General features: G+C 71.2%; 51 protein-coding genes and 1 tRNA gene (1 of these 52 running past the window's edge). 28 read left to right on the forward strand and 24 right to left on the reverse strand.

From position 1 onward, the window contains the following. Positions 1 to 50 precede the first annotated feature (50 nt). On the reverse strand, positions 51 to 509 hold the full coding sequence (locus ACFXMF_RS09510; protein ID WP_360314466.1) for a MaoC family dehydratase: 459 nt from the start codon (positions 507 to 509) through the stop codon (positions 51 to 53). 75 nt (positions 510 to 584) lie between these two features. After that, positions 585 to 2,798 (reverse strand): beta-propeller domain-containing protein, encoded by a 2,214-nt coding sequence (locus ACFXMF_RS09515; protein WP_379991413.1) that lies wholly within the window; start codon positions 2,796 to 2,798, stop codon positions 585 to 587. An 88-nt stretch (positions 2,799 to 2,886) separates the two neighbouring features. Here ACFXMF_RS09515 and glgX point away from each other — a divergent pair, with 88 nt between their 5' ends. After that, positions 2,887 to 4,995, forward strand: coding sequence for a glycogen debranching protein GlgX (glgX, locus tag ACFXMF_RS09520; RefSeq protein ID WP_360314470.1), 2,109 nt, complete (start codon positions 2,887 to 2,889; stop codon positions 4,993 to 4,995). 229 nt (positions 4,996 to 5,224) lie between these two features. Continuing rightward, positions 5,225 to 5,815 carry a DUF1707 and DUF4870 domain-containing protein gene (locus ACFXMF_RS09525; protein WP_379991414.1) on the forward strand — a complete coding sequence of 197 codons (591 nt, stop codon included), beginning with the start codon at positions 5,225 to 5,227 and terminating at the stop codon, positions 5,813 to 5,815. Between the two features lie 33 nt (positions 5,816 to 5,848). Here the strand turns inward: ACFXMF_RS09525 and ACFXMF_RS09530 are convergent, their stop codons facing one another. Next, complete coding sequence (locus tag ACFXMF_RS09530; RefSeq protein WP_360314473.1) at positions 5,849 to 6,424, reverse strand: hypothetical protein; 576 nt, start codon at positions 6,422 to 6,424, stop codon at positions 5,849 to 5,851. A 140-nt stretch (positions 6,425 to 6,564) separates the two neighbouring features. Continuing rightward, entirely contained in the window at positions 6,565 to 8,349 is a 1,785-nt protein-coding gene (locus ACFXMF_RS09535; RefSeq protein WP_379991415.1) for a glycoside hydrolase family 3 protein, read from the reverse strand. Positions 8,350 to 8,634: 285 nt separating this feature from the next. Here ACFXMF_RS09535 and ACFXMF_RS09540 point away from each other — a divergent pair, with 285 nt between their 5' ends. Both ACFXMF_RS09540 and ACFXMF_RS09545 read left to right on the forward strand, forming a co-directional pair. Beyond that, complete coding sequence (locus ACFXMF_RS09540; RefSeq protein ID WP_380020594.1) at positions 8,635 to 9,420, forward strand: TVP38/TMEM64 family protein; 786 nt, start codon at positions 8,635 to 8,637, stop codon at positions 9,418 to 9,420. Between the two features lie 80 nt (positions 9,421 to 9,500). Then, positions 9,501 to 10,769 carry a DUF418 domain-containing protein gene (locus tag ACFXMF_RS09545; RefSeq protein WP_379991417.1) on the forward strand — a complete coding sequence of 423 codons (1,269 nt, stop codon included), beginning with the start codon at positions 9,501 to 9,503 and terminating at the stop codon, positions 10,767 to 10,769. Between the two features lie 48 nt (positions 10,770 to 10,817). Here the strand turns inward: ACFXMF_RS09545 and ACFXMF_RS09550 are convergent, their stop codons facing one another. Together ACFXMF_RS09550 and ACFXMF_RS09555 are read right to left on the reverse strand one after the other, a co-directional pair. Next, the gene (locus ACFXMF_RS09550; RefSeq protein ID WP_360314481.1) at positions 10,818 to 12,179 is read right to left on the reverse strand and encodes a VWA domain-containing protein; all 1,362 of its coding nucleotides are present in this window, start codon (positions 12,177 to 12,179) and stop codon (positions 10,818 to 10,820) included. 205 nt (positions 12,180 to 12,384) lie between these two features. Continuing rightward, positions 12,385 to 13,698: an MFS transporter gene (locus ACFXMF_RS09555; RefSeq protein WP_379991418.1), complete on the reverse strand. Its 1,314-nt coding sequence runs from the start codon at positions 13,696 to 13,698 to the stop codon at positions 12,385 to 12,387. 770 nt (positions 13,699 to 14,468) lie between these two features. Here ACFXMF_RS09555 and ACFXMF_RS09560 point away from each other — a divergent pair. Beyond that, positions 14,469 to 14,672 (forward strand): cold-shock protein, encoded by a 204-nt coding sequence (locus tag ACFXMF_RS09560; RefSeq protein WP_020555278.1) that lies wholly within the window; start codon positions 14,469 to 14,471, stop codon positions 14,670 to 14,672. A 105-nt stretch (positions 14,673 to 14,777) separates the two neighbouring features. Here ACFXMF_RS09560 and ACFXMF_RS09565 read toward each other — a convergent pair whose 3' ends face one another. Then, on the reverse strand, positions 14,778 to 16,526 hold the full coding sequence (locus tag ACFXMF_RS09565) for an MFS transporter (RefSeq protein ID WP_379992686.1): 1,749 nt from the start codon (positions 16,524 to 16,526) through the stop codon (positions 14,778 to 14,780). A gap of 462 nt (positions 16,527 to 16,988) precedes the next feature. Between ACFXMF_RS09565 and ACFXMF_RS09570 the strand changes: the two genes are divergently transcribed. Next, a complete protein-coding gene (locus tag ACFXMF_RS09570) occupies positions 16,989 to 17,648 on the forward strand; it encodes a hypothetical protein (protein WP_379992687.1) in 660 nt (219 codons plus the stop codon). 36 nt (positions 17,649 to 17,684) lie between these two features. Here ACFXMF_RS09570 and ACFXMF_RS09575 read toward each other — a convergent pair whose 3' ends face one another. Together ACFXMF_RS09575 and ACFXMF_RS09580 are read right to left on the reverse strand one after the other, a co-directional pair. Then, the gene (locus ACFXMF_RS09575; RefSeq protein WP_380018101.1) at positions 17,685 to 19,880 is read right to left on the reverse strand and encodes a hypothetical protein; all 2,196 of its coding nucleotides are present in this window, start codon (positions 19,878 to 19,880) and stop codon (positions 17,685 to 17,687) included. A 222-nt stretch (positions 19,881 to 20,102) separates the two neighbouring features. Next, entirely contained in the window at positions 20,103 to 20,465 is a 363-nt protein-coding gene (locus tag ACFXMF_RS09580; RefSeq protein ID WP_360314491.1) for a YbjQ family protein, read from the reverse strand. 385 nt (positions 20,466 to 20,850) lie between these two features. On the opposite strand from ACFXMF_RS09580, the gene ACFXMF_RS09585 reads away from it, so the two are divergent. After that, on the forward strand, positions 20,851 to 21,597 hold the full coding sequence (locus ACFXMF_RS09585) for a hypothetical protein (protein ID WP_379992576.1): 747 nt from the start codon (positions 20,851 to 20,853) through the stop codon (positions 21,595 to 21,597). Between the two features lie 412 nt (positions 21,598 to 22,009). Here ACFXMF_RS09585 and ACFXMF_RS09590 read toward each other — a convergent pair whose 3' ends face one another. Continuing rightward, positions 22,010 to 22,753 (reverse strand): maleylpyruvate isomerase family mycothiol-dependent enzyme, encoded by a 744-nt coding sequence (locus ACFXMF_RS09590; RefSeq protein ID WP_379992577.1) that lies wholly within the window; start codon positions 22,751 to 22,753, stop codon positions 22,010 to 22,012. A 100-nt stretch (positions 22,754 to 22,853) separates the two neighbouring features. Here ACFXMF_RS09590 and ACFXMF_RS09595 point away from each other — a divergent pair, with 100 nt between their 5' ends. Both ACFXMF_RS09595 and ACFXMF_RS09600 read left to right on the forward strand, forming a co-directional pair. Continuing rightward, on the forward strand, positions 22,854 to 23,345 hold the full coding sequence (locus ACFXMF_RS09595; RefSeq protein ID WP_360314497.1) for a hypothetical protein: 492 nt from the start codon (positions 22,854 to 22,856) through the stop codon (positions 23,343 to 23,345). Between the two features lie 73 nt (positions 23,346 to 23,418). Further along, on the forward strand, positions 23,419 to 24,177 hold the full coding sequence (locus ACFXMF_RS09600; protein ID WP_380020596.1) for a pentapeptide repeat-containing protein: 759 nt from the start codon (positions 23,419 to 23,421) through the stop codon (positions 24,175 to 24,177). On the opposite strand, the gene ACFXMF_RS09605 is transcribed toward ACFXMF_RS09600, so the two are convergent. Beyond that, a complete protein-coding gene (locus ACFXMF_RS09605; protein WP_380018081.1) occupies positions 24,137 to 25,180 on the reverse strand; it encodes an aldo/keto reductase in 1,044 nt (347 codons plus the stop codon). The two genes, ACFXMF_RS09600 and ACFXMF_RS09605, sit on opposite strands and share 41 nt — an antisense overlap. Before the next feature lie 179 nt (positions 25,181 to 25,359). Between ACFXMF_RS09605 and ACFXMF_RS09610 the strand changes: the two genes are divergently transcribed. Continuing rightward, complete coding sequence (locus ACFXMF_RS09610; protein ID WP_379987918.1) at positions 25,360 to 26,232, forward strand: helix-turn-helix domain-containing protein; 873 nt, start codon at positions 25,360 to 25,362, stop codon at positions 26,230 to 26,232. A gap of 3 nt (positions 26,233 to 26,235) precedes the next feature. Here ACFXMF_RS09610 and ACFXMF_RS09615 read toward each other — a convergent pair whose 3' ends face one another. From ACFXMF_RS09615 to ACFXMF_RS09645, 7 genes are all read right to left on the reverse strand, one after another. Beyond that, on the reverse strand, positions 26,236 to 27,018 hold the full coding sequence (locus ACFXMF_RS09615; protein ID WP_379987917.1) for a hypothetical protein: 783 nt from the start codon (positions 27,016 to 27,018) through the stop codon (positions 26,236 to 26,238). A gap of 55 nt (positions 27,019 to 27,073) precedes the next feature. Continuing rightward, positions 27,074 to 28,168 (reverse strand): hypothetical protein, encoded by a 1,095-nt coding sequence (locus ACFXMF_RS09620; protein WP_379987916.1) that lies wholly within the window; start codon positions 28,166 to 28,168, stop codon positions 27,074 to 27,076. Positions 28,169 to 28,358: 190 nt separating this feature from the next. Beyond that, positions 28,359 to 28,919: a restriction endonuclease gene (locus ACFXMF_RS09625; RefSeq protein WP_360312492.1), complete on the reverse strand. Its 561-nt coding sequence runs from the start codon at positions 28,917 to 28,919 to the stop codon at positions 28,359 to 28,361. 612 nt (positions 28,920 to 29,531) lie between these two features. Next, on the reverse strand, positions 29,532 to 29,777 hold the full coding sequence (locus tag ACFXMF_RS09630) for a hypothetical protein (RefSeq protein WP_078974732.1): 246 nt from the start codon (positions 29,775 to 29,777) through the stop codon (positions 29,532 to 29,534). Continuing rightward, positions 29,774 to 30,064, reverse strand: coding sequence for a hypothetical protein (locus ACFXMF_RS09635; RefSeq protein ID WP_360312494.1), 291 nt, complete (start codon positions 30,062 to 30,064; stop codon positions 29,774 to 29,776). The genes ACFXMF_RS09630 and ACFXMF_RS09635 overlap by 4 nt, the downstream gene beginning before the upstream one ends. A gap of 114 nt (positions 30,065 to 30,178) precedes the next feature. After that, positions 30,179 to 30,649 carry a hypothetical protein gene (locus tag ACFXMF_RS09640; RefSeq protein ID WP_360312496.1) on the reverse strand — a complete coding sequence of 157 codons (471 nt, stop codon included), beginning with the start codon at positions 30,647 to 30,649 and terminating at the stop codon, positions 30,179 to 30,181. 8 nt (positions 30,650 to 30,657) lie between these two features. After that, the gene (locus ACFXMF_RS09645; RefSeq protein ID WP_360312498.1) at positions 30,658 to 31,167 is read right to left on the reverse strand and encodes a SigE family RNA polymerase sigma factor; all 510 of its coding nucleotides are present in this window, start codon (positions 31,165 to 31,167) and stop codon (positions 30,658 to 30,660) included. Positions 31,168 to 31,482: 315 nt separating this feature from the next. Between ACFXMF_RS09645 and ACFXMF_RS09650 the strand changes: the two genes are divergently transcribed. The 12 genes from ACFXMF_RS09650 (at position 31,483) to ACFXMF_RS09705 (ending at position 45,551) form a co-directional block, all read left to right on the forward strand. Beyond that, entirely contained in the window at positions 31,483 to 31,851 is a 369-nt protein-coding gene (locus ACFXMF_RS09650; protein ID WP_360312500.1) for a hypothetical protein, read from the forward strand. 123 nt (positions 31,852 to 31,974) lie between these two features. Continuing rightward, on the forward strand, positions 31,975 to 33,264 hold the full coding sequence (locus ACFXMF_RS09655) for a cytochrome P450 (RefSeq protein WP_379987915.1): 1,290 nt from the start codon (positions 31,975 to 31,977) through the stop codon (positions 33,262 to 33,264). Between the two features lie 553 nt (positions 33,265 to 33,817). Further along, a complete protein-coding gene (locus ACFXMF_RS09660; RefSeq protein ID WP_360312504.1) occupies positions 33,818 to 34,522 on the forward strand; it encodes an SAF domain-containing protein in 705 nt (234 codons plus the stop codon). Further along, positions 34,519 to 35,478, forward strand: a complete 960-nt coding sequence (locus ACFXMF_RS09665; protein ID WP_360312506.1) for a hypothetical protein — start codon at positions 34,519 to 34,521, stop codon at positions 35,476 to 35,478. Before ACFXMF_RS09660 ends, ACFXMF_RS09665 begins: the two co-directional genes overlap by 4 nt. Next, positions 35,468 to 37,333: an ATPase, T2SS/T4P/T4SS family gene (locus tag ACFXMF_RS09670; RefSeq protein WP_360312508.1), complete on the forward strand. Its 1,866-nt coding sequence runs from the start codon at positions 35,468 to 35,470 to the stop codon at positions 37,331 to 37,333. The genes ACFXMF_RS09665 and ACFXMF_RS09670 overlap by 11 nt, the downstream gene beginning before the upstream one ends. Positions 37,334 to 37,338: 5 nt before the next feature. Beyond that, positions 37,339 to 38,310: a type II secretion system F family protein gene (locus ACFXMF_RS09675; protein ID WP_360312510.1), complete on the forward strand. Its 972-nt coding sequence runs from the start codon at positions 37,339 to 37,341 to the stop codon at positions 38,308 to 38,310. Next, a complete protein-coding gene (locus tag ACFXMF_RS09680; protein WP_360312512.1) occupies positions 38,307 to 39,182 on the forward strand; it encodes a hypothetical protein in 876 nt (291 codons plus the stop codon). Before ACFXMF_RS09675 ends, ACFXMF_RS09680 begins: the two co-directional genes overlap by 4 nt. A gap of 44 nt (positions 39,183 to 39,226) precedes the next feature. Next, on the forward strand, positions 39,227 to 39,523 hold the full coding sequence (locus ACFXMF_RS09685; RefSeq protein ID WP_360312514.1) for a hypothetical protein: 297 nt from the start codon (positions 39,227 to 39,229) through the stop codon (positions 39,521 to 39,523). A 40-nt stretch (positions 39,524 to 39,563) separates the two neighbouring features. Next, complete coding sequence (locus ACFXMF_RS09690) at positions 39,564 to 39,998, forward strand: TadE family protein (protein WP_360312728.1); 435 nt, start codon at positions 39,564 to 39,566, stop codon at positions 39,996 to 39,998. 17 nt (positions 39,999 to 40,015) lie between these two features. Continuing rightward, positions 40,016 to 40,450 (forward strand): TadE/TadG family type IV pilus assembly protein, encoded by a 435-nt coding sequence (locus ACFXMF_RS09695; RefSeq protein ID WP_360312516.1) that lies wholly within the window; start codon positions 40,016 to 40,018, stop codon positions 40,448 to 40,450. A gap of 20 nt (positions 40,451 to 40,470) precedes the next feature. Further along, positions 40,471 to 40,923: a pilus assembly protein TadG-related protein gene (locus ACFXMF_RS09700; protein ID WP_360312730.1), complete on the forward strand. Its 453-nt coding sequence runs from the start codon at positions 40,471 to 40,473 to the stop codon at positions 40,921 to 40,923. A gap of 110 nt (positions 40,924 to 41,033) precedes the next feature. Further along, positions 41,034 to 45,551, forward strand: a complete 4,518-nt coding sequence (locus ACFXMF_RS09705) for a LysM peptidoglycan-binding domain-containing protein (protein WP_379987913.1) — start codon at positions 41,034 to 41,036, stop codon at positions 45,549 to 45,551. Between the two features lie 80 nt (positions 45,552 to 45,631). Here ACFXMF_RS09705 and ACFXMF_RS09710 read toward each other — a convergent pair whose 3' ends face one another. Beyond that, on the reverse strand, positions 45,632 to 46,198 hold the full coding sequence (locus ACFXMF_RS09710; RefSeq protein WP_379987912.1) for a prepilin peptidase: 567 nt from the start codon (positions 46,196 to 46,198) through the stop codon (positions 45,632 to 45,634). A 139-nt stretch (positions 46,199 to 46,337) separates the two neighbouring features. Between ACFXMF_RS09710 and ACFXMF_RS09715 the strand changes: the two genes are divergently transcribed. The 5 genes from ACFXMF_RS09715 to ACFXMF_RS09735 are packed head-to-tail and all read left to right on the forward strand — an operon-like array spanning position 46,338 to position 53,386. Further along, the gene (locus ACFXMF_RS09715; RefSeq protein WP_379987911.1) at positions 46,338 to 47,282 is read left to right on the forward strand and encodes an AAA family ATPase; all 945 of its coding nucleotides are present in this window, start codon (positions 46,338 to 46,340) and stop codon (positions 47,280 to 47,282) included. Then, a complete protein-coding gene (locus ACFXMF_RS09720; protein WP_379987910.1) occupies positions 47,279 to 48,298 on the forward strand; it encodes a hypothetical protein in 1,020 nt (339 codons plus the stop codon). The genes ACFXMF_RS09715 and ACFXMF_RS09720 overlap by 4 nt, the downstream gene beginning before the upstream one ends. After that, a complete protein-coding gene (locus ACFXMF_RS09725; RefSeq protein WP_379987909.1) occupies positions 48,295 to 51,144 on the forward strand; it encodes a hypothetical protein in 2,850 nt (949 codons plus the stop codon). The genes ACFXMF_RS09720 and ACFXMF_RS09725 overlap by 4 nt, the downstream gene beginning before the upstream one ends. Next, a complete protein-coding gene (locus ACFXMF_RS09730) occupies positions 51,141 to 52,484 on the forward strand; it encodes a toll/interleukin-1 receptor domain-containing protein (protein ID WP_379987908.1) in 1,344 nt (447 codons plus the stop codon). The genes ACFXMF_RS09725 and ACFXMF_RS09730 overlap by 4 nt, the downstream gene beginning before the upstream one ends. Then, positions 52,481 to 53,386 (forward strand): DUF4231 domain-containing protein, encoded by a 906-nt coding sequence (locus ACFXMF_RS09735; protein ID WP_360312530.1) that lies wholly within the window; start codon positions 52,481 to 52,483, stop codon positions 53,384 to 53,386. Before ACFXMF_RS09730 ends, ACFXMF_RS09735 begins: the two co-directional genes overlap by 4 nt. Positions 53,387 to 53,484: 98 nt before the next feature. On the opposite strand, the gene ACFXMF_RS09740 is transcribed toward ACFXMF_RS09735, so the two are convergent. From ACFXMF_RS09740 to ACFXMF_RS09760, 5 genes are all read right to left on the reverse strand, one after another. Beyond that, complete coding sequence (locus ACFXMF_RS09740) at positions 53,485 to 54,543, reverse strand: terpene cyclase (protein WP_360312532.1); 1,059 nt, start codon at positions 54,541 to 54,543, stop codon at positions 53,485 to 53,487. A 384-nt stretch (positions 54,544 to 54,927) separates the two neighbouring features. Beyond that, the gene (locus ACFXMF_RS09745) at positions 54,928 to 56,052 is read right to left on the reverse strand and encodes an FAD-dependent oxidoreductase (RefSeq protein ID WP_379987921.1); all 1,125 of its coding nucleotides are present in this window, start codon (positions 56,050 to 56,052) and stop codon (positions 54,928 to 54,930) included. 119 nt (positions 56,053 to 56,171) lie between these two features. Continuing rightward, entirely contained in the window at positions 56,172 to 56,525 is a 354-nt protein-coding gene (locus ACFXMF_RS09750) for a hypothetical protein (protein ID WP_360312534.1), read from the reverse strand. A gap of 71 nt (positions 56,526 to 56,596) precedes the next feature. After that, positions 56,597 to 57,253: a hypothetical protein gene (locus ACFXMF_RS09755; RefSeq protein ID WP_360312536.1), complete on the reverse strand. Its 657-nt coding sequence runs from the start codon at positions 57,251 to 57,253 to the stop codon at positions 56,597 to 56,599. After that, complete coding sequence (locus tag ACFXMF_RS09760; protein WP_360312538.1) at positions 57,250 to 57,423, reverse strand: hypothetical protein; 174 nt, start codon at positions 57,421 to 57,423, stop codon at positions 57,250 to 57,252. Before ACFXMF_RS09760 ends, ACFXMF_RS09755 begins: the two co-directional genes overlap by 4 nt. Positions 57,424 to 57,613: 190 nt before the next feature. On the opposite strand from ACFXMF_RS09760, the gene ACFXMF_RS09765 reads away from it, so the two are divergent. After that, positions 57,614 to 57,671: transfer RNA gene (locus ACFXMF_RS09765), tRNA-Leu, on the forward strand (it continues 29 nt past the right edge of the window).

Below are 57,671 nucleotides of genomic sequence, written 5' to 3' on the forward strand. Positions count from 1 at the left end.
GAGTACGGCCCGCCCGGCGTCGTGGGCGGTGGACGGCCGGTCGTCCGCGCTCAGACCAGGTAGCGGCTGATCGCGTCGATCACACAGGCCGGCTTGGCCGAGTCGGCGATCTCGACGGTGATCCGGGTGGTCACCTGGATGCCGCCGGCGATGTCGGCGACCGCCACGATCTCCGCGCCGCCGCGCACCCGGGAGCCGACCGGGACCGGCGCCGGGAAGCGCACCTTGTCCACGCCGTAGTTCACCCCCATCGAGATGTTGCGCACCTCGACGATCTGCGGCAGGAACAGGTTGGACAGCGCCATGGTCAGGTAACCGTGGGCGATCGGCGCGCCGAACGGGCCCTCCTTCGCCTTCTCCACGTCCACGTGGATCCACTGGTGGTCGCCGGTCGCGTCGGCGAACAGGTTGATCCGCTCCTGGGTGATCTCCAGCCACTCGCTGTGGCCGAGGTGCTTGCCCACCGAGTCCTTGATCTGCTGGAGGTCGGTGAAGACGGTGGCCGCCATGTGCGCTCCCGATCGTTTCTGATGGTCTGTCAGATCAGCTCTCCCGGGTATACCAGACCGGCCCGCCCGAGACGATCAGGCGGTCGGGATCCAGGCCACCTGACGCACGTCGGCGAGCCGGTCCACCGAGATGCCCGCCGCCGAGACGGTCCACAGGTCGGTCCCGATCACCAGCGAGCGCTGGATGTTCGCGCCCGGGTGGGTGACCCGACCCACCTCGACGATCGAAGAGCCCCGGATCCGCAACACCAGTGCGTACGCGCCGGCGCTCGGGTACTTCTCACCCGGGGCGATCTGCGGCTGCGCCGCGCGGTAGGAGTCGTTCACCGGCACCACCACGGTGCCGTCCTTGGCCCAGTACAGGAACGCGTGCGCGTTCTGCTCGGCCTGCGAGTTCGCGCCCGGCAGCGCGTACTGCGCGATCCGGGTCGGATCGGCCAGGGTGCTCACGTCGAACAACGACACCTGGGTGCCCAGACGCCGGCCGCCGTCGGTGGCGTCCTGGCCGACGCCGATCAGCCGGCCGTCGGCGATCGGGTGCAGGTAGGCCGAGTAGCCGTTGATCTTGAGCTCGCCGACCGTCCTGGGGTTGCGCGGGTCGCCCAGGTCGAGCGTGTACAGCGGGTCGGTCTGCCGGAAGGTCACCACGTAGGCGAGCGGGCCGACGAAGCGCACGGCCATGATGCGTTCGGTCCGGCCCAGGCCGCCCACCCGGCCGATCGGGGTCAGCCGGTCGCCGCTGCGGGCCAGCACGGTGACCACCGACTCGGTGCCGGTGCGCGGTGCGATCGGCGGCGACACGTCCCGCGGCGGGCCGGGGGTGGCCTCGGTGGGATCGCTCGGGGCGATCGCGCCGCGCGGCGCGGTGTCCGGGACGGCCTGTCCCGACGCGGCGCTGCCCGGGGCGCTGCCGCGGGTCGTCTCGTTGCGGGGGAGGCCGCCGGGCACGGTCCCGGGAATCGTCGGGTCGCCGGGCTGGAGCGTGGTGGCCACGCGCAGGTTGCCCGCGTGCTCGGACATCGCGTACTCGTTGACCATCGCCCCCGAGACCGCGCCGGTGCCGACCAGCTTCGGCGTGCCCTTGCCGGAGATGTCGAGCTGGTTGATCGTGGTCGTCGTGTTCGGTGGTCCGCCGCCGATCACCTTCGCGTCCTTGGACACGGTGCGCCGCATGACGGTGGTCGCCAGGTAGAGGTTGGACTCCGAGGCGTACACGTTGTCCACGTCGGCGGCGACCGTCACCGGATCGCCCTTGTCCAGGTCGCGGCTCAGGTCGAAGGACAACACGCTCAGCGTCGCGGCGCCGGTGTGCCCGGGTTCGCCGGGCTTGGCCTGCGGCCGGCTGACCCGGTCGCAGCCGACCAGATTGCCGGAATCGGTCCGGCCGTTCGCGGCCAGGGTGAACTGCGGCAGCCAGTCCGCGGCGGTCGAGCGCTGGACCAGGTCCTTGGCCTTGCCCGGTGACGTGGCCGAGGACAGGGACAGGCGAGGCCGCGAGCGCACCACGATCCGCGCGGTACTGCCGATCTGCCGCCCGTCCGTGTAGCTGCCGTCCACCGACAGGTCGCCGATCACCCGGGGCGCGGCGGTCAGATCCACCAGCACGAAGCGGGCCCGGCTGTCCGGGAGCAGACGTGAGGAACCGCCCGGATCGACCGGGATCGGCGCCATCTTGCCCGAACCCCCCTTGCTCTTGGGCAGGTTCGAGGAGCCGCCCAGGATCAGCAGGGCCCGATCGCCGAACAGCAGCAGATCGCTCGCCCGCGCGCCCGGCACCTCCAGCGTGCCGGAGACCCGGTGGGTCGCGGCGTCCACCACGCTCAGCCGGCCGTCGGCCACGGTCAGCACCCGACGCCCGTCGGTCTTGACCAGGTCGGGCTCGTCGACGCCCCGCTCCTGGGTGTTGGTGGTCGAGTGCTCCGGCGCGGTGGGCGCCGCCTTGTCCTCGGCCAGCCCCGGAGGGGCCGCCGCCCTGGGCGCGGCGGCCGGTGCCTCGCCGGCGTCCGCCATCGCCCCGGGCGGAATCCCGTCGGACTTCGTGGTGTCGGGGGACTTCCGGTCGGCCAGGGTGCGCAGCGCCGCCGCCCGGAAGTCGTCGACCAGTGCGCCGCACGAGTCGAACGCGGTGAGCCGCATCGTCTCGTCGGACGCGGCGGCCGTGCGGACCGGATCCGGCTTCGAGTCGCCGCCGGAGGAGGTGCAACCGCTGACGACGAGTCCCGCCGTCAGCACGAATATCGGCAGGGCCGCGGCCCCGCGCGTGGAACGGTCGTGGATTCGCATGGCCATCCGACGCAGCACACTCCGGCACGGTTCCCGGACCCGGAACGGGGCAGGTTTGCCCTCGGCCGATCGCGGTCGTGAAGGGGGAACCTCGATGAAACCGTGGCCCGGACACCCGTTTCCGCTGGGTGCCTCCTACGACGGAACGGGCGTCAACTTCGCCCTGTACAGCGACGTCGCCGACGCCGTCGACCTGTGCCTGATCGACGACGACCGCGCCGAGGAACGGGTGCCGCTACGCGAGGTGGACGGCGGCATCTGGCACGGCTACCTGCCCGGACTGCAACCCGGGCGGCGCTACGGCTACCGCGTGCACGGCCCGTGGGACCCCGGCCGGGGCCTGCGCTGCAATGCGAACAAGCTGCTCCTGGACCCGTACGGCAAAGCCTTCGACGGCGATATCCGCTGGGGCCAACCGGTGTTCGGGTACACCTTCGGCGACCCGGAGCGGATGGACGAGAGCGACTCGGCGCCGCACACCACGACTTCGGTGGTGGTCAACCCGTACTTCGACTGGGGCGACGACCACCGGCCCGGGCACGAGTACCACGACACGGTGATCTACGAGGCGCACGTGCGCGGGTCGACGATGCGCCATCCGGACATCCCGGCGGAGATCCGCGGCACCTACGCGGGCCTGGCCCACCCGGCGATGATCGATCACTTCCGCTCGCTGGGGGTCACCGCGGTCGAGCTGATGCCGGTGCACCAGTTCGTCGACGACGGCCACCTGGTCGCCCGGGGGTTGGCCAACCACTGGGGCTACAACACGATCGGCTTCTTCGCGCCGCACGCCGCCTACTCCTCGACCGGCTCGCTGGGGCAGCAGGTGCAGGAGTTCCGCTACCTGGTGAAGTGCCTGCACCAGGCCGGTATCGAGGTGATCCTGGACGTGGTCTACAACCACACCGCGGAGGGCAACCACCTGGGTCCGACGCTTTCCCTGCGCGGAATCGACAACGGCGCCTACTACCGGCTCTCCGAACAGGATCCGCGCCACTACTGGGACACCACCGGCACCGGCAACTCGCTGCGCATGTCGCACCCGCACGTGCTCCAGATGATCATGGACTCGCTGCGCTACTGGGTCACCGAGATGCACGTCGACGGCTTCCGCTTCGACCTCGCGGCGGCGCTGGCCCGGCAGTTCTACGAGGTGGACAAGCTCTCCGCGTTCTTCGACCTGGTCCAGCAGGACCCGGTGGTCAGCCGGGTCAAGCTGATCGCCGAGCCGTGGGACGTCGGCGACCAGGGCTACCAGGTGGGCAACTTCCCGCCGCTGTGGACGGAGTGGAACGGCCGGTACCGGGACACCGTGCGCGACCTGTGGCGCGGTGTGCCGGGCGTGCTTCCGGACTTCGCCGCCCGGCTCACCGGATCCGGCGACATGTATCGCCACGACGGCCGGCGGCCGACCGCGTCGGTCAACTTCGTCACCGCGCACGACGGCTTCACGCTGCACGACCTGGTCTCCTACGAGCACAAGCACAACGAGGCCAACGGTGAGGACGGCCGGGACGGGGAGGAGCACAACCGGTCCTGGAACTGCGGCGTGGAGGGCGAGAGCACCGACATCGAGATCCTCGCGCTGCGCGAGAAGACCAAGCGCAATCTGGTCGCGACGCTGCTGTTGTCCCAGGGGGTGCCGATGTTGCTGTACGGGGACGAGATCGCCCGCACCCAGCGCGGCAACAACAACGCGTACTGCCAGGACAACGAGGTCTCCTGGGTCGACTGGGAACGCGGCCGGGAGCACTGGGTGTTCCTGGAATGGGTGCAACTGTTGATCCGGCTGCGCCGCGAGCATCCGGTGTTTCGCCGCCGGCGCTTCCCGCGCGGGGCGTCGGTGGACGAGGTCAGGCCGGCCGACATCGTGTGGTTCGGGCCCGGCGGGCGGCCGATGACCGAGGCGGACTGGCAGGCCGGATTCAACAAGGCGATCTCGGTCTTCTTCGACGGCGACGCGATCGGCGAACCCGGCCCGCGCGGCGAACCGATCCGGGACGATTCGTTCTTCCTGCTGATCAACGCGCACGAGGGGGACCTGGACTTCACCCTGCCGCCCGCCGAGTACGGCGCGGCGTGGGCAACGGTGCTGGACAGCGCGATGGTGCTGCTCGATCGGGACCGACCCGCGGCCAAGGCGGGCACTTCCGTACTCCTGGAGGCGCACTCGTTGCGGCTGCTGCGCCGGCTGTTCTGAGGCTCCGCCCGGTGTCGGAGCGGCCGTCGACCACGAGTGCCGTTGTTCCGGGGCGGGGCACACTCATCCCTGCGGCGGTTGTCTAGGGGTTGGGCCAAGGGTTATCCCTGATGGACCACGGTGCCTCGACGGCGCATGCTGTACGAAGCCGTGTGCACAGCGAGAGGAGCCGCGCATGCACCCGAACTCCGGTCCTCATCCACCCCATTGGTACGGTATGCCCGCGCATATGCGGGTCGGCGACGCGGATCGCGAACGTACGATCGAACACTTGAAGTTTGCCTACGGCGAAGGCAGGTTGAACGCCGACGAGTTCGAGGAGCGGGTGGCCGCGGCGCTGGCCGGGCGCACCCGGGCGGACCTGGAGGCGCTGCTCGACGATCTGCTGATGCCGATGACGGGGCCGCCGCCGATGCCGATGCACCGCGTGATGCCCGGACCGCCGATGCCGCCGCCGTGGTGGTTGGATCGGCCCGTCGCGAAGTACGAGCGGCTGCGTCCGGGGCGGGAGCGGGGCTGGGGCGCGGCGGCGCACTGGAGCGGTTTCTGTGCGCCCGTGATCGGTCCGTACGTGATCCGCAAGACGGCGGGCGCCGACTCGGAGTTCGTCCGGGACAACGCCAAGGCGGCGCTGAACTTCCAGCTCACCTGCCTGCTCTCGTTCGTGCTGGCGCCGATCCTGGGCCTGCTCGGCGACTTCGGCGGCCTGCTGATCGGCCTGATGTTCTCGTCGATCGCGGTCTGCGCCATCCTCGGCGGGGCCCGGGCGGCCGGCGGCGACGTGATGCGCTACCCGATCAGCCTGCGTCCGATCAAATGAGTCGGTCCCCGGCGGGGGGCTCGGCGAAGGCTCTTACGCCCCGGCCGGGTTGGCGCGACGGGTGGGGCGACTGCTGCGGCTGAGTCGGCTCGGGCGGGTCCAGAGCAGGAGTTCGCCGCCGGGCGGGGAGACCACTCCGCCGTGCGCCGGGTCACCCGCGAACCAGACGTCGCCGCCGTCGCACTTGTGCAGGTGCCACCAGCGGTGCGACATGGACACCACGGTCAGTGCGTACTGCGTGCCGTCGCCCGCGCGGTGGCCGATCACCAGCGGCGGTCCCCACGCCCCGTCGCCGTCGGCCGGATCGCGGAAGCGGCACGAGCAGGTCACCCACGGATGGCGGGCCAGCGTGCGGCGCATCCGGCGGCCCAGGACCAGCGCGCCGATCCCGATCACCAGGGCCACCAGGCCGACCACGAGCGGGACCGTGCCCCAGCCGCCCCAGGCGGCGTCGCCGCCGTCCTCGGCCGTGGACAAAATCGCGAACCAGGTCCCCGTGCAGGCCAGACCGATCACCGTGGTCACGGCGGCGCGCAGCCGATACACCCGCAATGCCCGAGCCGTCGCGTGCAAGGAGAGAGCCACGTCCTCCCGCTGCTCGCTACCCATGGCAGCACCCTAAGCAGGCGCGGGCGGCAATGGTGAACCGGTGCGTGTCGGGCGTGCCCACCATGGGTGCGCACCGCGCCGCCGGCGCACCGGGGCCGATACCCGTTGGGGGTAATGGCCGCGGTGCGCGCGACGAGTGCTCAGTAGGTCAGGCCGTGCCCGAACCCGAACACCGGGTCGGTGCCGTCCTGCGGCACGTCCGAGCGCTGGGCGCGCACGTCGGCCATCGAGCGCGGCAGCTCGAACGGCAACCTGCCCTCGGGCCGCACCCGACCGAACAGCGCGTCCAGCAACGGCGCGTCGGCGCAGCCGTAGTTCGCCACGAGCGCGGCCGACCCGGCGGCGATCTCCGGGATCACCGCCGGGCGTTCCAGGTAGATGTCCACCACGGTGGGCACCGTCGCGCACAGGTCCAGGATCGGGGTCAGCTCGGCCTCGGGGAACTCCAGCGAACCCGCGTGGAAGAACTGCTCGAAGGCGCCCTCACGAGGCTCGAACGGGGTCTTGATCCGCACGATCGCGACGTCCGCCTCCTCGGGAGTGGCCACCACCGTGCCGTATCGGGCGGCCACCTCGGGGTCGATGCCCCGGACGTGGACGCGCGTGCCCTCGCCCAGCGGCAGCACCGACTCGTTCTTGAGCACCGTGACCGACCTGCTCTGCGCGCGCAGCCCGGCTGCGATGCCGGCGTCCGTGCCGACCAGCTCGACGGCGGCGGCCGGGTCCACGAACGGGTGGTCGAACAGACCCAGGACGAACTTCTCCCGGAGCAGACGCCGGACCGACAGGTCCAACCGCTCCTCGGTGAGCCGACCCGCCCGCACCAGCGCGACGACCTGCTCGGGGATGTGCTCGCCGCCGAACTGGTCGCAGCCCGCCTCGATCACCCGCGACACCCGATCCGGCACGGACAGGTCCTCGACCCCCCAGGCCCGCGCGGGCATGGGCCGGCCCATGATGTTCGCGTCGGAGATCAGGCCCCAGTCGGTGCACACGATGCCGTCGAAGCCCAACCGTTCGCGCAACAGGCCGGTGATGACGCCCTTGTTGAAGCCGAACGCGACGGCCTCGTGCTCGGTGTCGATCGGCATGCCGTAGTAGGGCATCATCTGCGAGGTCCCGGCCGCGAGCGCCTTCTTGAACGGCTCCAGGTGGTAGTCGAAGTTGTCGCCGGGATAGACCTGCTCGCGTCCGTACGCGAAGTGCGGGTCCTCGCCGTCGAGCTGCGGGCCGCCACCGGGGAAGTGCTTGGTCATGCAGGCCACCGACTCGGTGTTCAGCGTCTCGCCCTGCGCGCCGCGGATGTAGGCGGCCACCAGCTTGCCGGTCAGCTCGGCGTCCTCGCCGAAGGTGCCGCTGATCCGCGACCAGCGCGGTTCGGTGGCGAGGTCGATCTGCGGGTGCAGCGCGAGCCGGATGCCGACCGCGAGGTATTCACGGCGCATCAGGTCGGCGAACTCGCGGACCGACTCCTCGTCGCCGATCGCGGCCAGGCCGAGCGTCTCGGGATATTGCGAGAAGCCCTCGGCGTACGCGGCGGTGCCGGGGTTGTCGGTGAAGTGGTGCCGGGGGTCGGTGGAGAGCGTGATCGGGATGCCCAGCCGGGTCTCCAGCGCCAGCTCCTGGATCCGGTTGTGCCACTGCGCGATGTGCTCGGGCCGACCGCCGCCGACCAGGTTGAAGTGGTTCATCCCCTTCTCGGCGATCATCTCCCGCACGGTGAAGTCGAACGGCAACAAATCCTTGTCGTCCGGCAGCGTGCCCTCGGGGCCCATGACCGCGATGGTCTGGAACATCAGACCGGCCTTCTCCTCGACCGTCATCCGGCCGAGCAGGTCCGCGACCCGTTCCTCGATCGACAACGATGCGTCCTCGTAGGGGCAGGTCGCGGCGCGGAACCGGCTGCGCGCGGTGATCTCGGTCATGGATCCTCCGTAAAAACCTAGTGGTCAGTAGGTTTTCTAACACGAGGCGACCCTTCGGCGCCGGCGCGATCGGCGTGCGACTTCGAAGTCGTTTGTTCACCTCGTGGTCGTTCCGCCGCCGGCCGGCCCGCACGGGGGAGCGCGAACGCTCCGTACAATGGGCCGAATGCGCGCCGGGGGCACGGCGTGGTCGCGGGCGTGTCGCCGTGACGGCGTGGCCGACGATGCGAAGCGGATCACCCACCTATGGGGTCCGGCCCATCGGCGCATCGGGCGCATACACACATGGGTACGAGGGGCGGACGCAGGTTGGACACCGTGCGGGGCTTGCTCGACTCGCTGCGGGATTTCCTCGACCACGGCGCGTGGACGCACTGGCCGCTCCCGGTCTCGGTGGCGATCTTCACCGTGGTCTGCGCGCTGAGCGTGGCCGCGCTCGTCCCCAAGTCGTTGTTCGCGCCGATCGCGGGTGCACTGTTCGGCGCGATCGGCGGCACGGTGGTGACCCTGGTCGGAGCCACCCTGGGCGCGCTGATCAGCCTCTACCTGGGCCGCCGGCTGGGCCGGGAGCGGATCGGCGGCTGGCTGCACAAGCGTGAGGCGCTGGCCGTGCTCGATCGCCGACTCTCCCGAGACGGCCTGGTGCCGATCACGATCCTGCGGATGATCCCGGTGATCCCCTCCTCGGTGGTCAGCTACGGCGCGGCGGCGACCAGGATCCGCACCGGCCACTTCCTGCTCGGCACCGCGCTGGGCATGTTGCCGATGACGATGGTCCAGTGCGCGGCGGGAGCCTCGGTACGCAGCGGCCTGTCCACGCCGGTCGTGGTCAGCGTGTTCGTCGGCTGCGTCGCGCTCGCACTGGGCATGGTCGCGGTGCGCCGGCGCGGCGAGCCGGCGGATTCGGCGCCGGGCGAGTCGGCGGCGCCGGTGCCCGCACAGGGGTCGGAGACGCCCCGGCCGTCGGTCGCGCCACAGGCCGCGCCCGCCCCGAAGTCGTCCGCCGCACCGCGCTCGCCCGTCGCCCTGCAGGTGTCGGACGCCCCGCGGGCCCGGGACACGGGCGAATAGACCACCGGCCGCCCGCAGGTCAAGGCCGCCGGCACCCGGCGGGTCCGACGGGAGTTCGAGGACCCGCCTAATCTGGACGCATGCGGGCCGAAGTGGGGGAGCACGGGGAGCCGGTGGAGCAGCCGGCAAGCACGCGGGCACGGATCGTCGGCGTGGACGTCGCCCGCGCCCTCGCCATCCTGGGCATGTTCGCCTCACACGTCGGCCCCGACCCCTACGACGGCGGCGTGGACACCCTGGTTCAGGGCGTCTCCGGCCGTGCCTCCGCGCTGTTCGCGTTCCTGGCCGGCGTCTCGCTGGTGCTGATGTCCGGCCGGGCACCGCTGCGTGGTCGCAGTCGGCGCACCTCGGCCGTCGTGGTCCGGGTGCTGATCAGGGCCGTGTTGTTGATCCCGCTCGGCATGTGGCTGGCCGATCTGGACACCGGCGTGCTGGTCATCCTCGCCTTCTACGGCCTCTACTTCCTGCTCGCCTGGCCCGCGCTGTGGCTGGACACCCGCGCGCTGGTGCTGCTCGCGGCGGGCTGGGCCCTGCTCGGGCCGATCGCCTCGTACCTGCTGCGCAGGAGCGGCGGCACCGGCGACGTTCGCTACGCGGCACCCGGCTTCGACGACTGGCAGGGCCCGGGTCACCTGTTCGAGACGCTGTTCCTGACCGGCAGCTACCCGGCGATCACCTGGCTGCCGTTCGTCTTCGCCGGGATGGCGGTCGGCCGGCTGCGACTTGCCGACCTGCGGGTCCAGCGCGCGTTCGTCGGGATCGGTACCGGGCTGGCCGTGCTCGGGTACGGCGGGTCCTGGCTCGTGGTCGAGGTGTTCACCGGCGACCGACTCGCCCGCGACGCGGAGCCGTCCGGCGTGTTCGACCTGATCCACAGCCGGGTCGGCTCGGTCCCGGTGTCCGATCCCGCGTGGTTGACCGTCGCCGAGGGCCACACCGGCACGCCGTTCGAGATCGTCGGCGCGATCGGCGTGGCCCTGGCCCTGCTCGGCCTGACCCTGCTGGCCTGCCGCGCCTGGATCGGCCGGATCGTGCTCGACCCGCTGATCTGCGTCGGGGCGATGGCGCTCACCGTGTACACCGCCCACCTGATCGTGATCGAGCGCTGGTTCCCGCTCGACGCCGCGCAGAGCTGGAAGCGGCTGCTCGGCTTCGCCGTCACCGCGCTGCTGTTGTGCTGGATCTGGCGGCACGTGTTGCGCAAGGGCCCGATGGAGGCGGCCCTGCACGTGCTCTCCGCGTTCCCCGCCCGCTGGGTGCGCGGGTCGACCCGGCCGGCCGAGTCGACCCGGCCGCAGGGGGGTGGGCCGACCTCGGCGGGCTCGATGGTGCACGAGTCGGATCGGTAGTACCCGGCTCGGATCGGCGATGCCCGGGGTATCGGGCCGCGGCCCCGGTCAGCCCAGCAACCCCTGGGCCCTCGCGCGGGCGAGCCAGCCGGGGTACTCGTTCGTCATCATCTCGTAGAGCTGTCCGTCCGGGACGTTCGCCGGATCCTGCACCGAGAAGAAGTCGGCGTTGTCGAGGTAACGGCCGGTCAGGTCGTCCAACTCCTCCAGGAACGAGAAGCCGCCCGGCCGGCCGAGCCCCATGAACTGCCAGAAGATCGGCTCGAAGCTGGAGTAGGTCATCTGCTCGCGCGTCGCATCGCGGGAGGTGGTCTGGCCGTCGGTGATGAACATGACGTAGACGGGCAGGTCGTTGGCGAGCGGCTGGTGCCGCGGCCCGCTGCCGCCGAAGTAGTGCTCGCGGACCAGCCGCATGGCGCCGGCGTAGTCGGTCGAGCCCTCCAGCCCCGGGTTCTTGCGGATCCGCTCGGCCCAGCCCTGGTACTCGCCCAGCCCGAGTTGGCCGATCGCGTGGCCGCGGGAGCCGAACAGGAACACGTCCACGGCCGCGTTGTCGTCGAAGCGCAGGCCGAGCGAGAGCACCCGCTCCGCGAGCGCCTGCACCTTGCCGCGCTTGAACAGCGACTGCATCGAGTACGAGATGTCCAGGCACAGGGCGACCCGCGCGGTGTGCTCGCCGAGGCCGCGCTTCTCCAGGCTCACGGCGGCCTGCTTGGTCAGGTTGAGCAACTGCGGGTGCCCCTCCCGGGCGAGCCGCTTCTCCATGTCGACCAGATTCTGCTTCTTCAGGCTGACCGCGGGTGCCGCGGGCGGCGGCGTGCTCGGCCTGGCGGGCGCCGGCGCGCTCGGGGCGCTCGGCGTGCTTGCCGCGCTCGGCGCGTCGTCGGCGGCGACCTCGATGCCGAAGTCGGTGGCCAGGCCGGTCAGCCCGGACGCGTACCCCTGGCCGACCGCGCGGAACTTCCAGGCCCCGCCGCGCAGATAGAACTCGCCGAACAGGAACGCCGTCTCGGTGGACGCCTCGTCGATGTCGAATTCGGCGATCGGACCGCCCTGCGCGGACACCACGTGCAGGGCCAGCCCCGGCACCTGCCCGAACGTGCCGCCGTCGGCGGACGCGCCGATCACCACCCGCTCGACGTCCGCCGGCATCGCGGCCAGGTTCACCCGGATCGTGTCGGTGACGAAGCCGTCGGCGGCGGGCCGCTTACCGTCGTGCCGGACCGCGCCGGCGGCGTCCGAGGGCTGGTTGTAGAAGACGAAATCCGCCTCTGTGCGCACCTTCCCGGCGGCGTTCAGCAGCAGCGCCGAGGCGTCCACGTCGGGGGCACCCGCCGCGCGCCAGGTCAGGACCGCCCGAAGCTCGGCAGTCGGTACCGGAGTGTTCCCGCCCTTGCTTATCTTCGCCATGCCGCCCATCTTGCCCTTCTCGGGCAACGAAGGTGGGCGGGCGCCCGGCCCGGCCGCCGGGACCAGGCTTCGCACGCACGAACGAGCGGGTCTCGTCGGTGTCTTCGGCGCGGTCGGGGCGGGCCCCGGTGCGCGCGGGCGCATGGGGCCCGGGCGTGCCGTGCCCGCCGCCGGGTGTGCCCGTGTCCGCGACCGTGCCGCGCGGTCAGGCGCCGGTGAGTGCCGGTGCCCGCTCGTCCGGCACCGCGACCGGCCGCGCGTCGGTGGTGGTCGCCGCGAGGGTGAGCGGCATGGTCGTGATGGGGCTCGGCCGCCTTGGGGCCAAGATGACGACGGGGACGGTTCGTGGCGCCCGGCCGGCGAGGGTGCTCGCGGTGTGGGCGGCGTGGGCGAGGGGGACGATGCACAGGGCGGCGGTGACGGCGATCAGGGCGCCGGTGGTGGGTGCGCCGAACGCGCCGAGGGCGGTCAGGCCGACGATCGGGCCGCAGGCGGCGCCGAAGGTGTTGGCCGACATGGCCGGCCCGCTCCACCGGCCGCGCTCGTCCAGCGTGCCGGCCACGCCCAGGACGTAGGTGGTGACCGCCTGGCAGGAGGCGTTCCAGCCGAGCAGCCCCACCGCGTACAGCACCAGCCCGCCACGCGGCGCGCAGGTCACTGCCAACACCGCCATCGCCCCCGCGGCCACCGCCGTGATCAGCGGGACGGTCTTGGTCCGACCCCGCCCCGTCCACGTGGCCACCACGACCCCGAGCACCCCGGCCAACAGGCACCCGGCGCACAACACGCTCACCGTCTTCGCGGACAGCCCCACCCGATCGGTGCCCACCCCGGAGGCGATCGCCCACAGCGCGTTCATCGCCACCGACCGCACCCCGAACGCGGTGGTCAACAACAACCCGGCGCGCCGATGGGGCGCCGGCCCGACCGCCGCCGAAGCATCGGCCGGAGCCGCCGCCGGCAGATGACGCACCATCGGCAACGCGCCCAGACCGACCGTCGCCATCAATCCCACGGTGGCGAGTCGACCACCACCGAGCAGCGGCACCAGGGCGTACAGCCCGGTCCCGGACAGCGCCACCACCAACATCGCGATGCCGGACGTCCGGCCCGGATCACGGGTGCCGGCCATCGCGGCCGTGGCCACGGTCAGCGCCATCCCGCTGCCCGCGCCGCCGACGATCGCGCCCGCGACGGCGAGCCACGTATTGCCGGTGATCGCCGCGAGGGCGAAGCCGCCGACCATCAGGAGCAGCCCGATCCGGGCCTGTCGTAGGCGCCCCGTGCCGCCCGCCGCGCGGGTGACGGCCGCACCCGCGAGCGCGGAGCCGAGCAGGGCGGCGGTGCCGATCGCGCCGGCGGCGGTGCCGGACAGGCCCAGGCCGGTGCGGACGGCGTCGAGGAAGGCGGGCAGCAGGTTGGCCATCAGGAAGCCGGCCGAGGCCAGGATCGAGATGGCCGCGACGGCGGAGCCGGACCGGGCCGCGCGGGCGCGCGCGGGCAGGGTGAAGACGAACACGTGAAGCTCGGTTTCCGAACGGGCCGCCGGCGGCAGGCGCGGGCGCCGCCACGAGGCGGGCCGGCGAGCGCGGCGAGGCAGGGGAGCGCGGCCGGCCGAGGGCCCGTCGTGGGGACGAACGGGGCGCTTCGGCGCGGTGGGGTGCTCTGGGTGCGTGCGCGGCCGTGCCCGAGGAAGGACGTACGAGCCGCGCGTGGGGCGACCGGCGGCGAAGGGCACGGTCGCGGGGGCCGCAGCGGGCGGCCGAGGCGGAAGGGGGGTGTTACACGGGCGTCCTGGCAGGAAGGCGGGGCGAGGGAGGGTCTGCGAGGCCCGGTGAGGTCGGCGTCCGACGCGACTCGCCCGGGGTACGGCAAGCCCGTACGCGCGGACGCGGCCGGCTCGGCGCGCTCAGAGTGACATCCTGGGCGGCGCGATGTCCAGGTTCATTGGTTTGGAATCCGTCACAGGTGGGTATGGCGCGCGAGTCACCCGCATCGGGCATCTCGACGCGGTGCCGATCAGGACCCGGCCATGGGGCGGGCAGAGGGCGGCCCGAAGCGGTCGGACACGGCCGTTTTGCAGCAGGACTCGATCTCGCTCCCATCCTGTGTTAGTCTGAAGCCTGTTGCAGTTGTGGTTCGCATCATCTTCTGAGTGCGCCTGTAGAGCTGTTCACTACAGGTGCATTTTGCATTTCGGTAGCTTCCGAAATGAGGGCGAAAAACGCGGCGACGCCCGGATTCACGAAGTGTGGATTCGTTCATCGGCCCACATGTAGGGAGAAAAATATGGCTACCGGAACCGTGAAGTGGTTCAACTCGGAAAAGGGCTTCGGCTTCATCGCGCAGGACGGTGGCGGCGACGACGTCTTCGCCCACTTCTCCGCGATTCAGGGCAACGGCTACCGTGAGCTCGTCGAGGGCGAAGCCGTCGAATTCGACGTCGTGCAGGGCCAGAAGGGCCTCCAGGCGGAGAACATCAACCGCCTCTGATCTTCACCGATCAGCACGACCGAGGGCCGGTGCCGCACTTGTGCGGCGCCGGCCCTCGGCGTTTTCCGGACGGCGTTCCTGCCGCGGTACGTCCGGGACGGCGGGTCAGGTCGTCTTCGCCAGGCCCGGTGAGCCCTCGCCGAGCGCCGCCAGCTCCTCCTCGACCCGACGCGCGTGTGCCTGCTCGTCCTCCCGCGCCTTGCGCGGACTCCAGCGGCCGGCCATCACGAACACGCACGGGATGAACAGCGCCTGACACGCCAGGGTCAGCCACCACCAGCGCATCCACTCGTCGCTCGCGCGATCCTTGGCCTTCTGTACCTCCTCGCCGTGGTCGATCAGGACCCCCAGCGACTTCTGCTTCTGTTCGACCAGATTCAGCTTGGCCAGGTCACCGCCGGCCAGTTGCAACGCCTTGATCTGCAACTCGACCGGGATCGACGCGCGGTCGGGGAACCGGGACATTCGGATGAACAGCTCCGGATCCTTTTGCACCAACTCCAGCGCGGGACCCGCGTCCGCCTGCGCCGCGACCACCTCCTCGCCGTGGTTCACCAGCGGCGTCGCCGACGTGACGATCACCGGCGTGAACACCGCCGACACCGACACCACGATCCGAATGATCCAGCCCCACACCGCCAACCCGGTCGCGGTGGCCGCGGGGTTGTGCTTCTCGACGGTCTCGGTGTACCCGGCCATCCACGGCGCGTAGGTCAGTCCGCTGCACACGCCGATGCCGACCAGGAGCCACGCGAACGTGTAGTAGTCCGTGTCCGGCTTGTCGGTGGTCAGCGCGAACAGGAACGTGAACACCACCGTGCCGACGCCGCCCACGATCATGAACGGCTTGCGCACCCGGGTCAGGTCGGAGGCGATGCCGACCACGACGAGGGCGATCGCGTTGGCGCCCCAGTACCAGTTGGCGAGCGCGTTGGTGCGCTGTTCGGAGTAGCCGTAGACGGTCGAGTAGTAGACGACCAGGTTGCCGACGACCGTGTAGTAGAACATCAGGTGCAGGCTGATCCCGAGCGCGGGCGCGAGGATGTCCAGCCGCATCATCTGCCGCCAGTGGCTCTTCTGCGCGGCCTCCACGTCCAGGCCGCGGGCCCTGGCCTCGATCAGCGCCTTGTCCCGCAGCGAGACCATGAGTTGATCGCGCAGCGCCGGGGACAACTCGCGCAGCCCGAACAGCGCGATCACGAACACGACCAGGCCGGCGATGCCCGCGTACCGGAACTCGTCCTGCCAACTGCTGGTGTCCAGCGTGTTGCTGCTGACCGTGGTGACCACCAGGCTGCCGACGATCGGCCCCAGCGTCCAGAAGCCCATCGCGCCCGCTCGACCCACCTGCGGTGAGAAGTCGCGGATCAGCGCGGGCGTGGCGACCAGGGCCATGCCCTCGACGATGTTGACCAGCGCCATGAAGAACAGGAACCAGCCCTTGCTCTGCGCGTTGGGCAACGCGAACAGCACGAGCACGCCGGTCAGCGCCAGGCCGTACACGACCAGGTTGGCTCGACCCCACCGGTCGGCGAGGCCGGCCAGCAGCGAGGCGAACGCGCCGACCGCGTTGCCGACGACCGAGATCATCGTCGCGTACATGAAGGTCATGCCGTACTCGTGCATCAGCAGCGTGGAGACCGCGTACTGGATGTACAGCTCGTAGTAGAGGATCACCGAGCCGATGACCACGATGGACAGGTAGAAGATCCGCGCGCCGTTGGTCGGGTAGCGGTCCAATCGGCGGTGCCACAGGCCGCGGAGCAATGCGGGCAACGGGCCGGGAGGCGCCGCCGGCGAAGGCTCGGGATCGCTCGCGGCCGGTGGGCCCGGTGGGGACGTGGTGGAAGACATGCGGCCTCCTCGACGAGCGTGGGTCTATCGAGGTACAGGGGGTGTTGGGGAAACACGGCCGTGCGAAATACGTCGGACCGGGGGGAAGGGACGACCCCCCGGGCCCACGCGTGGAGTGACCTTAGTACCGGCCGGTAGCGCGCTACCAGAGCGAACGCCAAGAAATGGAACGGGTTTCGATTTCGATCGCGGGCAAGGGCTGTACCTGGGCGGATGCGGGCGGTCGAACGCGCGGGCCGGTCAAGGCCGTTCCGCAAAGACCCGACCGGCGCGGTCCGTGCCGGCCCGCGAGTCCGGGCGGGCGATTTCCGGGAAAGGCGACCGTCGGATCCCGGCGACGGTCGTTGTTGCCGAAATCCGGAGATCGATTGGGAAACACTTGCGCACCCGGTTCGGGCCCGCGTGGGTGCCGTCGCGTTCTACCGTGGACCCACCGTTATCGCCCGATGCAAGGGGTATCGCGTGGAATCGATCTCGGTGGACCTGCTGAGCGGGCTTGCCGCGGGAGCCGGCGGCGACGCCGGCCGTCTGGCCTGGACGCGCCTCGTGGAACTGGTGCGGACCCCGCTGCCGCCCGAGGCGGAGCGGCCCGAGGGCGAGCCGGGCGCGATACCGCCGGCGGCGGGGTCGCCGCGTGCGGCCGGGGCGTCCGTACCGCGTCGCCCGGCGCCGATACCCACGGGCGAGTTGGAGTTGACCCTGCTCGGGCACGAGACGCCGGGTGGGCTGCGGGCCTACACCCGGGCCTACGCGCTGGCCGGCGCACTGTCGCTGCGGGCCGAACGGGATCCGGACTTCGCCCGGTCGATCGACCGGTGGTACGCGGACGCGCGGCGGATCGGGACGGCCGGGGACGGGACGGGGGACGGTGGGCCGGGCGCGGGCGGCTGTTGCCGTGCGGGAGCGGGTGGGCACGACGTGATCGTGCGTGGGGAGGGCGTGGCGGCCTGGGAGGGTCCGGACGGGCCGTTTCGGGTCGGGGCGGTGGGGCCGCATCCGGTTGCTCCGCCGGGTGGCTCGGCGGCGGAGGGGGAGGGCGAGGGCGGTCCGGGGGAGTCCGGGGAATCGGGCGGCTCGGGTGACCCGGGGGACTCGGGTGGTGGGCGCGACGGATCGTGCTGAGGCGGGTGCGGGGCTGGGTGAACTCCGGGTGCCGGCTCAGGTCTTCGCGTGTCGGCGGCGGACCGGGGCGCCGCGGACCTGGGTCGGTCGGCGGGCGGGATCCGGATCGGGATCGGGATCGGAGCCGGCCTCGGGTCGGTGCTCGGGCCGTGGGCGGGGTTCCGCCGTGCTCGGGTCGAGGATGAACCGCATCCGGGTCAGGTGCGCCCGGGCGGTTTCCAGGCCCCGATTCGCCGGGCCCGGCACCCGTTCGCGCATCGCCACGACGGCGGGTCCCAGCCGTACCGACTCCTGGGCGTCCGGGACCCGCAGCCATACCTTGAGCGCGTTGTCGGCGGCGGCGATCGTACTCGGGTGGTGCGGGCCGACCGCCTCGGCGCCGCGCTCGGCGACCTGGCAGTAGATCAGTACCGCGTCCGCGACCCGGCCGAGTCCGGCGCTCACGAACGCCAACATGGCCTGGGCGTCCAGCGTTCCGGGGTGGGCCGGTCCGACCAACCTCTCCATGTGCATGCCGAGTTCGGCGGCCTTCTGCCACGCCTCCATGCCGCGCCCGGTGTCCGCCGCGTGCCGGATGGCGGCCAATTCGTTCCAGTACGTGGGCAGTACGTCCGCCGGGCGGATCAACGCGCCCGCCGCCGACGCGCCCTGCGACAACGCCCGCCGGGCGGGGGCGGGCGGCACGGCCCGGCCGCGCACCGGCATCGACATCGGCCGGCCCGGGCCGATCCCTCGGTTCGGCGCGAGAGCCGGCGGCAGTTGGGTGGGACTCGTGGTCGGCGGACGACGCGCGGGAGTGGGGGTCAGCGCACTCGCGTCGCTCGTCTGGATCCGCACGGTTATCCGCGGCGGCAGCGGCGGGGGCGGCGGCTCGGGGTGCGGGCGCGGCGCGGCGCCGGCCGGCCGGCGATCGGGTTCGGACCCGGTCGTGGTGCGGGCGGCGAGGCGGTTCGTCGGGCGGGTCGCCGCTTTGGGCGCGGCAGGGTCGGCGCGGCGGTCCGTCGGCCCGGGGAACTCCGGTTCGCGGTCGATCAGCACGGACTTGGTGGCCGGGCGCGGCTTGCCTCGCCCGGCCGGGGCGCCGCCACGACCGGTCGCCGACGGTGTGCCGTCCTTGCGGGCGGGCGGGGTCGGCAGGCTGCCCGGCCGGGCGGCGCCGGCCCGGAGGGCCTCGCGCAGGCTGGTACCGGGCACTTCGGGCTCGTCGTCCGGCCCGGAGGTGAGTACGGAACGGACCAGGCCCAAGGCGCGTCGGCCGACGCCGGCTTCGTCGCGGGGGCGGGCCGGCGGGTGGGCCTCGGGTTCGGTACGTGGGGCGTCGGGCGTCGGGCGCCGCTCGGGGGGCTCGGGGTCGGCCCCGCCGCCGACCACGCCGGACCCGCGCAGCCCCGAGCGCTGCGCCGGGGTCATGCCGTTGGGGGGCACCGCGGACAGCGCCGAGATTCCGGTCCCGGTGGCGCCGTTGCCGCGCGGGGTGACCGCCTTGAGCCGCCGAACGGCCGTGCGCAGGGTCGGCGGGCGGGCCTCGGGGGAGCAGTTGGCCAGCGCCAGCGAGCCGGCGGACGGCGCGAATTCGATGGTGTCCGGGGCCAGTCGGGCCCGCTCGGCGAGCAGCGGATGGATCTCCTCGGCCGGTACCGGGTCGGGCAACTCGGGAAAGCCCTGCGCGAGCGCGGTCACCAGTGCCCGGGTGAACGGATGCGGCGGACCCTTGACGTCCGGCGGGTTCAGGACGCCCCACAGCGGGATGCCCCGGCACAATTCGTGCGCCCGTTCGCGGGCCGCCTCCCAGGACTCCCGCCCCGCCGTCAGATCGCAGATCACCAGGGTGTTCTCGGCCGGCCGAGGACCCAGCAGCTCGACCACCCAGGACCACGGAAGCCCGTCGTAGCGCACCGAGCCGGGCGTCGAATCTCGCAGGCCCAGGTGCAGTTCGCGGCGTCTGCGATCGAACAGGAGGCGCCCGGTCAGGTAGACGATCACCGGTCCGTCCACCGAGCCGGCGGCCTGAAGGTAGGCCCGGACCGCGTGCGGCTGCACCGCGTCCGGCAACTGCACCACGTCGGCGGCGGCGTCCGGAAAGAGCTGATGAGGTGTCAGGGCCGACATCGCGACCAGGTTGCTCCCGTTGTCCGACTGTCGTCCCCGCCCGCCGGATCTACCACCCTCCACCAGCAGCAACTGCCCGCGCTCCGACGGGATTCGGATGACCCGCCCACCACGTTCGGTCATGTGTGCCTCCCCGGCCGAGCCCATTCGGGTGGACCACCCCGCATCTGAAGGTTAGGGGTATCGACCGGCCATGGTCGACATATCGGACCGGTTGGCCGGTGGACCGCTCGGCACACGAGCTCACAACGGGGCGCGCGGGGGGGGCGCGGGGCCCGGGGGCGTGTGCGGGGGCGCGGCGGGGCGGAGCCGAGGGCCGGGAGGAGCGGCTTTGCCCCGGCCGGGTTACGCCGGTACCAGCACCACGGCCGTGCCGTACGCGCAGATCTCCGTTCCGTTGCCCGCCTCGGTGACGTCGTAGCGCATCGCCAGAATCGCGTTGCCGCCCCGGCCGCGCGCCTGTTCCACGAGGCGTTCGGCGGCCTCGTTACGGCTCTGCACCAGGGTCTTGGTGAGGCCGCGCAGTTCGCCGCCGACCATCGACTTGAGGCCCGCGCCGAGTTGGCTGCCGATGTTGCGGGAGCGCACGGTGAGGCCGAACACCTCGCCGATCACCCGTTCCACGCGATACCCCGGCACGTCGTTGGTGGTGACCACGAGTACGTCGGGGTGGTCGGGTGCGCCGCCGTAGGCGTCGAGGTCGCTCATGTCGTCTCCGAAAGCTGGGGAACGGGGAACCGGGGAATCGGGCATCGAGGAAGGGAGAACCGTCGCGGTCGTGCCCGCACGACCGGTCTGGACGGCCGCGGCGAAGCCGTTCCACACGTATATCACCGGTTGGATGGACGGGCGGCTGCGTGGGCGGCCGCCGCGCCGGGCCGCCTGCGGTGCCCGGTCGCCGCCGCGCCGGGCCGCCGCTCGCGCCCGGTGCCAGTGGCGCCGACTGCCACTCCCGCCGACTGCCACGTGCGCCGGCGCGCCGCTCGCGCCGACCGCCCACTCGCGCCGGCGCACCGCTCGGGCCCGGTCGGAGCCGTTCGGCGCGGACGAAAACCTTTGTCCCGTACGTACGTTCCCCTGCTAGCGTCGCGGCGTGGCGAAATTGAACCAGATCATCGCGGTGGAGAAGGGCGTCAAGACCAAGTCCTTCCAGGAGTTGACGGACGCCCATCAGCGGGTCCAGAAGGGCGCGTTGTTGTCCGGGATCTCGCGTACCTACCAGCCCAAGGACGAGGAGGGCGAGCAACTGCCGCCCGAGTCGACCCGGGTCCAGGTCAAGGGCGAGGAGATGCTGCGTTCCGTCACCGGAACGCTCACCCGTCTCTTCGACGTGACCGCGACCAAGGACTGGGCCAACTGCGAGGCCCGTGCCGACGTGGTCGTCGACGGGACCCCGTTGCTGCGCGACGTGCCGGTGTCGTACCTGCTCTTCCTGGAGAAGCAGTTGGTCGACGTGCACACCTTCGTGCGCAAGCTGCCGGTCCTGGACGCCGCCGAGACCTGGACGCTGGATCCCTCCACGGACTCCTGGCGGACCGAGCCGGTGCGTACCGTGCGGACCAAGAAGGTGCCGCGCAACCACGTCAAGGCCGAGGCGACCGAACACCACCCGGCCCAGGTGGAGATGTACTTCGAGGACATCGCCGCCGGCTACTGGACCACCGTCAAGTTCTCCGGCGCGCTGCCCGCCCGCCGGGTGAACGAACTCGTCGAGCGGGTCGAGAAGTTGCAGCGCGCGGTGAAGTTCGCCCGCGAGGAGGCCAACGGCGCCGAAGTGACGGACCGGCTGATCGGTGACGCCGTCTTCGGCTACCTGCTCGGCACCGGCCACGGCGGGTAGCATTCGAGAATCCCCCGACCGGAGGGTCGTGGGGTGCGCGAAAAGCGCAAGCTGAAACTGAAGCTTGTCGTGACGAACGCGGGTAACGGTGGAGGTTCGAACCCTCCTCCCGGCACCACGAGCCGGGATGGCCCAATACGGCAGAGGCAGCCCGCGATCAATCTCAGACTCTTGCTCCAGACTCAGCATCGCCGCCTATCGCCGGATCGACCGGACGGGGCTCCAGTCGTCGGTTGCTGGTTCGATTCCAGCCCGGGCCGCTCGTGGCCTGGTAGTTCAACGGTAGAACGCGACGACTTTCAAGACGACCCTGGTCCTTAAACGTGCCGGCGTGCCCGATCGGGCGGCACAGCGGGCCTCCGCGGGCAGGCTAGCCCCGCGGAGGCCCACCAATTCCGAGCACCGGGCCGAATCAATCCACCGTGGCCAACTCGCCCCAGCGGACCAGCACTTCCGGGTCCCCGTCGAGTCGGCAGCCGGTGGCGTCGGCGCGATTCCACAGGAGCAGGTACAGCTTCTCGGCGGGACCCGAGACGGTGAGATCGGCCGGCCCGGCCCCCGCCTCCACCCGCCGCCCGTCGGGGTCGATCCACATGGTCCGGGCGGCCGGGTCGTCGTCGGGGACGATCGCGAGGCTCAGCGGCGGGTCGGCGACCAGCTTGCGCCCGGGCCGGGACAGGAAGCCGGCCAACAACTCGTCGATCCCGTCCGCGGCGAAGGCCGCGGGCACGGTGGACGGCAGCCCCGCCGCGAGTTCGGCGTCGACGCGGTGCACGGCGGTCTCGTGCGCCTGGCGTCGGGCCCAGAAGGCGACTGGGGACGGACCCTCGAAGAAGGTCCAGGCCGGGGCGTCCGGGGCGGTCGTGGTGAGGGCCTTCAGTAGATCCGCGTGCATGGCCCGGTACCAGTCGAACAGTTCCTCACCGCTCGGGGCACGGAACAGCTCCGCCGTCTCCTCGCGGCTCGGGCGCAGGGGGCTGCCCGATGCGACGACGAACGCGGACCAACGATGCACGCCGCCCACGTGCGCGAGCAGGTCTCGGACCTGCCAGTCGGGGCAGCTCGGGACGGGCGCGTCCAGACCGGCCCGCTGCGCCGTCCGGGCGAGCAACTCGCCGTCGGCGCGCAGGATCTCGATGTGTGTGGCAATCTCCATCCGCCCACGTTCTCACGCGGGATCGGAGAGGGTACAGGTGGTCGGCGGCTCGGCCCGCAGGGATGGGACGTCTGCCCGCCGGGTCCTATGCTGGGATGCGATGGGTAGCTTCGGGGTATATGTCGTCGCTCGATCGGCGTGGCCGCTGCTGGAACTGCCGGCCGTCCAGCAGGCCGGCGGCGAACCGCACTGGTCGGCTCGCGACGGCGACTGGCAGGTGCTGCTGCTTGAGTCCGGGCTGGATCCGGGGCCGTCGTTGATGGCGGACACGGACGCGCCGGTGCTGACCGCCGACGTGGTGTCCGGCCACTTCGCGATGATCGACGCGCAGAGCCCGCGCGGTGGCGAGGTCTGGCACTGCGCCCTGGCGCCGCGCGCAGCCGGCTCGTACGGGCTCGATCCGGAACTGGGCCCACCGCCGGAACGGGTGGTGCCGCGCGCCGTCGGCTGGGCCCGCGAGGCCGGGCTGACGCCGGACGAGGCCGCCCTGGACAGCGCGCTGCGCGCGGAGGGCACGCCGGACGAACTGCTGCGGGCCTTCCTGGACGCGTTGGGCTTTCGCTTCGTGGTGGACGCGGACTGGGCCGCCTGACGGGACCGCCCCGGGGCGACGTCACGGGCGGTGTGATCGGGCGGATGTCGGAGGCGGCGGGTTCAATGGAGGGATGGCCATTCGACCCGCCCGCGCCAACATCGATCCGGTTTCGCCCGAGCCGCCGATCCCCGACCGGGAATCGGTGGTCCGGAACGAGGACTGGTACGGCAGGTCGCTGACCGAGACCACGAAGTACTCGCGCTACTCGTTCCTGGACACGGACTGGACCGAGGTGGTCGACGAGGGCGCGGTCTTCGACGAGTGCACCTTCGCCGGGGTCGCCTTCAACGCGTCGCGCCACACCGGGGCGGCGTTCACGAACTGCACGTTCAAGCGCTGCACGTTCTTCGACACCCGGTTCACCGACTGCAAGCTGGTCGGCAGCCTGTTCCGACAGTGCACCTACACCCTGTTCGAGGTCTCGGGCGGAGACTGGTCGTTCGTCGGGCTGCCCGGCGCCGACCTGCGCCAGGCCGGCTTCGACGGGGTCCGGATGCGCGAGGCGGACCTGACCGCCGCGCGGCTGGAGAAGGCGACCGTGACGGGTTGCGACCTGTCCGGCGCGATGTTGCACGGTGCCAAGCTGACCGGCGCCGATCTGCGCGGCAGCGAGTTGTCCTCGCTCGACCCGCTGACGGTCGAGTTCAAGGGCGCGACGATCGGCCTGTATCTGGGGGTGTCGCTGGCTTCGAGTTGGGGGGGGGGGGTCGGGTGCGCGCACGGGGGTCGGCACCGGCCACGGGCGGCGGGGTGCCGGGCCCGGCCCCCCGCCGAGCGGGTGGTGTGGGTCAGGGCCGAATCGGGCCCGTGCCCGCACCGGTCGCGGTGATCGCGGCGGCGATGGCGTCCAGGTCGGCGGCGGTCAGGACCAGATCGGCGGCACCGGTCCAGCCGTCCACCTGGGCGGGCGTACGGGCGCCCACGATCGCGGCGGTGACGCCCGGCCAGGCCAGCGTCCAGGCCACCGCGACCTCGGCCGGCGACACACCGTGCGCGGCGGCGATCGGCCGCAGCGCGTCGGCGAGGGCGAGGTTGGCGGTCAGGCCCGTGGTGAAGTCGCCGTGGGTCCTGCGCCAGTCGTCGTCGGCCAGAGCCGCGACGCGCTCCACCGAGAACGCGCCGGTGAGCAGGCCGGATTGCATCGGCGAGTACACGATCACGCCGGTGCCGTGCGCGGCGGCCCAGGTCAACTCGGGCGCGGCGGAACGGTTGATCGCGGAGAACGGCGGCTGGATCGCGTCGACGTGCGCGATGCGTTCGGCGATCTCCAACTGCGCGACGTCGTGATTGGACAGGCCGATCGCGCGGACCTTGCCCTCGGCCCTGAGGTCGGCCATCACCTGCCAGTACTCCTCCAGCGGGGTGGCGTCGGGCGACGGCTTCGAGACATCGGCGCCGTACTCGAACGCCTTGCCCGTGTCGGGCCAGTGCACCTGATAGAGGTCGATGTGCTCGACGTCGAGCCGACGCACCGAGTCTTCGAGCTCGCGGCGCACGCTTGCCGGGTTCATCACCCGACGCTCCGCGGCGGCCGGGTTCTCCGGGTCCCAGACCAGGCCGACCTTGGTGAACAGGTACGGCCGCTCGGCCTCGGGGAGATCGGCGACGGCCTTGCCGACGAGACGCTCGGAATGGCCGTGGCCGTACACGGCGGCGGTGTCGATCCAGTTGACGCCGGCGGCGATCGCGTGCCGGATCGCGGTGATCGACTCGGCGTCGTCGGTGGCGCCCCAACTGTAGTTCCAGCCGGCGCCGGACACCGCCCACGAGCCGAAGCCGACCCGGGTGATGGCCATGTCGGTGCTGCCGAAGGGTGTGGTGGACAGACTCATGATGTGGGTACTCCGTACTCGACTCGGTGCTGCGAGAGGGCGATTGCGCCGTGCCCTCATCCTGGAGGCGGCCGCACCGGCTACCCAGGGCCTTGCGCGGGCTGGGAACAGGCTTTCCTGGGTCCGGCAGAACCACCTTCGCCGGTCCCGGACGCCGGCCCGCGTCCAGGATCGGCACCATGACCACGCGAGCAGACCTGGGCGCCTTCCTGCGCACCCGCCGGGCCCGCCTCCAGCCCGAGGACGTCGGCCTGACCCGGTTCGGCGAACGCCGCCGAGTGCCGGGACTGCGCCGCGAGGAACTCGCCCGACTGGCGGGCGTGAGCGTGGACTACTACGTGCGGTTCGAGCAGGGCCGCGCGGAGAACGTCTCCGACGAGGTGCTGAACGCGATCGCGTCGGCGCTGCGGCTGAACCGGGACGAGCACGGACACCTGCGCGATCTGGTCCGGGCGGGATCGGGGCGCCGGGAGTCGGCGGCGGCAACGGCGCTGCCGACTCGGCGGGTTCGGCCGGGGCTGCGCCGGTTGTTGGACTCGATGCCGGAGACGCCCGCGTTCGTGATGGGCCGGCGGACCGATCTGCTCGCCTGGAACTCGCTGTTCGCTCTGGTGTTCATCGACCTCGACGCGGTGCCGGTCGAGCGGCGGAACAAGGCGTGGTTGGTCTTTTGCGACGAGCAGTTGCGGGCGCGGTACGTCAACTGGGAGACCAAGGCGCAGGACGTCGTCGCCTACCTGCGGCTGGACGCGGGCCGGCACCCCGGCGACCCGGCCTTCACCGAGCTGATCACCGAACTCTCGGCGGCCAGCCCCGACTTCCGCCGCCTGTGGGCCACGCACGAGGTCCGCGACAAGACGCACGGCGGCTACCACCTCCGCCACCCGGCCATCGGCGAACTCACCCTGTCCTACGAAAGCTTCCGCACCTCCGACGACCCGGACCAAACCCTCGTCACCTACACCGCAGCCCCCACCTCCCCATCGGAAGCCGCCCTACGCCTCCTCGCGACCCGGCCTCACCTCGCCGGCTGGCTGGAGCGGAATGGGTGACCCTTAGTTGAGGATCTGCAATTCTCCTACTCGCGCGGTAGTCGAAGAGGAACCCTCCATGTCAGAGAGTTCATGCCTTCCCTTGTCGTCGAAATAGAAGGCTTTCCAGTTTACCGTGGCACTGACTTCATATTTGTTACCATCTTTCCCTGCGGAAGTCTTGCTGTACTTGTAACCGCATTCGGGTGATTCATTGCTTCCGTCCGAAGGTTTGTAGGCGACCCCCGGGTTGAAACATGTGTGACTGTGCCCGTCTCCCATATTCCACGTCACACTCAAGGAGTAGGCCGTCACAGTAACCTCGACGTTGCCTACCTTGAGTGTTTTTTCAATTCCTTTCGGGGCCCACCTGTGAGGGTCTGACGTATCGATCCACAGCCAGACCGGAAGACCGACAAGGCCCAGATTTCCGTTGCTGGGTGTCATGAATACCTTGGGTTTGCGCAGTTCGAGTTGAGCGAGGGCTTGCGCGGCTACTTGGGCGGCCGTCGGGCCCCCTCCCCCACCTGTTGCTGTGCCTCCATCGGTGGCTCCGGCAATTCCGCTGGCACCTGGCTCCGGGAAGGGGTTCGTAGGTCCTGACCCGCCTCCGGTATCACCACCGCCATTGGACCCGCCGGTTCCTCCGCCGGCGCCGGAGCCACCTGGTGTCGTGATATCAATGCAGATGATGAGATCCTCGCACTCGTTAACTCCGGCGGAGGCCGAAGGAAGGGAGACGAGAGCCGCTGTGAGGCCGACCGAGCACCCCAGAATGGCCCCCTTGGTCAGCCTTGACGTTTTCATAAAGCCCCCTCGGTTGACTTTCCTTCGAGAATGAGCTGCTGCGTGCTCCTATTGCTCAAGCAGGCGTGCCATTGCCGGATAGCGCGCGGTAGGAATCAGCGACTATGTCCACCGGTGTGCTTCCAGAGGCTGGCACCTTGAGAACCACCATATTGACCGTGGTTAGATCCAGCGTTTTCCACTTAGTTGTCTTGCCATTCAGGTTCTGCAGTCCCTCGCTGCGAGTGACCGTAATTACGCCGGATGGCCCTGGCGTCAAGTGAGACGTTGTTTTCGTCGTGCACATAACCAACTTGTCCCCGGTCGAGGTCTTCCAAGTGGGAATTCGACCGTCGGGTAGCGGCTCGGTCTTGGTGGCGACCGCGCCACCGGCAGTAAGGGGAATCATTCCCTGTTTGTTCTGTTCCGCGACTTGGCGAGCAGATTTCGTTCTGGGTCCCCAGTTCGCGGAAGGGAGCGATTCACCATTCATGTAGGAGGTGAAATTTCTGCACGTCTCTTCACCATAATCGACGTTCGTCTCAGTAATCTCTGCAGCATTGTCCAGGGTCGCTATTTGCGCGACTTCCGGGACCTTCTGATCGATGCCCGTATAAGCCAGAAATGACATTCGCCAAGGGCCTGAGCCTTGGGCCTGTCGCAGTACTCCCACGGACGTTCTTGATTTTCCGCTCAAAGATTGACGGCCGACCGCAAGTATCCATCTGTCGCTACCGTTCGGTGTACCTTGAGGGGTGACGACTTGAATATCGTCGTTTGCTGCCTTCTCCTCGCTGCTTGGAACATTGTCTCCGTACTGAAGAATTCTTTCCTGTCGCGCTTTGGAGACTTCAAGCATGGCGCCGGTTTCGATATTCTCCAGCGCTTTGACATCGTGTGACGAAGTTGCCTGTTTGCTGAGATCGAAGTACCTCTGCGAGATTCCCTTGCCCTCGGCTCCACTGATTGGTGGAGTTGGGGCTGTCGACACCGTTTGGGGTGCCGGGAGGGGAGGGGCGGCGGTTTTGGGGGCGGCTTGGTTGATTTTGGGGGGTTTGGGGGTTTTGTCTGATGAGCAGGCTGTGGTGGTGGTCAGGAGGGTGAGGGTGGTTAGGGCTGCGAGGAGGGTTGGGGGGAGTTGGGTCTTGATTGGTCCGGCCAAAACTGCCACCCCCGCAGTGCGATCTTCGGAGTTCGGTGCTCAACGGTGATCCGAAGCATCATTGCACTTGATCGGGTGGGCCGTAAGCGTCTTCGGCGGATCGCTGCGTGTAGTGGGTTTGGGGCACGGGTCGGGGCAAAACGGTGGCTATCGCGCGGGATCGTGTCGGGTGGCCGGGGCGTCGGTGGTCCTGCCGTGGTCAGTGGGTGGTGCCGACCAGGGTGGTCAGGCCGTGGCCCTGTTGCCATTGGTCCAGGCGGGGTCGGTCGAGCAGGACGATGCCGTGGTGGCGGGCGAACTCACGCGCCTCCGTGGTGAGTCCGTGGAGGGTGAGGAATACCGGGATGTCGGCCCGGTGGTCGTGGTGGGCCGTGCCGATGAAGGCGTGCAGGTCCAGGGGGCGGGCCGGGTGGTCGGTGGGGCCGCAGCGGATCAGGACCAGGCTGCCGTTGGGGAGGTAGGCCTTGATGTCGGCGCCGGGGGCGAGTTGCACCGCGAGTAGGCCGTCGCGGCGGCAGAGGTCGGCGATCCGGAGTTCGAAGGCGCGGTCGTCCGGGTGATCGGTGCGGGCGTCGAGGGTCGAGTTGGCGAGGTGTACGACGGCGCACAACAGGGCCAGCGAGGCGACGGTGGCCAGCCACGCGTCGATCCCGGTGATGTCGAGGAAGGCGAAGAGGTCGCGCAGTGCGATGGCCGGGACGACGACCAGCAGGACCATGGCCCGACCGCGGAGTTTGGCGTGGGTGGGGGTTCGGGGCATGCGGGATCCCTCCGGTGGCTACCGACGGCGGAGCGGGCGGCAGCCTAGGCGGAGGGAAGGTCGGTCAACCACCCGACTGGATGGGGGAGAGGGGGAGAGGGTGGTTCGGTGGGTCCGGGTCGGACGAGGATTCCGCTGGTCCTCGGGGGTGTCGGTGTCCGGTGGTGCGGTTGTCGGGCGGTTGCTCGGCGCGGGGCCGTGTGGGTGAGGAGGCGGTGGCGGTGCGGGGGTGTCGCGGCCGCTCGGTCCGTGGAGCGGGCGATGGTGGGGCGTTGTCGTGCCACCCGGTCTCGGCGGTTCGCGAAGACGGTTAGTGCGTCGGCGCCGGCTCCGCTATCTTCTGCCGAATGAGCAGGATCCGTAAGACAGCGATCATGGTTGTGGCATGTTTCGGTCTCGCGTTCGCGGGAGTGGCTTCCGCCTACGCCATTCCCGGCCAGCACCCACAGGTCCGCAAGGTCTGTCGGGTACTCGACCCGGAGACCAAGCACGCCAAGCGCGCAAACCATGACGGTCGTACCGGTGCGCCGGGGGTGCGCCGCCAGCGGCACGAAGGCGTGATGGGGGAAGTGGCCGACCACTACTGCGTGCCGGGTGGCGGGAAGCGCCGGATCAACCCAAGTGCACGACCTGCAGCACGGTAACGGTCGTCGTCCCCTCGTTGAGCAGTACCACCACGATCAAAGGCCCCGCCGCTGCGGTGCGGACGATGCGATCGTCCTCGCCGTAGCGGACGGTGGCCGTGTACGGGTCGCAGACCAGCTTGTACAGCAGCATTCCCCAGTGGTTGAGCGTGGTTTCGGGGAAGCGGTCGATGACCTCTTGGTGCTCGATGCCGATCCTCGGGCGCCACGTCACGCGGCACTGCTTTGCGCTCGGCCGCGTGCGATCCACTTGCGGACGATTTCCTCGTCCACCTCGTCGAGGTCCGGGTCCTTGCCGGTGGCCCGCACCTGGGCCGCGAGGGCACGCGCGTGCGGCAGCGCGGCGATCAACTCCTCCGCGACCTGCGCGTAGCGGGCCAGCAGGCCGGGCAGATCGCCGATCGGCGTCAGGTGTACCAGTCGCAGGAATTCGTGGCGGGCTTCGGGGTGTGGGAGCGCATGCGCGATGCGATCCACGGTCCACGGGTCCGTGCTGTTCACGCCGGGCCTCTCTTCCCTCCGGACGAAGTGATCCGGGATCAGATTAGGGGCCGGGTGCGCGATTGCGGCGTGATCGGCGGGTGACGACCGGTGCGATTCGGGAGTGACAATCCGTCAATTTCGGGCGGATGATGAGCATTTGCCCTCGTCGGTGGCCTGACACCTGATCGTCCGGGAGCTCTGGGTGGGTAGCCGGGGCGGGTTGTCCGCCTCGACCGCCTCCGGCGGCCCCTCGGGCGCGATGCTCGCGTCGGCGCGCGTGCCGTCCTCCGGCGGTGTCGTCGGGGGCTCGGTCGAGCGCGGCGTCGCGGTGACGTCGGGCGCCGCGGACTCCGGCGTCGGCCGGGCCGACGCCGCGGCCGGCGGCGGCGGGACGGGCGCCGCGGGGCCCACCTGCTCCGAAGCCGAGGGGGTCAGCAACACCCCCGCGCCGGCGATCGCCAGCACGGCCGCGCCGGCGGCCAGCGTCGCCACGCGGCGCCGCCGCCGGGCCCGTCGGCCGCCCGCGACGGCCGCGTCCACCACGCTCGGGAAATCGGGCTCGGGTCGGTCCAGGATGAGCTGGAACAGGTCGTGATCGTTCATGGCCGGCCTCACCGTTCGGACAGCTCCCACATGTGCTCGCCGACGAGTTCGCGCAGTCGGCTCAGGCCGCGCGAACTCTGGCTCTTGACCGTTCCGGTGCTGATCCGCAGGGCCTCCGCCGTCTGTTCGACGCTCCAGTCCTCCCAGAATCGCAGCACGAGCACGGCCCGGTAGCGCGGCGGCAGTCGCAGCAGCGCCGCCCGCAGGGTCAACCGCAGGTCCGGCGAGGAGGACTCGTCGCTCGGCCGCTGCGGGAGTTCGTCGACCGGCTCCTCCCGCCAACGGCCCTTGCGATGCTGGTCGATGTAGGTGCGCGTCATCACCACGCGGGCGTAGGCGTCGATGTTGCCGTCCCGGCGCAGTCGGCCCCAGGCCGTGTACATCTTCATCAGCGTGGTCTGCGTGAGGTCCTGCGCCTCGTACCAGTCGCCGCACAGCAGATAGGCCGAGCGGCGCAGTTGGGCCTGCCGGGCCTCGGCGTATTCGCGGAACTCCCGTTCACGGGCGGCCTCCCTCACGCGTTCGGCAGCGGGGTTGCCAGGGGGTGGTCGCGGGGGTCGCGCACCGTGATCTCCTCCTCACCGGGCCCGCGCCGCGAACGCGGGAGCGCCCGGCCGGTGCCGGGCGCCTGGTCGTCTGCCTGTCGAGGGGCCTGTCATCCACGGGATACGCGGCTCGGCCGCCCCGGGTTGCATCGGGCCCGGGAGATGTTCCGCACGTGTGCGAGACGGGCGTGGAGTGCAACGCGGGTCGCTCGGGAGCCGTATTTCCGTGTGCAACGTTCGGGCGCCGTGCGCGGCGCCCGACACCGGTGACAGCGAAGGAGTGCTTCCGTGTCGAACCGTCGAGACCGGGTGCCCGGCCGGACCATGCGACGGGCCGGTCCGGTCGGGGCCGTACTCGCGACCGTCGGCATCGCACTGGGTGCCTGGGTGGGTATCGCGCCCGCCTCGGACGCGGACGAGCCGCCGCCCGCCTCGGTGACCTCGGTCGGGGCCGGCCGGCGGATCGATCCGCCGCCGATCGCCGCTCCCGACCGGCCCGCCACGAACGACCCCGAGGCGGTCGCGCCACGCAGGCTCCGGGCGCCCGGGCCCGGCCGGGCCGGCGTCGTCACGCCCGGCAAGCCGTACGTGGACCGGGGCGTCGAACCGACCCTGGCGGCGCGCAACCGAGGTTCGGCCGCGCCGGCGAAGCCCTGACCACCGCCGCACATGACGGGCCCGGGCCGGGAACCGCGCCCGCGAACCCCTCCGACCGCCGCTCCGCCTCCGCGGGTGTGTCCAATACGCTCGGCACGCCGGTCAACCCCAAGGAGTCGCAACGTGGTCCCGATCGCCCCGGGCGCAGTTCCGCTGCTCGGCCACACCCCGGCGCTGCTGCGCGGCCGCTGGGACTTCGTGTCGTCGCTGCGTGCCCACGGGCCGATCGTGCGGATCCGGGTCGGGCCGAAGGAGCTGTACGTCCTCAACGACCCCGCCCTGGTTCGGTGTGTCCTGGTCGAACACGCGGACACCATCGAGCGGGACGGCTTCTTCAAGCAGGCCCGGTTGCACATCGGGGACGGCCTCGCCGCCTCCGACGGCCCCCTGCATCGACGCCAACGACGGACGTTGCAACCCGCGTTCCAGCGCTCGCGGATCGGCGGTTACGTCGAGCTGATCCGCCGCCGGGCCGAGCAGGCGAGCGCGCAATGGTTGCCGGGGTCCACGCTCGCGCTCGATCGGGAGATGAGCGAACTCGGGCTGGACACGCTCGGTCGGTTGATCTTCGGGGAGAGCCCGGCGGCCGACGCGGCGGTGGCCGAGGTGCGGCGTTCGTTGCCGGTGTTCATCCAGGAGGTGTTCACCCGCACCGTGCTGCCGGAGTGGGCCCGTCGGTTGCCCACGCCCGGCAACCGGCGCTTCGCCGAGACGGGCCGCCGGTTGCGGGCGGCGATCGCCTCGGCCGTGGACGCCGACGCGGGTACCGGGCTGCTCGGCGAGTTCGCCCGGATGGACATGGCGCCCGAACTGGTGCGCGACGAGGTGGTGTCGATGCTGATCGCCGGCAACGACAACACGAATGCCACCCTTTCGTGGGTATTTTTCGAGCTGGGCCGGCACGAGGACGTACGCAAACGGCTGTACGCCGAACTCGACGAGGTGCTGGCCGGCGGACCGGTGACCGCCGAGAACATCGGGGCTCTCGTATATACAAGGTGTGTTGTCGACGAGACGCTTCGCTTGTACGCGCCCTGGCTGGTGGTTCGCCGGGCCAATCGCGACGTGGACGTGATGGGTCATCACATCCCGAGCGGAGGCGACGTGTTGTACAGCCACCACGCGCTGCACCGGGACCCCGAGCTGTTTCCGGAACCCGAGCGCTTCGATCCGGACCGATGGGCCGAACCGGGCTTTCCCGGGCGGGTGCGCGGCGTCTACATGCCGTTCGGCGCGGGGGTGCATCGATGCATCGGCGAACACCTGTTCCTGGCCCAGATCGTGACCACCGTCGCGACCGTGTCCGCCCGTTGGCAACTGCGGCCGGTGCCCGGCAAACCGTCCCGCCCGAGGACGAGCGCGCTGCCGCGCCCCGGGCATCTCCCGGTCACGGCCGTCCGCCGAAGGACCTGAGGCGACCCGCCCTCGGCCGGCAACTCCCGGCCCTGGTAAGCGCCTAAGCAATTTGACGACACTTCCACCCCTTCGCCGGATTCGCCGGCGAGGCCCCGCGCGCGCCCACGCAGCGTGTCGAGTACGGTTCGCAGCGTCGGGACGGCAGTGCGTTATCACGTTCGGCCGATCACGGTGCGCGCAGAACTCGGCCGGCCAACAATTGCCCGAAAGTGCTTGCGGAGCGCCTCGTTTCGGGACCATCGTGGGGCCCGTTCGATGTCCGGAACGAGATGCTTGCCCGTGATCTTTGGTGGGGTCGGGTTCGTCATACGGCGTCCGCGATCGTGCTGGTTGACGTGGTGGGAAGTCGTTCCGGAAAGCTTCGAATGATCGACTTCGACGACTGTTTTCGGGCTGTTCACCATTCACCTGACAGTGTGTGTGGTGGAAGATACGAGCGGTAGCTCCGAAGTGGATCACGGTCCGCACGGAACCTGGGTGGACCCGGCAGAGCAAGGGGGCGGAGCCGGTGGTGAAGGCAGCTACGGAACGGCCATCGGGTAATGGTGTCGTGTCGCAGGGCGCTGCCGCCGGCACGATGCCGGTCACGCCCACGCGCAGCCTCGGCGCCAGACGCCGGCGGCCGGCGCTCATCGCGCTCTCGGTCGCGCTGATCGCGGCCGGTGGACTCGGTTCGGCGGCGTTCTATCAGATGGGCGACAAGCGGGTGCCCGTGCTCGCGGTCGCCCGCACGGTGCCCTACGGCCAGACGATCGCCGCCGAGGATCTGCGCGTCGTGGAGATCAACGACGCGCCCGGGCTGCGCCCGATCGGATCCGGCTCCAAGGCCGTCATCGTGGGCAAACGCGCGGCCGTCGAGCTGCGCGCGGGCACCCTGCTGACCTCGGACCAGGTCACCGAGCGGATCGCGATCCAGCCGGGCGAGACCCTCGTCCCGATCGCCCTGGACATCACCAAGATGCCGGTGCAGCGGGTCACTCCCGGCACCCGAATCCTGGTCGTGACGTCGGCGCCCCCGGTCGGCGGCGCCGCCAACTCCACCTCCACGCAGCCGATCACCACCGCCGCCACGGTGATCCGCTCCGGCAACACGGACTCGAATTCGAGCTCGGGCAAGGCCGTCCTGGACGTCGCGGTACCCGCCAAGGACGGCCCGGTGCTGGCGCTTCAGGTGGCCGAGGGCAGGTTCTCCATCGTCGTGCTGAACACGGGCAACGCGGACGCGGCACCGGCCAGGACCGGAGGAGCCCCATGACCGTCGTCGCGGTCACCGGTGGCACCCGTGCGCCCGGCGCCACCTCGACCGCGCTGGCGCTCCTGCTCACCTGGCCGCTGCCGGCCGGTCGCCGGGTGATCCTGATCGAGGCCGATCCGGACGGGGGTTCGATCCTGGCCGGCGCGCTCCAGGGTCGGGTTTCGGCCGAGTACGGGCTGCACCAATTGGGTGTCGCGCACCGTCAGGGCAACCTGGTGGACGCGTTCTTTCGGCAGTTGGTCGACCTGTCCGACGGCCGGCGCGAACGGCTGCTGCTGCCCGGCCTGGTGGACCCCACCCAGGCTTCCGGACTGGCCTACACGTGGGACCCGATCTCGCAACTCGCGGCCGGTCTGGGCAATCAGCAGATCCCGCACGACGTGATCATCGACCTGGGCCGGCGCGGCACCACGGGCGCGTCGGCCATCGCCGCACGCCGAGCCGACCTGGTACTGCCGGTCGTGCGCGGGACGCTGCCCTCCCTGGCCCAGGCACAGCCCCGGCTGGCCTCGCTGCGCCACGACCTGGACACGCACGGGACGGGCTCGGACTCGATCGCGCTCGTGGTGATCGAGGAGGGGCGCTACGCGCGCCAGGAGATCGGCAAGCACCTGGAGGCGCCGGTGCTGGGCCTGTTGCCGTTCGATCCGGAACGGGCCCGGGTGTTGTCCGACGGCGAAGGGGACACCGGAAAACGGTTCCTGCGGTCGAAGTTCATGCGTGCCGCGCGAACCACCGCGGAGGCCGCGCTGGCCCTGGCCAACCAGCGCCGGATGCGATTGGCGCCGCGCCCGGCGCCCGGCGGCCAGTTGCCCGCCGGGCCGGACGCGCCGCTGCCGGGCGACGGTTGGGCCCAGGCCGCCGCCTACATCCGCCGACCCGCGGAGCCCGAAGCCCGACCCGAGGCCGAACCGGCGCACCGGCCGGCCGGCGAGGAGGCGGGTCATGTTCGATAACGCGCGACCCCTGCACCCGGACCCGCACAACAAGCCGGAACCGGAACCGGATCCTGCCGCCGAGACCGGCTATCGCCCACACATGCATGTCGTGCCGGGCCTGCCGGAGGCGGAGGACGTGGTGTACGCGCCGCCCACGCCGCCGTTGCGCACCTGGCCCGAGGGCTTCCAGCGAAGCGCCTCGGCCGGACCCGACGCGCCTCCCCCGCCGACCTGGTCGGCGGGCGCGGGCTCGCTGACCCCCGCCGTGGGGCACACTCCACCGCCGACGCCCGCCAACGGCACCCCGGTTTCGCCCGCCGCGACGGCGCACCCGAACGGGCCGCTGAACGGCGCGGTCCGGCACGCGGGCGGCCGGGACGGCATGTTCACCGTGCCGCCGACCGCGAGCGTGAGTGCGAACGGCGTGGGCACGGTCAGCCGGCGACCCCCGCCCGCCGGCCGGGCGCCCGCCACGACCGGACCCGCCAAGCCGCCGCGCAATCCCTCCGGCGAACCGGTGGTGGACCCGGCGCTGGTCCGGATACTGAAGGACCGCGCGGCCGAGCAACTCCACGAATTCGACAAGATGTCGCCCGGCCTGACCAACGAGGACCGCGAACAGCGCGGCCGGGCGATCGTCGCCCAGGTGGTCGCCGAATGGGCCGACATCACCGCGCGTGAGCGCGGCATCTCCACCACCCCCGCCGAGGACCGGGCGATGGCCCGGGCGGTGTGGGACTGGCTGTTCCGGGCCGGGCCGTTGGAGCCGTACCTGACCGACCCCGCCGTGGAGAACATCCTGGTCAACGGCTACGACACGGTCTGGGTGGACTACGCCGACCGGCCCCGCGTCCAGGTGCCGCCGCTCACCGCCTCCGACGAGGAACTCCGCGAACTGCTGAGGGACCTGGCCCGCCGGCACGGCAGCGGCGAACGCACCCTGTCCACCGCGCAGCCCACCCTGGCCCTGCGGTTGCCGGACGGCTCGCGTCTCCAGGCGATCACCGAGGTCACCCCGCACACCTACGTGACGATCCGTCGGCACCGGGTGCGCGACGTGCGGCTCGCCGACCTGATCGGACTGGGCACCCTGGACCGGACCCTGGCCGCCTTCCTGGGCTCGCTGGTCCGGGCCAAGAAGAACCTGATCATCTGCGGGACCCAGGGGGTGGGCAAGACCTCGCTGTTGCGGGCGCTGTCCCACGAGATCCCCCGGGACGAGCGGATCGGCACCTTCGAGACCGAACTCGAATTGTTCCTGCACGAGTTGGGACACCTGCGCCAGGTGGTGGCGATCGAGGCCCGCGAGGGCAACGGCGAGCGGGGCATCGACGGCAAGTCGGCGGGCGAGTTGACCATCGGCGAGTTGATTCCCTCCGCGCTGCGGATGTCGCTGTCCCGGATGATCGTCGGCGAGGTGCGCTCCAGCGAGATCGTGCCGATGTTGCGGGTGATGACCAACGGCGAGGGCGGCTCGATGTGCACGCTGCACGTGCGCGAGCCGGACATGATCTTCGACCGGATCGCCGAACTCTGCCTGGAGTACGGCGCACACATGAGCCCCGAACTGGCCTACCGGCTCGCCTCCAACGCGGTCGACTACGTGGTCTTCGTACGGATGATCGACGAGACGGCGATCGGTGGGAAGCGGCATCGTTTCGTGTCGCACGTGCTGGAGGTGACCGGGATGGGTGAGCACCGCCGCCCGGCCGTGAACACGATCTTCGCGCCCACCGGCGACGACCCGCGAGGTATGGCCCGGATGTACCCCTCGGACATGCCGGACCTGATCCGGGCCGGATTCAGTCCGCATCTGCTCGACGAGCCGCACGGCTGGCGGCCGTTGCAGCTCAAACTGAATCAGGTCGGGTGACGGACATGGGTGACGCCCTGTTGGTCGCGGTGTGCGGCTGCCTGTTGGTGGGCGGCCTGGTGGGTCTGGTGGTCGGCGTCGTCGGCACGTACGACGATCCGACGCCCAAGCCGCCCGGCCGGCTGGAGCTGGCCGTACGACGGATGCGTTCGGGTCCGGTGAGCGCCCGGCAACGTACCGCCCGGCGGGTGCGCCTGGGCATCGGACTCGCGGTGGCCGCGCTGGTCTGGCTGTTCACCGGCTTTCTGGTGGCCGGTCTCCTGGTGGTCGTCGCCTTCACCGGACTGCCCTGGCTGCTCGCGCCGACCAAGAGTGATCGCACCGTCATCAACCGGCTGGACGCGCTCGCCGAGTGGACTCGGCGGATCGCCGACCTGATCGAGCTGGGCGCCGGTCTGGAGAACGCGATCCTCACCTCCCGGGGCACCTGCCCCGAGCCGATCGTCGAGGAAGTCGGCGACCTGGTCAGCCGATTGCAGTCGCGCTGGCGCCCGGACGAGGCGTTACGGGCGTTCGCCGCCGATCTGGGCGACGCCACGGCGGACAAGATCGCGGCGGCGCTGATCCTGCGCTCCTCGGACCGCGGCCCGGGCCTGGCGATGGCCCTCAAGGACCTGGCCGGCACGGTGCGCGAGGAGGTGCGCCAGCGGCGCGCGATCGAGGCGGACCGGGCCGGCGCCCGGATCGCGGTGCGCTGGATCACCTACATCACGCTCGGGGTGACCGCCCTGGTCGTGGTGATCAACCGCGACTACGCCGAGCCGTACGGGACGGTGATCGGCCAACTGGTCCTGCTGCTGCTGGCGATGGGCTACATCGGCACGCTGATGTGGATGCGGTCGCTGGCCACGGATCGGTTCAAGCCCCGGTTCCTGGTCGCGGATCCGCGCAGCGTGGTCAAGGCCGCGCAGGCGGCGGACGCACAGAACGCGGAAGGCGTGCACACGGCACCGGTGCTGCGGGGTGAGTGGTCGTGATCCCACCCGTGATGATCGTCAGCGGTTGTGTCCTGGGCGCCGGCGTCGCGCTGCTCGTGCGCGAGTTGTGGCCGGCACCGCCGGACCTGGGCAACGCGCTGCATCGACTCTCCGGCACGCCCAAGCGGCGTACCGAGCAGACCGGCAGCAGGTACGACGACCAACTCGTCGCGCTGACCCTGCGCGTGCCGGGATTTCGGGTGCCGCATCGCGAACTGGACCTGGTCGGCGAGACGGTCGCGCAATTCGTGCGCACCAAGGCACTGCTGGCGCTGCTCGGCCTGTTGCTGCCCGCGATGCTGTCCTCGGTGCTGCTGGCCACCGGCATCGGAGTGGCTTTCTACGTACCGCTGTTCCTGTCCCTGGCGGTGGCGGCCGGGATGTGGCTCATCCCGGACTTCGCGCTGCGCGACCAGGCCAAGGCCGCCCGGACCGAGTTCCAGCACGCGGCCGCCGCCTATCTGGACCTGGTCGCGCTCGGCCGTGCGGGTGACGCGGGTCCGGGCGAGGCGTTGGAGCGAGCGGCGGCGGTGGGGGACGGCTGGGCCTTCTCCCGGATCCAGGACGCGTTGGCGCGGGCCCGGGTGAGCGGCGCGGACCCCTGGGACGGCCTGCGCGACCTGGCCAAGGATCTCGACCTTCCCGAACTCGCCGATGTGGCGGACATCATCGAGATGGCCGGCACCGAAGGCGCCGCGGTGTACGGCACGTTGCGAGCCCGGTCCCAGTCCCTGCGTATCGAACTGCTGGCGAACGAACACGAACAGGCGAACGCGGATTCGGAACGGCTCACCGTTCCGGGCACGATGCTCGTGGTAATCATGGGAATCCTGCTTGGATTTCCGGCCATATCCCGGATTTTCTCGGTATGAACGACCTTCGGATCTCGAGCCGTTCTCCGGAAGGAGTACAGGCAATGCAAACCGGTTCCTCATCCCCCGCGGTGCTCGATCGTGCGGAATCCGCCCTACACAGACTGGCTCCGGCCCCGATCGCCTTCGTCTTGATGGTCACCGGCGGTGTGGTGGACCGCTACCGGCGTCTGCGCAAGGAGCGCGACCACGGCGCGGTCAGCATCGAGACGGCGATCATCGTCGCGGTGCTGATCGTCGCCGCGGTCAGCATCGCCGGGGTCATCTACGCCATGTACCAGAAGTACCAGAAGGATCTGGACAACTCCGACTCGAAGTACCAGGAACCGAAGCCGAACTAGAGATCCGACGCGAAGGATCCGGACCGTCCTCGTGAACAAGATGCCATGCGGCTCTCTTGTCGACGCGATCCGGCGCCGTCTGCGCAAGGCAGGCGGGCCGGATCGCGGCGGCATGTCCATCACCATGGCGATCATCTTCCCGGTGTTCATGCTCGTGCTGCTCACGGTGATTCAGGGCTGCCTGTGGTGGTACGCCCGTGAAGTCGCTTTGCAGGCGGCCAAGGAGGGGGTCGAGGAGGGACGGCGCAGGGGCGGCGACAGCGCGGCGGCGGAACAGCGCGGCCGGGATGTGGCGAAGGACCTCGGCGGGGGAATGCTCAAGGACCTGAAGGTGATTCCGGAGCGGAAGGCCGGTGCGCGGCTCACCGTGACCGTTCAGGGCACGTCGTTGTCGATCGTGCCGGGACTCGGGAGTCTGACCATCAGGCAGCACGCGGACGGCGTTGTCGAGCGGTGGACGACAGCGGGCCGATGAAGAGCTGGGGGGCGAGGGTGTACAGGGGGAGCCTGCGGGCGGACGAGGGGTCGTTCGCCCTGGAGGCAGCGGTGCTCGCACCGGTGTTGATCGCGTTCCTGTGTCTGGTCATCGCGTTCGGACGCACCACGCTGGCCGGCAACGGGGTCGACGCGGCGGCGAAGGCGGGGGCACGGGAGGCGTCGATCGCACGCAACGCGTCCGATGCCGAGTCGGCCGCGAGGGCGGCCGTGGTGAAGTCCCTGGACCAGGACGGGATCGCCTGCGCCCCGGTGACCCACGTCGACATCACCGGCTTCGCCACCGACGTCGGCAAGGCGGCCACGGTCACGGTCAGTGTCACGTGCAAAGTGTCCCTCTCCGACGTCGCCTTCCCCGGCATTCCCGGCTCGAAGACGATGAACGGGACCTTCACCTCCGTGATCGACACCTACCGGGAGCGGTCGAAGTGACGGCCGGGCGGCGAACCCGGGTGCTTCACATCGGTGTTACCGGCGAGCCCCGGGATCGGGGTTCGCTCGCCATCATGCTCGCGATCATGATGGCGGTGATCATCCTGCTGGTCGGACTGGTGGTCGACGGCGGCGGCAAGCTGCGCGCGGATTCCAAGGCCGACGCCTACGCGCAGGAGGCGGCGCGCGCCGCCGGTCAGGCGATCGACCCGACCAAGGCCATTCCGGGGACGGCGATCGTGGTTCCACAGCAGGCCGCCGAGACCGCGGCGGGCGAGTATCTGAGGGCCCACGCCGTGGTGAAATCCGGCCACGCCAAGGTCACGTCCGACGGTCGCTACATCGACGTCGATGTGACGATCGAGTACAACACCAAGGTGGCCGCCTTCTTCGGCGTCTCCACCGTCACCGTCAAAGGCCATGCCCGTGCCGGGCTCGTCCATGGGATTCAAGCCCCGGAGGCCGCACCGTGACCGTTACTCAAGGCTCTCGCTCCGGCGCCGGTTCCGGTCCCGGGGCGCACGCTCGCAGCCGTGACGACCGCGGCAGGCGCCGCGGACCCGGCCGCTTCCTCTTCGACCTCGTGCGTGGCCTGCTCAGCCTCGTCGTGCTGCTCGCGTTGCTGATCGGCCTTCCCGCGCTGCTCGTCGTGGCCACCACGACGCTGTTGCCGCGCCGACTACCCGGCCTGGACGAGGTCACCAAGATCCTCACCGCGCCCGACGACGGGAGCGGCTTCATCGCCGCGCTCGCAATCATCGCGTGGATCGCCTGGTTGTGTTTCGCGATTTCGGTCGTGGTGGAGATCCCGGCCCAGGTGAAAGGGCTGTCCGCGCCGCGGATCCGCGGTTTGGGCTGGAGTCAGAAGGCGGCCGGCGCGCTGATCGGCGGCATCATGCTGCTGTTGCCGACCGGTACCGCGCTGGCGGCGGGCCAGGCGCAGGCCGCTCCACAACTCGCGGACACCGTGGCGAGCGCGCCCAGCCGGGTCGTGGAGCAGGAAATCCCGGTCCGGGTCCAGGAACCCGGGCCGAGTGCCGGGCCCACACATACCGTCCAGCGCGGTGATTCGTTGTGGACTATCGCCGAGGAACGACTCGGCGACGGCAAGCGGTGGACGGAGATCGCCGAGCTCAACGAGGGCAAGGTGATGGTGAACGGCCAGCGCTTCGACGCGGCGGACTACGTCGAGGTGGGTTGGGTACTGGCGCTGCCCGCGAATGCCGCGCCGCCCGCCGAGGTCAAGGCCGCGCACGCGCCCGAGAGCGGGTCCGGGGCCCAGCGCGACGACAAGAAGGCGTTGCCGCAGACGGTCACGGTCAAGCCCGGCGACACCCTGTCGGACATCGCCGAGGAACTGCTCGGCGACGGCGACCGCTACCCGGAGATCTTCGCCGCCAACAAGGACAAGCCGCAGTCGAGCGGCTCGGCCCTGACCGACCCGAACGCGATCGAACCCGGCTGGACGTTGTCCATCCCGGGCGCCGCCAGTGCGGAGGCGCAACTGCCGCCGCAACAACAACCACCCGCGCCCCAACAACCGCCTCAGCAGCAACCGCCTCAGCAACAACAGCAGCAACAACCGCCCGCCGCGCAGCCGAAGCCGTTCGTCGAGACGCCGCCGCACATCGCCAAGCAGGACCCGGTCGCCGCGCCGAGCGCCCCCGTCAAGTCGAGCGAGGCGCCGAAGCAGAAGTCCGAGAACCCCAATCCCACCGGCAGCCGGGCCGAGGCGCCGAGCACCGGCGGCGCCGAGCATTCGGTGCCGATCGGCGCCATCGCCCTGGGCGCGGTGGGCGCGGCGGCGGTGCTGGGCGCACTGCTGGTGCGTCGCCGGCTCCAACAGTCGGTCCGCCGGGACGGCCATCGGATCGCGATGCCGGCGCCGGAGGCCGCCGACCTCGAACAACAACTGCGCGCCACCGAAACCCCGGACGCCCTGGACCTGTTCGACCGCACGCTCCGGACGTTGTGCGCCCGGATGTCGGACACCGGGCGGACCCTGCCGCTGATCGACTCGGTGCAGCTCACCGACCGTCGACTCGAACTGCACCTGGCCGCGCCGTCCCCGCCGCTGTATCCCTTCGAGGCGGTGCACGGCGACCACATGCACTGGACCTGCCCGGCGGACGCCGAGTTGCTGCACACCAGCGCGGCGGCCAATGTGCCGGCGCCCTACCCCGCGCTCGCGGTGTTGGGTGAAACCGACGACGGCAGGCAGTTGTTGATCGATCTCGAATCGCTCGGCGTGGTCGGACTCACCGACGGATCCGGTGAGGACAACCTGGCCGTGCTGCGCGCGTTGGCGGTCGAGCTGTTGTCCAACGTGTGGAGCGACGATCTGTGCGTGACGGTGGTCGGCTTCGGCCGCGAGCTGCGCGACGTCGAACGTGAGGGCCGGCAACAACTGCGCTACGCCTACTCGTTGGACGAGGCTCTCGGCCGACTGGCGACCTGGTCCGACGAGGTGGTCGGATTGCTCGACGACGCCAAGCTGACCTCGCCGCGCCAGGCCCGGACCAAGGGCATCCTGCCGGACACCTGGCCGCCGGAGATCGTGTTGTCCCTGGAGCCGCTGACCGAGGCACACGTGCCGCACATCCAGCGGTTGACCAACAGCTACCCGCGCGCGGCCGCCGCGATCATCGCGCCGATCCACTCCGAGCCCTGGCTCAGCGGGCTCGGGGTGACCCGACTGCCCACGGTGCCCGGCGTGGTGACGCCGAGTCGGATCAACACCGACGTACACGTGCAGCGCCTCGAAGACCCGCAGTACCAGGCGCTGGTGAGCATGTTCACGGTCTCCCGGGACCTGGACGGGGTGCCCGCCGACGAGGTGTTGATCCCGGGACAGCGGGACGACCACGAGCCGGAGCCGGTCCAGGTGGGCGCCGGAGCGGCCGGCAGCATCTCCTCGGCCGCCTGGTCCGCGGTCGGCGGGATGGAGCGGCCGGCCCGGATGGGGGGCGGCACCGCGACCGACGTGGACGCCGGGCCCGACGCGGCTCCCGCCTACTACCAGCCCGATCCCACCGACCCCGAGCCGGACGAGCGGGCCTTCGCGGCTCCCGCGCCGAACACGGCCGGCCGGGGCGGCCCCGGCTCCTGGGGCGCCGCGATCCACCCGATCGCCGGACGGCCGTTGGCCCCGCCGGAGCGGATCGAGCGGCGTGGCGGAGCGTCCGAGGACACCGGTTCGCTGCCGCTGCCGTGGTTGCCCGACGACCCGCACGAGTACGCCCCCACACCGGGCGAACGCGTCGACGAGCCCGCGTTGTTCCAGCCCGCGCCGGTCGGTCCGGACGGCCCGGATCCCGCGACGTCTCCGGGATACCCCGAGTCCACCGGCGCGGGGGAGTCGGCGGTCGACCCGCGGCCCACCGCCGGGGTCGGCGCGGAGCCCGGCTATCCGGAACAGTCATATGCCGAACCGCCGTATGCGGAACCGCGGTACCCGAATCCGCCATATGGCGGTGAAGCGCCGGTGCCGCCATCCTTCGAGGAGCCGACCGCCGACGGGTCGGTTCGTGCCGGGTCGGTGTATGCCGAACCGAACGCTCGGGAAGCCGTCGTCGCCACGTCGCAGCACGGCGAACCGGTGACGGAGGACCCGGTGTTCGAGGCGGCCGGGACGACGGTGGGCGACCCGGCGGTCCCGGCGGATTCGACCCTCGGCGAACCGGTGTTCGGAGCGCCCGTCGATGCCGAACAGGCGGCCGTGCGCGACCGGTTGGTCGACGAGCGGTCGGTGTCGGATGTCGGGCAGGACGAAACAGGACTCGAAGGGGTGGACGATCCCGAGGACCACCCCTACGCATCCGCCGAGGAAGCCGGACACCCGGCCGATCCGGCGGCGGCCGCAGAGGCCCCGGACGAGGGAACAGCAGTGCCGATCGACGCTCGGACCAGCACCGGAGAACAAGCCCCGCGGTGGGATGTCGAGGACGCGCCGGAGGGCGGTTACGCGGCCTACCCGGCCCATGCCGCCAACGGACACGGGGGCGTTCGCGCCGACGTGTTCAGCGGCTCGGGAGTCCACGTACTGGGTCCGGACGACGAGGTCGACCTGATGCAGGGCCGCGAGCGCGGCGCACCGGCGCCGACCGACCCGGGACCCGCGCAGGCGAGTCCGGCGGAGAGTGTCGCCGGCGGCGTCGAGATGCCGTCCGCCGAGTACTGGGGTGCGCCGGGGCAGGTGCGGGAGGGCCTCGGCGTAGAGGACTCCGGGATGTTCCTGGTGGTCGCGCCGGACACCGAGACGGCTGCGCCGGAGGCCCCGGAGGTGGGTTCGACCTGGGACGTCGCGCTGCCCGTCGCCGCGCCGCCCGCCGAGGCCCCGGCCGCGTCCGGGCAGCCCTCGGAGGGCTTCGCGCCGACCTACCCGGAGATCCGGATCCTGGGTCAGGTGGACCTGATCGGCGTCGGCGAGGAGGTCGAGCACGGCCGCCGGGCCCGGCTGACCGAACTGGCCGCGTGGATAGCCCTGCACCCCGGTCGTCCACTCGCCGAACTCGACACCGCCGTCTGGCCGCTGGGTGTCACCGCCACCGCGCGCAACTCGGCGATCAGCCAACTGCGCCGCTGGGTGGGCACCGCCCAGGACGGTACGAGCCACCTGCCGGCTGCGGTCGGCGGCGGGGGCTACGGATTCGGGCCGGGGTTCGCCTGCGACTGGTTCCGCTTCCGCCAACTGGTGGCACCCGGTCTGTACGGGAGCCACGAGGTGGCGATGGACTACGCGCGGGCGTTGGACATAGTGCGCGACGCGCCGTTCGACGGGGTGGGTCCGCGCCGCTACGTCTGGGCCGAGCCGTTCCGGCAGCAGATGATCGCCGAGATCGTCGACGTCGCCGCCCGACTGGCCGACTACCACCTGGACAACCACGACCCGCAGGCCGCCAAGCGGGCCTGCTCGGTCGGCCTGGTGGTGTGCCCCGAGTCGCAGATGCTCTACCGCACGATGTTCCGGGCGACACATATCACGGGCGACCGCGCGGAGTTGGACTACTACGTGGATCGGCTGGACGGCCTGTTGGCCGGCCTCGGTGCGGAACCCGAGGCGCTCACCGTCGAGTTGCTCCGCGACCTGCTGGACGACTGATCGGGCGGTGGGCGGAGCGGCGCGGGACGCCGTCCGCCCACCGGCTCGTCCGCGGCGGTCGGCCTCCCGAGCCCGCCCGATCAGGCGCCGCGAAGCAGCAGGACGAGCATTGCGGCGCCGAGCAGGAAGGGGCCGAACGGGACCACGCTGCCGCGGCCCGCGCGCCTGCTGACCGCCAGCCCGGTCGCGTACACCCCCACGCAGACGTACGCCAGCACCAGTGCCTGCGCGAGCGCGGCCCAGGACGTCCAGCCCAGGACCAGGCCGACCAGGCCCGCGGCCTTCACGTCGCCCAGGCCGATGCCGACACCGCACAGCGCGAGCACGAGGTGCAGGGCGTACGCCCCGGCCATCGCGAACAGCGCCCGGAGGTAGGCGTCCCGGTCGAACGGGATCAGCAACAGCGCGGCGAGCACCGGGTATCCGGGCAGGGTCAGCGGGTCGGGGAGCCGCATCAGGCGCGCGTCGCACACCACGAGAGCCGAGGCGAGCAACGCGAAGGCGAGGAAGGCGGGCAGGACCGCGTGGAGGCCGACCCGCCAGACCAGCGCGCCGCCGGTGAGCACGAACGCGCCCGCGATCACCGGCAGGTCGCGACGCAGCACGCCCGCGGTGTCCTCGTCGAGATGGATCGGAGATATCCGCACGGCTCGGATCCTGTCAGACCGAGGGCCGGATCGGCACCGGGTCCGCTCCCTGGTCCGCCGGTTCGGTAGCGGGGCCGGATGGGGTGCGTTTGCAACGGAATCCGTACCGGGTCGGTCACTCGAACGGCACACTGGAGCCGTGCCCAAAGCCATGGCGTTCGACCCGTTCCGGCCGCTTCCCGCTCCGTCCGTACCGGCTACCGGCGACGACGGCGACGCGGCGGTGGGCGACGGCGCATACGTGTTCGACGACGAGCGGATCGTGCTCGCGGTCAACGTCGCGCTGGCCACCCGCCGACCGCTCCTGGTGCTCGGCCCGCCGGGATCGGGCAAGTCCACCCTCGCGCCGAACGTCGCGCGGCACCTGGGGCGGGTCTGCCACACCGAGGTGATCACCGCGCGGACCGAACCCGAGGACCTGCTCTGGCGCTTCGACGCGCTGCGCCGGCTCAACGACGCGCAGATCCACAAGGTCGCGCCGACCATCGGCGCCTACTGCGTACAGGGCGTGTTGTGGAAGGCGTTCGATCCGTACCGCACCGTGCCCCGGCGCGCGGGGGAGCGGCCCGTCGAACCCGCGTACGGGCGGCACACCGGGCCCGCGCCGCAGTCGGTGGTGCTGATCGACGAGATCGACAAGGCCGATCCGGATCTGCCCAACAGCCTGTTGGTGCCGCTCGACACCCTGCGCTTCACCGGGCCGGACGGCGAACCGGTCCGGGCGCGACCGGGCGCCGAACCGCTCGTCGTGATCACCAGCAACAACGAACGTGAACTGCCCGCGCCGTTCGTCCGCCGCTGCATCCTGCTGTCCCTCGAAGCCCCGGACCGGCCGCACCTGTTGAAGGTCGCGCGCAGCCATTTCGGCGCCGATCACGACGAATCGATGGCCGAGCAGGTGGCGGACCATCTGTTGAAGGTCGCGAACGAGTCCGCGTGGGTGGCCGGTCCGAGTACGGCCGAGTTCCTCGACACCCTGCGGGCCTGCCACGAATTGGGCGTCACCGCGGGCAGCCGCACCTGGGACCTGGTCGTGGAGGTCGCACTGAGCAAGGGCCGAGGGAGCGCGAGGCCGCACGGGTGAGCACGGCACGCGGGCAGGTGCATCTCGGCGACCTGGTCCGGGCGATCGTCGCGCTGGAGGTCACCGACGTCGCGGCGGCGGCGGAGATCGCCCGGATGCTGGGGCCGACCGGTGCGGCGGACCCGCGGGAGGGGACCGACGTGGCGGCACAGCCGGCGGCGGAGGACGACGACGTGCCGGATCCCGCCGACCTGGACGAACCACTCGCGATGGACCCGGGAACCCCGGCGCCGCCCCCGGGTGAGGCGGATGGTGCCTGCTCGGTGCTCACGCTGCGCGGACCGACGCGGGGCGGGGCGGGCGTGGGTGGCGCGGTGGATTCGGACGGCCCGGCCGAGGCGGATGCGGTGGGCGTACGGAGGTTGCTCGATCCAGGTGCGGGCGAGGAGCCGACGCAGCCGCCGTGGGCGGTGCGTTGGGCGCCGGGGGTGATGTTCGCGGTGGCCTCGACCGACGTGCTCGGCCGAGTCCTCGACGAACGCGCGCTGGTTCGTGCGGTGGTCGACGGCGCCCCGGTGCGCAGGTTGCCGTTCCGGCCTCGGCCGACCACTCGACTGGGCCTGCAACTCCTGTTGGACGGCGGCGAATCGATGTTGCCCTTCGGGGCCGACCAGCGTTGGCTGCGGGACCTCGCGGACGCCGTGGTCGGCCGCGGACGGGTCGAGGTGCTGCGTTTTCAGGGCACCCCGTGGCGCGGTGTGCGGGCGATGCGGCGGCACGGACGGGTGGGCTACCGGGCACCGGCGCCGGGCACGCCCGTGGTGGTGGTGTCGGATCTGGGCCTGCGCCGACTGCCGTTCAGCGGTGCCGCCGCGGCCGGCGTCGCCGAATGGCGGGACTGGCTCGACGCGGTGCACCGGGCCGGTTGTCCGGTGGTGTGCCTGACGCCGTACGAGGCGGGGGCACATCCGTGGACGCTGCGGCGGCGGGTGGCCCTGGTGTCGCTGGATCGGCGGACCTCGATTCGCGCGGCCTGGCGGGAGAGCCGACGAGTGCGGGTAGGGGCGATCCGGTGACGGATCCGGACCCGGTCGTCGGCGGGCACGCGGTGGTCGGCGGGCGGGCCGAGCCCGGCGCGGCGGAACTCGACTTCCTGCGCCGGTTGGCGGTGGACGATCCGCTGCTGTACACGCTCGCCCAAGCCCTGTGTCTGGCTCCGCACGCCACGACGGCGTTCGTCCGGCGGGCCCGGCTGGAGTTCGTCCCGGCCAGTGCGGCCGGGCTGGAGGCGGACCTGTGGTTCTCGCCGCTGGTCGAGTCCGCCGACGCGCGGGCGGTCGTGCTCGATCCGCTGTATGCGGCGGGTTTGCGGCACGAGTTGGTTCGGAACCCGGTGCGCCGACGGGCGGTCCACGCTCTGACGGAGGAAATGCAGCGGCACGCACCCGAGTTGGTGCGGCGCTATACGCGGTTGGCGCTGGCGGACGCCGGTGGGCCGGACGCGGCGGCGGTTGTGGACGCGGAACTGGCCGGGTTCGCGGCGGCCCTGGCGGTCGATGCCGGCGATGACGACGCGGCCGAGGATCTGTCCCGCTGGCTGGTGCACTTCCTGCCCAGGCTGCCCGGAGTGCTCGCGACCGACGCGCTCGCCCGTACGCTGCTGATCTCGGCGGCGACCCGGCTGGCCGTCGACCCGCCGCAGTGGGTGCTCGACCGGCACGGCCCGGCCGGCGTCGCGGCGGCCCGGGCGGCGGTGCGCGGCCATACGGAGTTGGGCGTATGGCTCGACGACAACGGGCTGACCCTCAGCCGCCCACCGGCGCCGGGCGCGCGGGTGCTCGAAGTGCCGGGTGGGGATCGGGTGTGGGTGGAGTTGGCCGGGGCGGGGGCAGCCGGTGCGGGTGGGTACGCGGTGGAGGTGGGTGCGGCCGAGACGGTGCGGGTGGCGGTCGCGGTGTTCGCCGAGTTGGTCGACGAGGCGTACTCCACTCGGCCGCAGCCCGGGTCTGTTGCGCAACTACGCAGCGTCGAGGTGGTGTTCGGCGGCTCGGCAGCGCTCGCGGACGGCGGTCTGCGGGCGGTGCTGCGGCGCATCGGAAACGACACGGACCTGCTGATCTTCGGCAACGTGACGCCGGTTACCGTGGGGTTGATCGGCACCCCGGAACTGCTGCGGGTCGACCACGCGACCGGCACGGTACTCCTGAGCTCCCACGGGGATTTGGTGGTGGTCGGCTATAGCGGAGCCGAGGTCTCGAGGGTGTCCGGCCTGGGAAGAATTCACGACGCGGTGGTGGTGCCACCGCGGAGGACGGGCCGTCGGCCGGAGGTGATCCTGGCCAACGAACGCGGGATCTGGGCCGTTCGTCCGGATGCCCCGTCCGAACCACCGAGGATCCTGTCCCGATCGACCGGGCCGAACCCTCGGCTCTGGGCACCGGCGCAGTCGTCGCAAGTCGTGGTCGCGTTCGCCGACGGGCACCTGGAGTTCGTCCACGTCGACGGCGGTTCGCCCATGCACGACTCGGGAACCGAACAGCGCCCCATCACGGCCCTGTCCGGAGGGGTGGCCGGCTACCCCCTCGTGTTCGCCAGGCCGGGGCCGGAGTTGGTCGTGAGCCTGACGTCCGCATCCAGCTACGCCATTCGGGGACCCGAGCTGTCTCGGGAGATTCGTTCACTCGCGGCACATCCCGACGGACGCTCGGGTTTGGCCGTGGACGTGTCCGGGCGGCTGCTCAAGTGGAGCAGTGAGCCGGCCCCCGATCGTCTACAGGAGCGGCGACTGCCGTTCTCGGCAGTACATGTCTCCGCGCCGAGCCCCTTCGCATTCGGCATCATCGGGCGGGGTGGCCCGGTCGAGCTGAGGGCCGAGGACGGCCGCACCTTCCTGCTGACGCCTCGTCGAACGGTCGACGCGAAGAGGGACTGGCTGCGGGACACCCTGGTGGGCACGATGCCCATGGACCTGACGCAGGACGACCTGGAGACGGCTCGGCGGTTCGGGATCGGCTGTGTGTGCCTGCCCTTCGCTCCCGACGGTGTGGTCGGTTCGACGGCACCCGCCTTGTTTCGGGCTGCCCGGGCGGCCGGGATCAGAGTCCTGGCCGATGTGGTCGTCGGCCCCGATGAGGTCGATACTCCCCGATTGTTGCGGTACTGCGCGGAGTTGCTCGCGGCCGGAGCCGCAGGGGCGCGGGTGTTGGTGCCGGAGCGTGGGCCTGCGGGAAGCGCCGCCGGGTCGATTCCGGTGCCCTCGGCGGGGTTTCTCGGCGGGTTGCGGACGCTGGTCGACGACCACCCGGGACAGGTCCTCGTGCTCGACCACGGTGCGTGGAGCGGGAGCGACCGGGGAATCGCCGAGGGCGTGTGTGACCTGGTGCTCGCGGGCGAGACGCGCCCGTGGCGATGGGCGGGCAGGTCGGGTGGGGCGGTGGAACCGAACCAGGCCCGGAACTGGCGCGTTTCGCTCGCCGGGTCCGTCGACGGCGACCCGGCGTCCGCCATGGCGATCGCCTCGGCCACGCTGGCACTACCGGGACTTCGAGCCGTGGCCGAGGTGCCGTCCGGACTCCCGCCGGATCGCCTTGCGGCGTTGTTGCGGGCTCGCCGGGGAGAGCGCGCGCTCACCCGTGGCAGCGCGATCCGATTGCCGTCGATCCATGCGGACGTGGTCGCGCTTCTGCGCCGGTACAAGGAGGAGTACGTGCTCTGCGTCGCCAACCTCGGGCCGGACGGGCGAGTGATCGCGCTGACCACGCCCTCGGTACCGGCGGGCCGGTTGGTGGATCTGCTGGATGTCGCCGCGCCGCACCAGGAGCGGACCCGCAGCGGCGGCCCCACGTTGCTCACCCTCGCCCCCTACGAATACCGGTGGTTCCGCGTGCTGACCACCGACGAGCTCTACGCGAGCCGCCCGTGACGATCCATCACCTGCCCGACCCGCGCGGCGCCGTGCCGGTGTCGGCGCCGCGCCCGCGGATCTTCATCAGCCACAGCACCCGGGCCAAGCCCGGACAGGTGTGCTGCCGGTGCCTGGACGCACGCGACGTCCTGGTCGAACAGTTGCGGGCGGCCGGCTTCGAGGCGGTGTACGACAAGGACTTCCTGCGCAGCGGTGACGCGTGGCAGCAGGAGATCGCGGTGGAACTGCACGGCAGCCAGGCCACCGTGCTGCTGCTCTCCCGGCACGCGCTGGATTCGGCGAACGTCGGCTACGAGGCGAGCATCGCGGACGGCAGGCGGCGGGCGGACACCCGGTATCGCTTCATCACGGTGAAGTTGCCGGACGTACGGCGCGCGGATCTGGAGGCGAGTGCGCTCCGGGCGATCCACCTCGGTGAGGCGGACATGTGCGACTGGGCCGACGACGAGATCGCCGGCGGCCGGCTACCGGTCAAGCTGCATGCGGATCTGGCGCAGGTCCGGCTGTGGCACCTGGACCGTTCCTCGCCCACCCGGCACGCGGTGACGTACGCGCTGGGTGAGGCGTACGAGGACCGGTTACGGGCTGCGGCGGATCTGCTCGGGGTGCGCGAGCGGCTCGATCGCGAAGTGTTGCGGGAACGGTTGAGCGAGGCGCTGCTGACCGAGCGCGCCGCGGCTCCTCGGCGCGAACCCGACCCGCTGGTACGGGCGTTGGGCGAGGTGTTGCCGGTGTTGCGGCCGGATCCGGCGGGCACGGTGGCCGACCTCAGCGTCGTGTACGCGCGGGTGCCCACGATCGCCGCCGCGCAGTTGGGCGAGTTGCGCACCCGCGCGGGCGGGCGGGTCGCGGTGCTCGCGGCGACTCGGGGCGGGACCCTGCGGGCCTACCTGCTCCGGGCGAGCGGACACCCGCGTCCGTGGCCGCACCTGGAGGTCACGATGCCGGCCGGAGCCGGGGTGACGGTGGGGTTGATCGCCGCGATCCGGGACCGGGTGGCCGGCTATCTGGACTACGACGGCTATCACGACCCGGAGTTGGAGGGCGAGGACGGTTTTCGGGACGTGATCGAGGCGCACGCGCAGGAAACCGGGCCGATCGTGGTGGTCATCCGACATCTGCCGGATGCCACGTTGATCCGCGAACTGCGGTCGGTCTTCCCACTGTTGTTGCTGCTGTTCGTCACCGACCGCGCGGGCGTGTGCGGTTCGATCGAGGTCACCGAACTGACTCCGTTGACGCCGTCCGGTGAAGGAGAGTTGAAACGTACACACGGCCGGGCGATGCGCCTGGCCGGACACCCGGAACGATCGAACCCGCCCTGGAGGCCCGCGTGACCGTCGGTACGGATCCGGTGTTGGCCCAGACCTGGCGAGCCCAGCGCCGCTGGTCGCTCGCGGCCTCCGCGGCCAAGGCGTCGGTGCAGCGCTGGCGGCTGGTGCGACTCGTGCTCGGGGTGAGCGGCGCGATACTGGCCACGGCCGGCACGCAGGTGCACGGCGATCCGGGCAAGGTGTTGTCCCTGATCGGCGCGCTGGGTGTGGGTTTGGTCCCGCTGGTGACGTCGCTGCGGCTGCAGCCGGCCCGGATCGAGGCGTGGACGCGGTTGCGGTCGGTCGCCGAGGGCCTCAAGAGCGAGGTCTACCTCTACCTGACGTCGAGTGATCCGTACGGCGGCGGCGAGGCCCAGCGCCGGGCGGCCTTGTCCGCGCGTCGCGCCTCCTTCGAGGACGAGGCGAGCGAACTGCTGGCCGAACTGCCGCAGTTGGACCCGGCGATGGATCCGACGCCGCCGACCGTGTGCGATGTGGACGGCTATGTGCGCGAGCGGGTCGACGGCCAGGCGGACGGCTACTACCGCGACCGGGTGGTGCGGATGCGGCGTGGCCTGGTCCGGATTCAGTTCGCCGAGTTCGTGTTGGCGCTGACCGGTATGGCGTTGGCGGTGGTGGCGGGCACGGCGGGCGGCGACCGGCTCGGGGCCTGGGTGCCGGTGGTCACCACGGTCTCGGCTTCGGTGATGCTCTACGGGTACGGCGTGCGGTACCAGGAGAATCTGATCTCGTTCGCCCGCACGGCCGAGCAGTTGCGCCGGCTGCGCGACGATCGCACGGCGCGGATGCCGCTGGATCCGGCCGAGGAGGCGCGTTTCGTCGAGCGATGCGAGAACGTCATCTCGATCGAGACCCAGGGGTGGATGGCCCGGGCCGCGCACGCGGATCCGGGACCGCCGCAGTGAGCTCGCCACCAGGACCGGGGGCGACGCGCGTCGGATGGTGAGCGGCGGCCGGCGCCCGGGATGAGGCGGAACCGGGCGCGCGTACGGCCGTTGAGACCCTAGCGAGTGCGCAGGTGCACGGTCGCCGGGTGTTGCGCGTCCTCCGCGTAGCCGTGTGCGGGTTCGTCCGGGGGCGCGTCCGGTGCGGTGTAGGGGCCGGAGCGCAGGCCCCAGTCGTAGTAGCCGCGGATCCAGTTGCGCATGCCCTCGACGCTCATCTCCACGGCCGTGCGTTCGGTCGTGCCCAGGCCGAGTTCGCCGCAGATCTGGGGCATGTACGCCTGGAGGGTCATGAAGGTGTCGAGTTGTTCGTACGTCATCCTGGTCGCCTCGCGCAGCGCGGTGTCGTACGAGCAGTCGAGGCGAGCGCGCAGGACCACGACCAGGTTGTGCGAGGCGACCCGGCGGCCCTGACGGCCCGGCGACTGGATGTCGTTGATGTACGCGATGGTGTCGGTGGCGGCCTCGCGCAGTCGGCGCATCAGCGGGTGCGCCTGGATCTGGGCGGGCACTTCGAATCTGCGGCTGCGTTCGATCGCGTCGAGGGAGTGCGGGATGCCGGCGGTGTTGCGGCGCATCACGCGGTAGCTGTCCAACGCGGGGACGGTGGGCGAGGCGCTCAGCCGCAGTTCGGAGGCGTGCGAGGCGAGGAACCGGGCCCAGTTGGCCGCGAAGCGGTTCTGCCAGGTCACCGAGGTGCCGTCGGACATCGAGGCCCAGACCTCGGACCAGGCCAGGGTGATCGGGGAGACCAGATCGGGCGGGGTGCCGGGTTCGCGGAACGGGATGGTGATCAGTTCGCGGGCGATCTCCGCCACCCGGTCCGGGCGTTCGGGGGCCGCGTCCGGATCGTCGTCGCCGTCGTCGTCGCAGTCGTCGTCGATGAGGAAGGCCAGCGAGAACCAGTTCATCAGCATGTACTGGTCGTCGGCCGACGCGTGCGGGTAGGTGCGGCCGACCGCCTCCGGCAGGTCCCAGGAGGTGTATTGGCGCAGACCCGCGTCGGTGCGGATCAGGCCGCGCGCGCGGACCCAGTCGAGATGGCGGCTCCGGGCCTGGTCCAGGTACGGACTGATCGGGGCCTCGAACGGTATCGAGAACAGCACATCCTGCGGCACCTGGTCTCCCACCCGTTGCGTGATCATTGTTATGCCGCATCGGCGTCGCCGGCGCAAGATCCTTTGCAGGTGCGGAGAGTGACGTCGACGGGCGCTTCGACACGTACGGTGATGCATTTTCTACGGCCACGTGCGGTGAATCGTGTGCGGCCACGTGCGGTGAATCGTGTGCGGGTGCGTGCTGGTGGTGCGTGTGGTGTTGTGCGTATGCGGTGCCGAGTATCGGTGTTGCGTATGCCGTGCCGTGTATCGGTGCTGTGTCTGCGGTGTTGCTTGTGGGGCCGAGCGTGTGGTGCCCGAGCGTGTGGTGCCGAGCGGTGGGGCTGCGTGTGCGTGTGCGGGCCGTGTGGCGCTGTGCGCACGGGACTTGCGGTCCGGCCCGAGTCAGGCCGCGAGGTGAGCGGTGCTCTTGGTGGAGAGCAGTGCTTTCAGGTCGTGCACGGCGGCACGGCCGGCCCGGTTGGCACCGATCGTGCTCGCCGAAGGACCGTACCCCACAAGGTGGATGCGCGGGTCACGCGCGGTATGTGTACCCTCCATGCGAATGCCGCCGCCGGGCTCGCGCAGGTCCAGCGGCGCCAAGTGCCTGAGCGCCGCCCGGAATCCGGTCGCCCACAGGATGGCGTCGGCGTGTACCGAGGAACCGTCGGCCCACGCGACACCGGCAGCGGTGATGCGATCGAAGATCGGCAGTCGCGTCAGCACGCCGTGCTCGCGCGCGGCGCGCACCGCGGCCGTCGGCGGCAACCCGGTTACCGCCACCACGCTCTCCGGCGGCAGCCCCGCCCGAACCCGCTCCTCCACCCGGGCGACCGCGGAGCGCCCGACCTCGGCGCTGAACTCGCCGTCCCGGAACACCGGCGGCCGGCGGGTGACCCACGTGGTCGTGCCGACCTCGGCGATCTCGGCGAGCGCGTGGATGGCGGACGTACCTCCGCCCACCACCACCACGTGTTGCCCAGCGAACTCGGCCGGTCCGCGATAGTCCGCGGTGTGCAACTGCCGGCCGCGGAACTCGGCGGCGCCGGGGTAGAAGGGGACGAACGGGTGGCGCCATGTCCCGGTCGCGTTGATCAGCGCGCGGGCGGTCCAGGTGCCCCGGTCGGTCTCGACGAGCAGAAGGTCGGCGCCGGCTCGGTCGGCGGGGGAGGCCGCCTCCGGCGACGCGCCTCCGGGCGACGCGCCGTTGGTCGACCCGCCCCGCGTCGAGCGCACGGCCGTCACCGTGACCGGCCGCACGATGTCCAGGTCGAAGGCGCGCTCGTAGGTCGCGAAGTACTCCGGCAGCGCCTCGAACGCGGGCCGCGCCGGATCGATCCCCGGGACTGGCAGGCCCGGCAGCTCGTGGATCCCGTGCACGGCCTCCATCAACAACGTGGGCCACCGGTGCCGCCAGGCCCCGCCCGGCCCGTCGTCGGCGTCCAGTACGACGAAGGACAGGCCGGAGCGGCGCAGATGGTAGGCCGCGGACAGGCCCGCCTGGCCGGCGCCGATCACCACGACGTCCAGGACGCCCGGGTGCGTCGGCGCGTCGGTGGGCCGCCGCGCGGCGGAGGTGGAGGTCGCCGTCGTACTCGCCGTTTCCGTCACACGAGCCAGAACAGGTGGGCCCGGGAGATGCTTCCCGGTCAGCCCGTGGCGTCGACCACGGTCGTGATCCCGATGAGCTGACCGGCCACGGTGACCAGACCGAGCCACTGCCGCACGCCGCGCAGCCCGGCCTTCTCGGACAGCGCCATGGACACCGTGGCCAGGAAGAGCGCGAGCAGGCTCGTGCCGAACGCCACCAGCGACGCGTCCGCCGGGCCGACCGCCGGTTCCCGACAGCCCCACCGCTCCAGGCATTCGCCGGTGGCATTCCAATAGCCGGCGAGCACGAGCGTGGAGTCCACCAGGATCAATACGACCGTGCCGACGAACAGCACCCAGCCCCACATGAGCGCCCGAAGCCCGGGTCCGGCCGCCTCGTCGTGCCCGCTCACCCGCGCAAGCCCCTTCCACCGACCCCGCTCCGGATCCACTCGTGCCCGACGCGCATACCCGGACGTGTGCCTCAGGAATCCGACCCGAGCAGCCTGCCGAGTTGCTCCTGGCAACGATCGAGTCGGGCCTGGAGCAGCGTGACCTCGGCGACCAGTTGCGGCACCAGCTCGTACTCGCCGCGTACATAGGGACTCGCGTCGGCGCCGACCGGCACCCCGGCCAGGCGCGCGTACGACTCGAACGACAGCCCCACCCGCCCGGCCGCACACCCGGTACAACTGCCGACCAGGCCGCGCCGGCCCACGACCCCCGTACCCGCGTCGACCAGCAGCTCGGCCGGATTGCCACAGCCGCAGGCCCCCACCCGCACCGAGGTGACCCGCTGCCTGCTGTACCGGAAGCCGCGTTCGAAGCGGATGTAGTTGCCCAGTACGTCCACCCGCAGCAGCGCCGCGTGCCGATACTCGGTGACGCACATCAGCCCGCGCGCGTCGCTCTCGGCCGTCAGGCAATAGAACCCGCAGTCGCAGCGGGCCGCGGGCGGCCGATGCCGGCGCCCGTACGCACAGCGCGCCTCGGCCTCGACCTCGTACGCCTGGCCACGCCCGATCGACACCCCGGTGAAGCCCGCCCGATCACCGTCCACCGACAACAACAGCGCCGCGACCTTGAACCCCACGGGCGCGACGTCCGGCCGCTCCTCGGGCAGCCGCCGCCGGCCGATCATCGCCCGGCGACCCCCGACGGCACCTCCGCCACACTCGGCCCCGAGGCCCGCGCGTCACCCCCGCGACCCTGCGTGCCCTCGGGCACCGCGGCGTCCCGCTCCCGCTCCTCCTCGACCCGCGTCGCCCGCTCCACCACCACACCCGTTGCCACCGGCCTGCCGAGCTGCATGGGAAACCCCTCCCGAATCGACTCCTCCCAGGATGTTCACCAGCCACACCCCCACCCACACCCGTCGACCGATCCCGACAAATCACCCCGGAAAGCCGGCCAAACCAACCACCGGGTAACCGTGTCGCAAAGCCCGCCCGAACCTTGCTATCCTTGCCGTGCACGCAGGGCCCCGCCCCTGTGCCCACTCGTCCGGGTGGCGGAATTGGCAGACGCGCTAGCTTGAGGTGCTAGTGCCCGAAAGGGCT

It is taken from the genome of Embleya sp. NPDC059213, from assembly GCF_042754445.1.
In the GTDB taxonomy this organism is placed as follows: domain Bacteria; phylum Actinomycetota; class Actinomycetes; order Streptomycetales; family Streptomycetaceae; genus Embleya.

Coding starts and splice junctions, on each gene's coding strand:
- ACFXMF_RS09510 (WP_360314466.1), bottom strand. CDS start 509: ATGGCGGCCACCGTCTTCACCGACCTCCAGCAGATCAAGGACTCGGTG.
- ACFXMF_RS09515 (WP_379991413.1), bottom strand. CDS start 2,798: ATGGCCATGCGAATCCACGACCGTTCCACGCGCGGGGCCGCGGCCCTG.
- glgX (WP_360314470.1), top strand. CDS start 2,887: ATGAAACCGTGGCCCGGACACCCGTTTCCGCTGGGTGCCTCCTACGAC.
- ACFXMF_RS09525 (WP_379991414.1), top strand. CDS start 5,225: ATGCGGGTCGGCGACGCGGATCGCGAACGTACGATCGAACACTTGAAG.
- ACFXMF_RS09530 (WP_360314473.1), bottom strand. CDS start 6,424: ATGGGTAGCGAGCAGCGGGAGGACGTGGCTCTCTCCTTGCACGCGACG.
- ACFXMF_RS09535 (WP_379991415.1), bottom strand. CDS start 8,349: ATGACCGAGATCACCGCGCGCAGCCGGTTCCGCGCCGCGACCTGCCCC.
- ACFXMF_RS09540 (WP_380020594.1), top strand. CDS start 8,635: ATGGGTACGAGGGGCGGACGCAGGTTGGACACCGTGCGGGGCTTGCTC.
- ACFXMF_RS09545 (WP_379991417.1), top strand. CDS start 9,501: ATGCGGGCCGAAGTGGGGGAGCACGGGGAGCCGGTGGAGCAGCCGGCA.
- ACFXMF_RS09550 (WP_360314481.1), bottom strand. CDS start 12,179: ATGGCGAAGATAAGCAAGGGCGGGAACACTCCGGTACCGACTGCCGAG.
- ACFXMF_RS09560 (WP_020555278.1), top strand. CDS start 14,469: ATGGCTACCGGAACCGTGAAGTGGTTCAACTCGGAAAAGGGCTTCGGC.
- ACFXMF_RS09565 (WP_379992686.1), bottom strand. CDS start 16,526: ATGTCTTCCACCACGTCCCCACCGGGCCCACCGGCCGCGAGCGATCCC.
- ACFXMF_RS09575 (WP_380018101.1), bottom strand. CDS start 19,880: ATGACCGAACGTGGTGGGCGGGTCATCCGAATCCCGTCGGAGCGCGGG.
- ACFXMF_RS09580 (WP_360314491.1), bottom strand. CDS start 20,465: ATGAGCGACCTCGACGCCTACGGCGGCGCACCCGACCACCCCGACGTA.
- ACFXMF_RS09590 (WP_379992577.1), bottom strand. CDS start 22,753: ATGGAGATTGCCACACACATCGAGATCCTGCGCGCCGACGGCGAGTTG.
- ACFXMF_RS09595 (WP_360314497.1), top strand. CDS start 22,854: ATGGGTAGCTTCGGGGTATATGTCGTCGCTCGATCGGCGTGGCCGCTG.
- ACFXMF_RS09600 (WP_380020596.1), top strand. CDS start 23,419: ATGGCCATTCGACCCGCCCGCGCCAACATCGATCCGGTTTCGCCCGAG.
- ACFXMF_RS09605 (WP_380018081.1), bottom strand. CDS start 25,180: ATGAGTCTGTCCACCACACCCTTCGGCAGCACCGACATGGCCATCACC.
- ACFXMF_RS09610 (WP_379987918.1), top strand. CDS start 25,360: ATGACCACGCGAGCAGACCTGGGCGCCTTCCTGCGCACCCGCCGGGCC.
- ACFXMF_RS09615 (WP_379987917.1), bottom strand. CDS start 27,018: ATGAAAACGTCAAGGCTGACCAAGGGGGCCATTCTGGGGTGCTCGGTC.
- ACFXMF_RS09625 (WP_360312492.1), bottom strand. CDS start 28,919: ATGCCCCGAACCCCCACCCACGCCAAACTCCGCGGTCGGGCCATGGTC.
- ACFXMF_RS09640 (WP_360312496.1), bottom strand. CDS start 30,649: ATGAACGATCACGACCTGTTCCAGCTCATCCTGGACCGACCCGAGCCC.
- ACFXMF_RS09665 (WP_360312506.1), top strand. CDS start 34,519: ATGACCGTCGTCGCGGTCACCGGTGGCACCCGTGCGCCCGGCGCCACC.
- ACFXMF_RS09670 (WP_360312508.1), top strand. CDS start 35,468: ATGTTCGATAACGCGCGACCCCTGCACCCGGACCCGCACAACAAGCCG.
- ACFXMF_RS09675 (WP_360312510.1), top strand. CDS start 37,339: ATGGGTGACGCCCTGTTGGTCGCGGTGTGCGGCTGCCTGTTGGTGGGC.
- ACFXMF_RS09685 (WP_360312514.1), top strand. CDS start 39,227: ATGCAAACCGGTTCCTCATCCCCCGCGGTGCTCGATCGTGCGGAATCC.
- ACFXMF_RS09690 (WP_360312728.1), top strand. CDS start 39,564: ATGCCATGCGGCTCTCTTGTCGACGCGATCCGGCGCCGTCTGCGCAAG.
- ACFXMF_RS09755 (WP_360312536.1), bottom strand. CDS start 57,253: ATGATCGGCCGGCGGCGGCTGCCCGAGGAGCGGCCGGACGTCGCGCCC.
- ACFXMF_RS09760 (WP_360312538.1), bottom strand. CDS start 57,423: ATGCAGCTCGGCAGGCCGGTGGCAACGGGTGTGGTGGTGGAGCGGGCG.